This is a genomic window from Enteractinococcus helveticum (assembly GCF_020742345.1).
Classification (GTDB): Bacteria; Actinomycetota; Actinomycetes; order Actinomycetales; family Micrococcaceae; genus Yaniella; species Yaniella helvetica_A.
This window is the reverse complement of sequence record NZ_DYXC01000029.1, coordinates 1-57671: the sequence shown is the minus strand read 5'-3', so window position 1 is coordinate 57671 and position 57671 is coordinate 1. Positions and strand designations below refer to the sequence as shown.

The 57671-nt window shown below is 56.9% G+C and carries 57 protein-coding genes (1 of these 57 running past the window's edge); 37 read left to right on the top strand and 20 right to left on the bottom strand.

Going from position 1 to position 57671, the window contains the following annotated elements; translation table 11 throughout:
* Positions 1-450 carry the end of a phosphoribosylaminoimidazolesuccinocarboxamide synthase gene (locus K8V32_RS02295; RefSeq protein ID WP_303902242.1) on the top strand. The gene continues 450 nt to the left of window position 1, outside the view, so the window shows 450 of its 900 coding nt (coding positions 451-900); its start codon lies beyond the left edge, outside the window; its stop codon occupies positions 448-450.
* On the opposite strand, the gene K8V32_RS02290 is transcribed toward K8V32_RS02295, so the two are convergent.
* Together K8V32_RS02290 and K8V32_RS02285 are read right to left on the bottom strand one after the other, a co-directional pair.
* Positions 444-1403, bottom strand: coding sequence for a metallophosphoesterase (locus K8V32_RS02290; protein ID WP_303902239.1), 960 nt, complete (start codon positions 1401-1403; stop codon positions 444-446). The two genes, K8V32_RS02295 and K8V32_RS02290, sit on opposite strands and share 7 nt — an antisense overlap.
* Positions 1403-3682 carry a transglycosylase domain-containing protein gene (locus K8V32_RS02285; protein ID WP_303902236.1) on the bottom strand — a complete coding sequence of 760 codons (2280 nt, stop codon included), beginning with the start codon at positions 3680-3682 and terminating at the stop codon, positions 1403-1405. Before K8V32_RS02285 ends, K8V32_RS02290 begins: the two co-directional genes overlap by 1 nt.
* 70 nt (positions 3683-3752) lie before the next feature.
* On the opposite strand from K8V32_RS02285, the gene sp36 reads away from it, so the two are divergent.
* Together sp36 and K8V32_RS02275 are read left to right on the top strand one after the other, a co-directional pair.
* The gene (gene sp36 / locus K8V32_RS02280) at positions 3753-3920 is read left to right on the top strand and encodes a Sp36 family protein (RefSeq protein WP_162840621.1); all 168 of its coding nucleotides are present in this window, start codon (positions 3753-3755) and stop codon (positions 3918-3920) included.
* An 11-nt stretch (positions 3921-3931) separates the two neighbouring features.
* Complete coding sequence (locus K8V32_RS02275) at positions 3932-4396, top strand: RidA family protein (RefSeq protein WP_303902234.1); 465 nt, start codon at positions 3932-3934, stop codon at positions 4394-4396.
* Positions 4397-4485: 89 nt separating this feature from the next.
* Here K8V32_RS02275 and K8V32_RS02270 read toward each other — a convergent pair whose 3' ends face one another.
* The gene (locus K8V32_RS02270) at positions 4486-5163 is read right to left on the bottom strand and encodes a Crp/Fnr family transcriptional regulator (protein ID WP_141863756.1); all 678 of its coding nucleotides are present in this window, start codon (positions 5161-5163) and stop codon (positions 4486-4488) included.
* A gap of 303 nt (positions 5164-5466) precedes the next feature.
* Between K8V32_RS02270 and K8V32_RS02265 the strand changes: the two genes are divergently transcribed.
* The 3 genes from K8V32_RS02265 to K8V32_RS02255 all read left to right on the top strand — a co-directional run bounded on the left by K8V32_RS02265 (position 5467) and on the right by K8V32_RS02255 (position 8590).
* Complete coding sequence (locus tag K8V32_RS02265; protein WP_303902226.1) at positions 5467-6660, top strand: MarP family serine protease; 1194 nt, start codon at positions 5467-5469, stop codon at positions 6658-6660.
* A gap of 149 nt (positions 6661-6809) precedes the next feature.
* Positions 6810-8438 carry a sodium-dependent transporter gene (locus tag K8V32_RS02260; protein ID WP_303902223.1) on the top strand — a complete coding sequence of 543 codons (1629 nt, stop codon included), beginning with the start codon at positions 6810-6812 and terminating at the stop codon, positions 8436-8438.
* Positions 8435-8590 carry a methionine/alanine import family NSS transporter small subunit gene (locus K8V32_RS02255; protein ID WP_303902221.1) on the top strand — a complete coding sequence of 52 codons (156 nt, stop codon included), beginning with the start codon at positions 8435-8437 and terminating at the stop codon, positions 8588-8590. Before K8V32_RS02260 ends, K8V32_RS02255 begins: the two co-directional genes overlap by 4 nt.
* A 76-nt stretch (positions 8591-8666) precedes the next feature.
* On the opposite strand, the gene acs is transcribed toward K8V32_RS02255, so the two are convergent.
* Positions 8667-10646 (bottom strand): acetate--CoA ligase, encoded by a 1980-nt coding sequence (acs, locus tag K8V32_RS02250; protein ID WP_303902219.1) that lies wholly within the window; start codon positions 10644-10646, stop codon positions 8667-8669.
* Between the two features lie 196 nt (positions 10647-10842).
* Between acs and nth the strand changes: the two genes are divergently transcribed.
* From nth to K8V32_RS02205, 9 genes are all read left to right on the top strand, one after another.
* Positions 10843-11625 carry an endonuclease III gene (gene nth, locus K8V32_RS02245; RefSeq protein WP_303902216.1) on the top strand — a complete coding sequence of 261 codons (783 nt, stop codon included), beginning with the start codon at positions 10843-10845 and terminating at the stop codon, positions 11623-11625.
* Between the two features lies 1 nt (position 11626).
* Positions 11627-12433, top strand: coding sequence for an NUDIX hydrolase (locus K8V32_RS02240; protein WP_303902213.1), 807 nt, complete (start codon positions 11627-11629; stop codon positions 12431-12433).
* Between the two features lie 103 nt (positions 12434-12536).
* On the top strand, positions 12537-13409 hold the full coding sequence (locus K8V32_RS02235; protein WP_303902209.1) for a hypothetical protein: 873 nt from the start codon (positions 12537-12539) through the stop codon (positions 13407-13409).
* Positions 13406-14614: a TadA family conjugal transfer-associated ATPase gene (locus K8V32_RS02230; RefSeq protein ID WP_303902206.1), complete on the top strand. Its 1209-nt coding sequence runs from the start codon at positions 13406-13408 to the stop codon at positions 14612-14614. Before K8V32_RS02235 ends, K8V32_RS02230 begins: the two co-directional genes overlap by 4 nt.
* The gene (locus K8V32_RS02225) at positions 14611-15234 is read left to right on the top strand and encodes a type II secretion system F family protein (protein WP_303902201.1); all 624 of its coding nucleotides are present in this window, start codon (positions 14611-14613) and stop codon (positions 15232-15234) included. The genes K8V32_RS02230 and K8V32_RS02225 overlap by 4 nt, the downstream gene beginning before the upstream one ends.
* A complete protein-coding gene (locus K8V32_RS02220; RefSeq protein WP_303902199.1) occupies positions 15231-15665 on the top strand; it encodes a type II secretion system F family protein in 435 nt (144 codons plus the stop codon). Before K8V32_RS02225 ends, K8V32_RS02220 begins: the two co-directional genes overlap by 4 nt.
* A 61-nt stretch (positions 15666-15726) precedes the next feature.
* The gene (locus K8V32_RS02215) at positions 15727-15906 is read left to right on the top strand and encodes a DUF4244 domain-containing protein (protein WP_303902196.1); all 180 of its coding nucleotides are present in this window, start codon (positions 15727-15729) and stop codon (positions 15904-15906) included.
* 52 nt (positions 15907-15958) lie between these two features.
* Positions 15959-16321 (top strand): TadE family type IV pilus minor pilin, encoded by a 363-nt coding sequence (locus K8V32_RS02210; protein ID WP_303902193.1) that lies wholly within the window; start codon positions 15959-15961, stop codon positions 16319-16321.
* The gene (locus K8V32_RS02205; protein ID WP_303902190.1) at positions 16303-16674 is read left to right on the top strand and encodes an Rv3654c family TadE-like protein; all 372 of its coding nucleotides are present in this window, start codon (positions 16303-16305) and stop codon (positions 16672-16674) included. The genes K8V32_RS02210 and K8V32_RS02205 overlap by 19 nt, the downstream gene beginning before the upstream one ends.
* Here the strand turns inward: K8V32_RS02205 and sftH are convergent.
* The gene (gene sftH / locus K8V32_RS02200; protein ID WP_369681029.1) at positions 16637-18934 is read right to left on the bottom strand and encodes a DNA 3'-5' helicase SftH; all 2298 of its coding nucleotides are present in this window, start codon (positions 18932-18934) and stop codon (positions 16637-16639) included. The two genes, K8V32_RS02205 and sftH, sit on opposite strands and share 38 nt — an antisense overlap.
* Before the next feature lie 56 nt (positions 18935-18990).
* Positions 18991-19752, bottom strand: coding sequence for a GNAT family N-acetyltransferase (locus K8V32_RS02195; RefSeq protein WP_303902187.1), 762 nt, complete (start codon positions 19750-19752; stop codon positions 18991-18993).
* A gap of 137 nt (positions 19753-19889) precedes the next feature.
* On the opposite strand from K8V32_RS02195, the gene trhO reads away from it, so the two are divergent.
* From trhO to proC, 6 genes are read left to right on the top strand one after another with little or no spacing between them, the layout of a single operon-like run.
* The gene (trhO, locus tag K8V32_RS02190; protein ID WP_303902185.1) at positions 19890-20804 is read left to right on the top strand and encodes an oxygen-dependent tRNA uridine(34) hydroxylase TrhO; all 915 of its coding nucleotides are present in this window, start codon (positions 19890-19892) and stop codon (positions 20802-20804) included.
* Positions 20804-22366: a DUF7059 domain-containing protein gene (locus K8V32_RS02185; RefSeq protein ID WP_303902183.1), complete on the top strand. Its 1563-nt coding sequence runs from the start codon at positions 20804-20806 to the stop codon at positions 22364-22366. The genes trhO and K8V32_RS02185 overlap by 1 nt, the downstream gene beginning before the upstream one ends.
* Before the next feature lie 36 nt (positions 22367-22402).
* Positions 22403-25129, top strand: a complete 2727-nt coding sequence (topA, locus tag K8V32_RS02180) for a type I DNA topoisomerase (RefSeq protein ID WP_303902180.1) — start codon at positions 22403-22405, stop codon at positions 25127-25129.
* A gap of 7 nt (positions 25130-25136) precedes the next feature.
* A complete protein-coding gene (locus K8V32_RS02175; protein ID WP_303902177.1) occupies positions 25137-26174 on the top strand; it encodes a Ppx/GppA family phosphatase in 1038 nt (345 codons plus the stop codon).
* Entirely contained in the window at positions 26167-26979 is an 813-nt protein-coding gene (locus tag K8V32_RS02170) for a sugar phosphate isomerase/epimerase family protein (RefSeq protein ID WP_303902174.1), read from the top strand. The genes K8V32_RS02175 and K8V32_RS02170 overlap by 8 nt, the downstream gene beginning before the upstream one ends.
* Complete coding sequence (gene proC, locus K8V32_RS02165) at positions 26979-27794, top strand: pyrroline-5-carboxylate reductase (RefSeq protein ID WP_303902171.1); 816 nt, start codon at positions 26979-26981, stop codon at positions 27792-27794. Before K8V32_RS02170 ends, proC begins: the two co-directional genes overlap by 1 nt.
* Here the strand turns inward: proC and K8V32_RS02160 are convergent.
* Genes K8V32_RS02160 through K8V32_RS02150 form a run of 3 tightly spaced genes read right to left on the bottom strand, consistent with a single transcriptional unit; the run spans position 27791 to position 31265 of the window.
* Positions 27791-29200, bottom strand: a complete 1410-nt coding sequence (locus K8V32_RS02160) for a phytoene desaturase family protein (RefSeq protein ID WP_303902168.1) — start codon at positions 29198-29200, stop codon at positions 27791-27793. The two genes, proC and K8V32_RS02160, sit on opposite strands and share 4 nt — an antisense overlap.
* Before the next feature lie 24 nt (positions 29201-29224).
* Entirely contained in the window at positions 29225-29884 is a 660-nt protein-coding gene (locus K8V32_RS02155; protein ID WP_303902165.1) for a potassium channel family protein, read from the bottom strand.
* On the bottom strand, positions 29877-31265 hold the full coding sequence (locus K8V32_RS02150; protein ID WP_303902162.1) for a TrkH family potassium uptake protein: 1389 nt from the start codon (positions 31263-31265) through the stop codon (positions 29877-29879). The genes K8V32_RS02155 and K8V32_RS02150 overlap by 8 nt, the downstream gene beginning before the upstream one ends.
* Before the next feature lie 123 nt (positions 31266-31388).
* On the opposite strand from K8V32_RS02150, the gene K8V32_RS02145 reads away from it, so the two are divergent.
* From K8V32_RS02145 to K8V32_RS02130, 4 genes are all read left to right on the top strand, one after another.
* On the top strand, positions 31389-32630 hold the full coding sequence (locus K8V32_RS02145) for an acetoin utilization protein AcuC (protein WP_303902159.1): 1242 nt from the start codon (positions 31389-31391) through the stop codon (positions 32628-32630).
* A gap of 152 nt (positions 32631-32782) precedes the next feature.
* Entirely contained in the window at positions 32783-32956 is a 174-nt protein-coding gene (locus K8V32_RS02140) for a helix-turn-helix domain-containing protein (RefSeq protein WP_524536674.1), read from the top strand.
* 76 nt (positions 32957-33032) lie between these two features.
* The gene (locus K8V32_RS02135) at positions 33033-33278 is read left to right on the top strand and encodes a glutaredoxin family protein (protein WP_303902156.1); all 246 of its coding nucleotides are present in this window, start codon (positions 33033-33035) and stop codon (positions 33276-33278) included.
* Positions 33275-33910 carry a redox-sensing transcriptional repressor Rex gene (locus tag K8V32_RS02130; protein WP_303902153.1) on the top strand — a complete coding sequence of 212 codons (636 nt, stop codon included), beginning with the start codon at positions 33275-33277 and terminating at the stop codon, positions 33908-33910. The genes K8V32_RS02135 and K8V32_RS02130 overlap by 4 nt, the downstream gene beginning before the upstream one ends.
* Here K8V32_RS02130 and K8V32_RS02125 read toward each other — a convergent pair.
* The gene (locus tag K8V32_RS02125) at positions 33886-34698 is read right to left on the bottom strand and encodes a YybS family protein (protein WP_303902150.1); all 813 of its coding nucleotides are present in this window, start codon (positions 34696-34698) and stop codon (positions 33886-33888) included. The genes K8V32_RS02130 and K8V32_RS02125 overlap by 25 nt on opposite strands.
* 157 nt (positions 34699-34855) lie before the next feature.
* Here K8V32_RS02125 and K8V32_RS02120 point away from each other — a divergent pair, with 157 nt between their 5' ends.
* The 5 genes from K8V32_RS02120 to ccsB all read left to right on the top strand — a co-directional run bounded on the left by K8V32_RS02120 (position 34856) and on the right by ccsB (position 39469).
* Complete coding sequence (locus K8V32_RS02120) at positions 34856-35500, top strand: histidine phosphatase family protein (RefSeq protein ID WP_303902147.1); 645 nt, start codon at positions 34856-34858, stop codon at positions 35498-35500.
* Between the two features lie 63 nt (positions 35501-35563).
* Positions 35564-36148 carry a TlpA family protein disulfide reductase gene (locus tag K8V32_RS02115; RefSeq protein ID WP_303902145.1) on the top strand — a complete coding sequence of 195 codons (585 nt, stop codon included), beginning with the start codon at positions 35564-35566 and terminating at the stop codon, positions 36146-36148.
* Positions 36145-36897, top strand: coding sequence for a cytochrome c biogenesis CcdA family protein (locus tag K8V32_RS02110; RefSeq protein WP_303902141.1), 753 nt, complete (start codon positions 36145-36147; stop codon positions 36895-36897). The genes K8V32_RS02115 and K8V32_RS02110 overlap by 4 nt, the downstream gene beginning before the upstream one ends.
* On the top strand, positions 36894-38477 hold the full coding sequence (resB, locus tag K8V32_RS02105; protein WP_303902138.1) for a cytochrome c biogenesis protein ResB: 1584 nt from the start codon (positions 36894-36896) through the stop codon (positions 38475-38477). Before K8V32_RS02110 ends, resB begins: the two co-directional genes overlap by 4 nt.
* Positions 38474-39469, top strand: a complete 996-nt coding sequence (ccsB, locus tag K8V32_RS02100) for a c-type cytochrome biogenesis protein CcsB (protein WP_303902136.1) — start codon at positions 38474-38476, stop codon at positions 39467-39469. The genes resB and ccsB overlap by 4 nt, the downstream gene beginning before the upstream one ends.
* Here ccsB and K8V32_RS02095 read toward each other — a convergent pair.
* A complete protein-coding gene (locus tag K8V32_RS02095; protein ID WP_303902133.1) occupies positions 39454-39879 on the bottom strand; it encodes a PLD nuclease N-terminal domain-containing protein in 426 nt (141 codons plus the stop codon). The two genes, ccsB and K8V32_RS02095, sit on opposite strands and share 16 nt — an antisense overlap.
* Positions 39880-39939: 60 nt before the next feature.
* Here K8V32_RS02095 and K8V32_RS02090 point away from each other — a divergent pair, with 60 nt between their 5' ends.
* Positions 39940-40263 carry a DUF4229 domain-containing protein gene (locus tag K8V32_RS02090; protein ID WP_303902130.1) on the top strand — a complete coding sequence of 108 codons (324 nt, stop codon included), beginning with the start codon at positions 39940-39942 and terminating at the stop codon, positions 40261-40263.
* Here the strand turns inward: K8V32_RS02090 and K8V32_RS02085 are convergent.
* Genes K8V32_RS02085 through K8V32_RS02075 form a run of 3 tightly spaced genes read right to left on the bottom strand, consistent with a single transcriptional unit; the run spans position 40213 to position 43102 of the window.
* Positions 40213-41082, bottom strand: a complete 870-nt coding sequence (locus K8V32_RS02085) for a 1,4-dihydroxy-2-naphthoate polyprenyltransferase (protein ID WP_303902127.1) — start codon at positions 41080-41082, stop codon at positions 40213-40215. The genes K8V32_RS02090 and K8V32_RS02085 overlap by 51 nt on opposite strands.
* A 2-nt stretch (positions 41083-41084) precedes the next feature.
* Positions 41085-42149: an AMP-binding protein gene (locus K8V32_RS02080; protein WP_303902124.1), complete on the bottom strand. Its 1065-nt coding sequence runs from the start codon at positions 42147-42149 to the stop codon at positions 41085-41087.
* The gene (locus tag K8V32_RS02075) at positions 42149-43102 is read right to left on the bottom strand and encodes a 1,4-dihydroxy-2-naphthoyl-CoA synthase (protein ID WP_303902121.1); all 954 of its coding nucleotides are present in this window, start codon (positions 43100-43102) and stop codon (positions 42149-42151) included. The genes K8V32_RS02080 and K8V32_RS02075 overlap by 1 nt, the downstream gene beginning before the upstream one ends.
* An 18-nt stretch (positions 43103-43120) precedes the next feature.
* Between K8V32_RS02075 and K8V32_RS02070 the strand changes: the two genes are divergently transcribed.
* A complete protein-coding gene (locus K8V32_RS02070; protein WP_303902117.1) occupies positions 43121-43816 on the top strand; it encodes a tyrosine-protein phosphatase in 696 nt (231 codons plus the stop codon).
* A gap of 130 nt (positions 43817-43946) precedes the next feature.
* Complete coding sequence (locus K8V32_RS02065; protein ID WP_303902114.1) at positions 43947-45371, top strand: HNH endonuclease; 1425 nt, start codon at positions 43947-43949, stop codon at positions 45369-45371.
* Between the two features lie 93 nt (positions 45372-45464).
* Here the strand turns inward: K8V32_RS02065 and K8V32_RS02060 are convergent, their stop codons facing one another.
* The 4 genes from K8V32_RS02060 to K8V32_RS02045 are packed head-to-tail and all read right to left on the bottom strand — an operon-like array spanning position 45465 to position 51100.
* Positions 45465-46427: a diaminopimelate dehydrogenase gene (locus K8V32_RS02060; RefSeq protein WP_303902111.1), complete on the bottom strand. Its 963-nt coding sequence runs from the start codon at positions 46425-46427 to the stop codon at positions 45465-45467.
* Entirely contained in the window at positions 46424-48601 is a 2178-nt protein-coding gene (locus tag K8V32_RS02055) for a S9 family peptidase (protein ID WP_303902108.1), read from the bottom strand. Before K8V32_RS02055 ends, K8V32_RS02060 begins: the two co-directional genes overlap by 4 nt.
* Before the next feature lie 18 nt (positions 48602-48619).
* Positions 48620-50089 carry an NCS2 family permease gene (locus tag K8V32_RS02050; RefSeq protein ID WP_303902106.1) on the bottom strand — a complete coding sequence of 490 codons (1470 nt, stop codon included), beginning with the start codon at positions 50087-50089 and terminating at the stop codon, positions 48620-48622.
* 33 nt (positions 50090-50122) lie between these two features.
* Entirely contained in the window at positions 50123-51100 is a 978-nt protein-coding gene (locus K8V32_RS02045) for a phosphatase PAP2 family protein (protein WP_303902103.1), read from the bottom strand.
* Positions 51101-51118: 18 nt separating this feature from the next.
* Between K8V32_RS02045 and K8V32_RS02040 the strand changes: the two genes are divergently transcribed.
* Both K8V32_RS02040 and menD read left to right on the top strand, forming a co-directional pair.
* Entirely contained in the window at positions 51119-52129 is a 1011-nt protein-coding gene (locus tag K8V32_RS02040; RefSeq protein ID WP_303902099.1) for an o-succinylbenzoate synthase, read from the top strand.
* Positions 52130-52139: 10 nt separating this feature from the next.
* A complete protein-coding gene (gene menD / locus K8V32_RS02035; RefSeq protein WP_303902096.1) occupies positions 52140-53906 on the top strand; it encodes a 2-succinyl-5-enolpyruvyl-6-hydroxy-3-cyclohexene-1-carboxylic-acid synthase in 1767 nt (588 codons plus the stop codon).
* Here menD and K8V32_RS02030 read toward each other — a convergent pair.
* A complete protein-coding gene (locus K8V32_RS02030) occupies positions 53903-54145 on the bottom strand; it encodes a hypothetical protein (RefSeq protein ID WP_303902093.1) in 243 nt (80 codons plus the stop codon). The two genes, menD and K8V32_RS02030, sit on opposite strands and share 4 nt — an antisense overlap.
* 121 nt (positions 54146-54266) lie before the next feature.
* Here K8V32_RS02030 and K8V32_RS02025 point away from each other — a divergent pair, with 121 nt between their 5' ends.
* Entirely contained in the window at positions 54267-55106 is an 840-nt protein-coding gene (locus K8V32_RS02025) for a Rossmann-fold NAD(P)-binding domain-containing protein (protein WP_303902091.1), read from the top strand.
* An 80-nt stretch (positions 55107-55186) separates the two neighbouring features.
* Positions 55187-56125 carry a hypothetical protein gene (locus K8V32_RS02020; RefSeq protein WP_303902089.1) on the top strand — a complete coding sequence of 313 codons (939 nt, stop codon included), beginning with the start codon at positions 55187-55189 and terminating at the stop codon, positions 56123-56125.
* Between the two features lie 24 nt (positions 56126-56149).
* Here K8V32_RS02020 and lhgD read toward each other — a convergent pair whose 3' ends face one another.
* A complete protein-coding gene (gene lhgD, locus K8V32_RS02015) occupies positions 56150-57382 on the bottom strand; it encodes an L-2-hydroxyglutarate dehydrogenase (protein WP_303902086.1) in 1233 nt (410 codons plus the stop codon).
* Positions 57383-57671: the final 289 nt, after the last annotated feature.

The following is a 57671-nucleotide window of genomic DNA, read 5'->3' as shown; positions in this document are numbered from 1 at the left end:
CCGTCGGCGAAAGCTGAAGTCGGGGAGCACGATGAGAACATCAGCTTTGCACAGATGATCTCACGCATTGGTGAGACTGCTGCCGCCGACATTCGGGAGAAGACCTTACAACTGTATACCACTGCGGAGCGCATTGCGCGTGAGGCCGGAATTATTCTGGCCGACACGAAAGTCGAATACGGTACTGATGAAAATGGTGTGATCACCCTGGGTGATGAGGTGCTGACCCCGGATTCCTCACGTTTTTGGGATGCCCAGGCTTATGCGCCAGGCACATCTCAGGAATCCTTTGATAAACAGTTCGTACGTGATTGGCTAGCTTCGGAAACTTCCGGCTGGGACCGCAACACCGATACTGCCCCACCAGAATTACCTGCCGACGTCGTTGAAAAGACCGCTGAGCGCTACCGTGAGGCTTACCGCCGGTTGACCGGTCGGGCATTTCAGTAAGCGGTTGTTTGATCGGCCGGGACGAGATCTATGACGACGGCTTCCGGCGGACAGAACGTGCGCAAAGGCACTGTGGGAGAGGCCCCAATCCCGGCGGTGACATGGATCAGCCCAGTGCGTCCGGCGCTGCGCCAGGGAAAACTGCCTGACGCCAGACCGGGGGGCAAATCACAGTTCGACACTATCGCGCCATAGGAGGGCAGGGCCACTTGCCCGCCGTGTGTATGGCCCGCTAACACGAGGTCGGCGCCGTCGGCCACCGCGGCATCGAGTACTCGTCGGTAGGGGGCGTGGGTCACCGCGATCTTCAGTATCGGGTTCGTGTCTTGTGCGTTTGGAAATCCTGGCCAATCATCGGCTTGCATATGCGCATCGTGTGTACCTGCTAGGTGAATGTCAACCCCGTTACTGACTTGTAGGGTCAAGGAGCGGTTGTCAACCCGATGCCAGGTGCCCCGTGCTGTGATGCCGTCAAATAATTTACGCGTATCAACAGCATTACGGAGCTCGTCAAGATGCGTGGTCGTAGAAGGCGCACGGAGATAGCGTAGTGGGTTGGCGTTGCGGGGACCAAAGAAGTCGTTGGACCCCGGAACAAATACTCCTGGAAATTCAAATAGTGGTTCAAGGGCATGTAGCACATCATCTATGGCATCCACCCCGCCCGGATTATCTCCGATATTGACCACAAGGTCAGGTTGTGTTGCCGCCAGGCTGCGAACAAAATTGATCTTGGTCCGATCCCCAGCAACCAGGTGCATATCACCTATATGTAAGATGCGTAGCGGGGCCTGACCTTCTGACAGTAAGGGCACTGTTTCATAACGAATGCCAAACTGACGTGCTGAAACCACACCAAATACTGTGGCAGAGACCGCCGTGACGGTACCCAGTGTGAAAAGTTTGGCCGCGCCGGATAGTATCCGACGCGGCCACCAAGGTGACTTAGACACTAGTCGTCATTTCCTGATGAGTCATTGTCACCCGAATCATTGTTATCGGATTCATTCGATGAGTCCGACCCCGAATTCGCTCCGGAATCCGAATCTTGATCCGATCCTGAATTCGAATTTGAGCCCGAATTTGAACTGCCGGATGAACCACGGCTGTAGACTCGCGGATTACCGGTTGGACCGTCAAACTTCGGGAAAGCATCGGTACCGTACTTCGGCCCGGCAACCTCCATGAAATCAACCCACATAGGACCGGCAATCAGCGAGCCCCAGGCGTCCTGGAAATAGCGACCACCGATGGTTTTGCCTCGCAGGGTGTAATCCGGGCCGTTGCCCAGGTAGTTACCAACCCATGAAGCCGTTGCAAGTTCTGAAGTGTATCCAATGAACCAGGTTGACGACTCAAAGTTGTTGGTACCGGTCTTACCTGCGATCGGGAAGTTGAGCCGTCCTTGCGAAATACGCTCACTTGCGATGGCCGTCAACGTGTTGTTAAGCTCTTTGATGTTCTCCGGGTTCAGCGACCCGGGGGAGCACTGGATTGGCGGAACAGTGTATTCGTTGCCATCGGCGTCAACGATCGATTCAATTGCGCGAGGTTCACAGTAGGTGCCGCCGGAACCCAAAGTCGAGTACGCAGACGCCATGGTGAGTGGGGAAACGTTGTAGGCACCAAGTACGAACGAGGGGTTGGAAGGATCTAGACCTTCGTTGTTCTCCGCATCGGTAATACCTGCCGCGTCGGTGATATCGGTAATGGCACATAGGTCGGTGTTATAGGCCGCAGCAATTGTTGCTGTGTTAATGGACCAGTACAAGCCGTAGTCCATGCGCATTGGTTTGTGCATATCGGCGATAGCGTTCTTTGGCCGCCAGCCGTCGCTACCGATGCGTGCATGCCCGCCGGGCAGGCAGTAGGCGGGGAAACGGGCGCCGTCATAGTTATTCCGGGAAGCATCGACTTGGTCGCGCATTGATTTTCCGGAGCCGATCCAGGCCATTGCAACGAACGGCTTCAGGGTTGAACCCAGCTGGAAGCCTTGACCGCCACCCCAGTCTTTGTCAACGTTAAAGTTCAGTGAGGTTTGACCGTTGCCCTGCTCATCGCCGACCTCGTACTCGGTGTTCTGGGCCATCGCTTTGATATTGCCGGTATTTTGCTGGACCGTCACGATGGACGAGCCGATGCCTTCGTTCTCCCCAGCAGGAACATTGCGGCGTGCGGTTTCTACAGCGGCTTCTTGCAGCTCCGAATCTAATGTCGTGGTGATCTCTAGACCGGAACGATCCAGCATACGCTGACGGGATTCACGATCCGGGCCGAAAGCAGGATCAGCCAAGATTGACCGCTGGATGTAGTCACAGAAGTATTCGAAACCATCCTTGGCGTAGTAACAGCCCGACGGCAATGGGGTTTCATCAAGTACCAGTTCAGAGGCTACGGCCTCGTCATATTCTTCCTCAGTAATCTTGCCTTGATTAAGCATGTTGCCCAACACGAGGTTGCGTCGGTGGGTCGCACCTTCTGGATTTTTTCTCGGATCCAGAGCGTTTGGCGATTGAACCAGGCCAGCTAAGAGTGCAGATTCTGGGATGTTCAGATCGGCTGCGGATTTATTGAAGAATAATCGGGACGCAGCTTCCACACCGTAGGTCCGGCCGGAAAAGAGCACGATGTTGAGATAGCCTTCCAGGATTTCATCCTTGGACATATCTTTTTCGACGGCCACCGCAAGTTTCATTTCGCGAATCTTATCCGGAATCTGTTTGGTCCCTGATACGGTCGTACGCAAGCCGTTAAGGTTCTGATAGTTGACCAGCACGTTGTTGACATACTGCTGGGTCAGTGTCGAAGCACCCTGCTGGGTATCAGAGGTCACGTTATGGACGACGGCGCGTGCAAGTCCTTGACCATCAACACCGGAGTGCTCGTAGAAGCGCTCGTCTTCGATGGCAATGATCGCATCGATCATGTGCTGCGAGATGTCTTCGAGATCAACCGGGGTGCGGTCTTCAGCGTAGAAAGTCGCGATCTCGTTACCGTCCTGATCGAGGATGACCGACGGTATGGACAGTGGCTCTTCATTGAGCTCAGCGGGTAGCTGATCTAGCATTTCGGTACCGACTTGAGATGCCGCGCCGGCGAGCATGCCAGCGGGTAACAACATGCCAGCTCCCAAAGCTCCCAACAACGCGGAAATACCAAAAAAGGCGAGCAGCTTTGACAGCACGGGATTGCTTTTGAGCACACTAGATCCTGACGACGTCGTTTTGGCCATGTGGGCAGTCTACTACGAAGCACATGCTCATATCTGTTCCAAGGCTCTTAGCTCAAGATACGGTTAACGCATGAGTGATAAACAAAAGTGGGAATACGCCACGATTCCTTTGCTGATTCATGCCACCAAACAAATTCTCGATCAGTGGGGTGACGACGGCTGGGAGCTTGTTACAGTTATCCCAGGTCCGGACGGTAATGCGCCCGTTGCCTATCTCAAACGACCCAAATCAGAATAAGAAGGAGCCACATGTCCGCTATCGAACAGCGTCTTGAAGAAGCCGGATACACCCTGCCGGCCGTCGGCAAACCACTAGCAGCCTACGTGCCCACCATGCGTGATGGTGACAACATTTATACTTCTGGTCAGTTGCCGTTGGTCGATGGCAAGCTTGCAGGTCTAGGCAAAGTCGGCCAGGACGTCAGCGTTGAAGACGCCGCTGATTACGCGCGCACTTGTGTCTTGAATGCACTTGCCGCCATCAAAGCTGAAATCGGAGACTTGGATAAGATCACCCAGATCACCAAGCTCGTTGGTTTTGTATCCTCAGCATCCGATTTCGCCCAGCAGCACGTCGTGATCAACGGTGCCTCCGAATTCCTGGCTGATATTTTCCAGGAGAACGGTCAGCACGCACGTTCGGCCGTTGGCGTAGCTATGCTACCGATGAACGCTCCAGTGGAAGTAGAAATGATTGTCAAAGTCCAAGATTAGGATCTTGAGATCGATTCACTGAGTTAAACCACTGCCGGGCTGAAGAAATATTTCTTCAGCCCGGCAGTGGTTTAACACGCTATATGCGCTTAGCGTGCGCGCTGGCGGAGGCGCTGCAGATCAAGAATAATCACGGCGCGGTTCTCGAGACGCAACCAATCACGCTGGACGAATTCAGCCAAAGCCTTGTTGACGGTTTCACGAGATGCACCAACCAGCTGAGCCAGTTCTTCCTGGGTCAGGTCGTGAGCGACCAACAGGCCATCAGCGGTTGGACGGCCGAAGCGATCAGCCAGATCGAGCAGAGCTTTGGCAACGCGTCCGGGAACATCTGAGAAAACCAGGTCAGCCAAGGACTCGTTGGTACGAGACAGGCGACGGGCCAAAGCACCCAGCAGCTGCATGGAAACTTCAGGCGAAGAGTAGATGACTTTTCGCAGGTTTTCATGGCGTAGACCAGCAAGGCTGGTTGCAGAAACCGCGGTTGCTGAAGCCGAACGTGGGGCTGGGTTGAACAGTGCCATTTCGCCGAAGACTTCGCCTGGGCCAAGAATGGCCAGCAAGTTTTCGCGACCGTCGGGGGCAGTACGACCGAGTTTAATTTTGCCTGACAGAATAACGTAGAGCTGATCGCCGTCATCGCCTTCATGGAAAACTGAGGCACCTCGGGACAGCTCAACTTCAGTCAGCTCCGCGGTCAGCGCGCTGAACACCTCGTCATCAAGGTGTGTAAAGAGGGGTGCGTTGCGCAATACGTCTAGATCCATGGTGGTAAAGATTTCCTTACTGGCCTTATGGGCCGAACTCTAACTTGTCGGAACTTGGTCACTGTTGGTGAAGTGCCGATGAATGCCGGATCGGGCACACAAATATTAGTGCGATTCGACATGGGCTTCCAGCTAATTCTATCTAATGTAGAAAGAGATGTGGAAATCGTCACAACCAGCAGCGAAATCTTCTTCTACGATAGACGAAAAATCATCCGTATGACGACGCGTTCGATCACCCGGGCATAAGATGGCAGAAACCGGCTAGGCTTAAAACACTGTAGCCACCAATGATGACAGCTGATGGGACGGTGGGTGGTCATAGCGTTTTCCTTGCTTGATTGGGCATTAGTCGTTGTGCTCGTCATTGTTATTCTGATCGGTTTTCGTCGAGGATTTTGGATCTCGATGGGCACCGTAGCCGGCGCAGTCGTTGGGGTATTAGGTGGCTTATTTTTGATGCCGCTAATTGTTCAACTGGTGCCCGCAGGCGTCATAAGAATTATTGCCATGGTAGCGGTGACCGCGGTATTAATTTGGCTCGGTATGATGATCGGGCGCAAGATTGGGCGCAGGTTGCGCTTGCACGTCAGTCATCCGGCGATGCGTGCCATCGATAAGTTCTTGGGCGCCCTCGCTAATACGGCTGTTGCGGGACTCGTTATTTCGCTGGTCGCGTTTTCGATCTCCAGCGTTGGGGTCCCCGGAATCACCAGCGTGCTCAAGAATTCACGGATCGTCGCCTTCACGACGACATTAACCCCAGAAAGCGCGCGCATCTGGGTCGCTGAAGTTCGAGCAGCTATCTTGGATTCTTCAGAACTTCCCGAACTGGATTTGGCAGACAACGCGGATCCAGAGGTTGAAAAAACTGAGATTGAGCCCACCAGTGAGGTGCACGAAACCAGCGAATCATCGGTACGAATCACCGGAAGCGCCTATGAATGCGGTCAAAGCCAAACCGGGTCCGGCTTCGCAGTGACCGGCAATCGAATAGTGACAAATGCTCACGTGGTTGCAGGGGTCGAAGCACCACAGGTCGAATCCTTCGACGGGCAATTATATACCGGTCAGGTCGTAGCATTCGACCCGGACATCGACGTCGCGATCATTGCCCTACCTGGTGCACAACTACCAGTTGTCGAATTTGGTGACCCTCTTGAGCCGGGTGACGCGGCGTTTGTTTTAGGATTCCCATCCGGTGGTCCACATCAAATCCTTGGCGCTGAAATCCAGGCTCATGGACCGGCAACCATAGTGAATATTTACGATGAAAATGCCCAGCTGCGCGACGTATACCAGCTAGCTGCTGAGGTACGTCAGGGCAATTCTGGCGGTGCATTGGTCGCAGAAGATGGCACCGTCGCTGGTGTGATATTTGCACGCGCCTCTGAGGCCGATATTGGCTATGCGATGTCGCATGAAGAAATTGCCGACCTGATCAATCAAGCCCCTCAGTTATCGCAGCCAGTGTCCACCGGACACTGCTTAGAATAAGCAGGCGCTAGCAGGAACAGCTCAACTCCCAAGTCAAGCCGTGCCTGATTGTGCCGGACATGTTGTTCTAATGCTTGACAAGGCGTAATCTTGGTGACATAAGTCATGTAGTGACTTCTGCTCACATCGCCTGCTCTAAAGGGGTAGAAATGTCCTCTCAAGTAACTTCTGCGCCAACAAAAACCCAAGTGCGCGAAGATTTTGGTGGCCGTTGGATATTTATCTTGGCGGCTATGGGATCTGCAATCGGGTTGGGAAATATTTGGCGCTTCCCATACATCGCGTACGAAAACGGTGGCGGCGCATTTATCATTCCGTACCTTGTCGCGCTGCTATCTGCCGGTATTCCACTGTTGTTTTTCGACTACTCACTGGGGCACCGATTTAAAGGTTCCCCACCGTTGACCTTCCGCCGCCTCCATAAGAGAACCGAGGCCGTTGGCTGGTGGCACGCAATGATCTGTGTGATCATCGGTATCTACTACGCAGCCATCTTGGCCTGGGCTACGATGTACATCTTTTTCTCGGCAACAGAAGCATGGGGAGATGATCCTAACGCATACTTCTTCGAAGAATACTTGCAAATGTCAGAAACACCAGGATTCAACTTCGAACTCGTTCCGGGTGTGTTCTGGCCGCTTCTGATTATCTGGGTAGCTACGCTACTCATCCTCGCCTTTGGGGTGCGTCGAGGTATCGGCGTAGCCGCGGTGATCGGGATCCCACTGCTTGTGCTGATGTTCCTTATTCTGATCATTATCGCGCTAACACTGCCAGGCTCAAGCTCGGGTCTCGATGCGCTCTTCACCCCGAATTGGGAAGCCCTGCTCAACCCAAGTGTATGGATCGCGGCTTATGGCCAGATCTTCTTCTCACTGTCCGTTGGTTTCGGGATCATGATCACATACGCGTCCTATCTGAAACGACGCACCAACCTGACTTCTTCCGGCCTGGTGGTTGCGTTTTCAAACTCTGGATTTGAGATCTTAGCCGGTATCGGCGTCTTTGCCACCCTGGGCTTTATGGCCCAAGCAGCCGGAGTGCAGATCGGTGAAGTCGTAACCTCTGGTATCGGGCTGGCCTTCGTGGCGTTTCCAGAAATTATCTCCCAAGCGCCACTTGGCCTGGGACCAGTCATTGGTATTTTGTTCTTCGGCTCATTACTCATTGCCGGGTTCACATCGATGATTTCAATCCTGGAAGTCACCTTCTCTGCAATCAAAGACAAGACCGGATGGTCTCGAAACACGGTGGTCTGGACCGTAGGAACCCTGCTCGCACTGATTTCACTGCTTGGATTCGGTACCACGTCAGGGCTCGCTCTGCTCGATACTTTCGATTACTTCGTCAACAACTTTGGTATTGTCGCGGCAGCCTTCGTGGCGGTCGTTGTTGTCGCATGGTTGCTGCGCCGTCTCAACCGTGTCGTTGCACACCTCAACAAGGTTTCATCCTTCCGGCTCGGCACAGTCTATAAGATCTTGGTGGCCATCGTGCTGCCGGTAGTCCTTGGCTACATGCTCATAACGGAATTCCTCAACCAAACTACCGCTGAGGAACCCTACGGGGGCTACCCACAGTGGTACGTCAATACGTTTGGTTGGGGTATGGCCGTTGGCATAATTGTCATCGCCATCATCTTGAGCCTGATTCCATGGCCGAAAAACTCAGCGCTATACGCTGAACGGTCATCGAATGAATACCCGCTTGATGAAACCGACCCGCCACTGGGTAAACATGCTTCCGCAACAGAACCAGAACAGGGAGTTACACCATGAGCCCCATCGCCATAGTCATGATGATCATCGCCTGCGTCACCGTCTTCGGTGGGGTGGTCTTTGCGATGATCAACTTGCAACGTCACCCGGATGAAGTCTCTGGAGAATTCGGCGAAGCCGAAGGAGAAATCCTGGGTGGTAAAACCCTCTAGTCCTACAACCCTATAAAAAACTTCGGCCCACAACCGGTTTGGTTGTGGGCCGAAGCGTTGGGCGTGACTTGTGCGGTTAGCCACGCATCTCGTTGAGGATTTCTTCCATCACCGCCGGATCAGCCAGGGTTGCCAGAGCTGTGGTGTCAGCCTGAGTCTTGCCTTCGGCGGCGTCCTTGAGCAGACGGCGCATAATTTTGCCTGAGCGTGTTTTGGGCAGGTCACTGGTTATGAGGATTCTGCGGGGTTTAGCGATCGGACCAATATGCGAAGCGACGTGCTCGCGCAGAGTCGCTTCGGCTTCATCGGGGGCGATACCATTTGAGTCCTCGTTCAGAATGACAAAAGCATAGACTGCCTGACCGGTGGTCTCATCAGCAGCACCGACGACGGCGGCCTCAGCAACCACTGGGTGGGCAACCAGCGCGGACTCGATCTCGGTGGTGGACAATCGGTGTCCGGAGACGTTCATCACGTCGTCGACACGACCCAATAACCAAATATCGCCGTCTTCATCGAAACGTGCGCCATCGCCAGCAAAGTACATTCCGTCAAAGCGCGACCAGTAAGTGTCCACAAATCGCTGGTCATCGCCCCAGATGGTACGGGCCATTGCCGGCCACGGCTCACGAATGACCAAGAACCCCTGGGAGGTGTCCTGCATGGTGTTGCCTTCTTCGTCGACAACATCCACGGCGATACCGGCAACGGCTCGCTGGGCCGAACCCGGCTTGAGCTGCTCGGCGGTCAGGGCGGGTAGCGGAGTCAGGATGTGCGCGCCGGTTTCAGTCTGCCACCAGGTATCAGCGATGGCCACCGGATCGGACTTGCGAGCTCCAGGCGTGACAGTGCCATCTTCGTTCACGGTACCTGCACCATTATTCTGACCGATCACCTCACGGTACCAGTACCAGGCCTCCGGGTTGATCGCTTCGCCAACCGAACCCAACAACCGCAACGACGACAGATCGTAACGGTCTACAATATCTCGGCCCCACTTCATAGCCGCACGGATTGCAGTTGGTGCGGTGTAGAGAATGGTAACACCGTATTTTTCAACGATTTCCCACCAGCGGCCACGGTGTGGGGCGTCCGGGGTGCCCTCATAAATGACCTGGGTGGCACCATTGGACATTGGACCATAGACGATATAGGAGTGCCCAGTCACCCAGCCGACGTCGGCGGTGCACCAAAAAACATCGGATTCAGGCTGTAAATCAAAGGTATCGCGTGCGGTGGCAGTGACCTGGGTCAGGTATCCACCCGTGGTGTGCAGAATACCTTTTGGTGTGCCGGTGGTACCGGAAGTGTAGAGGATGAACAACGGATGTTCTGCCTCGTGCCACACCAGTTCATGAGTTGTTGGTTGTGCATCAACGACGTCGTGGAACCACTGGTCGCGGCCCTGGACCCAGTTAATGTCCTCACCATTGCGCTGCACCACGAGTACATGCTCAACGGTGTGACCGTTGCTGGCCAGGGCGTCGTCGACAATCGGCTTGAGCATATTCGGTTTGCCACGACGGTAGGAACCATCCGCGGTAATGACCACCTTGGCCTCAGCATCATCAATGCGCGAGCGCAACGCTTCGGCTGAGAAACCTCCGAAGACCACCGAGTGGACCGCCCCGATGCGAGCACAGGCCAGGATCGACACAACTGCCTCGACCAACATGGGCAGGTAGATGGCCACCCGGTCGCCCTTGGTTACGCCCAGAGCTTCTAATGCGTTAGCAGTCTGGGAAACGCGATCGAGCAGCTCGGCATAGGTTACTGCCTGAGAATCACCCGGTTCCCCTTCAAAATACAGGGCGACTCGGTCGCCGTTACCGGCTGCGACATGACGATCCACCGCGTTGTAGCAGGCATTCGTTGTCCCGTCGGCAAACCATCGCGCAAATGGGGGATTCGTCCAGTCGAGGATCTTGGTAAACGGGGTATCCCAGTGCACTTCGGCACGAGCCCGGGACGCCCAGTATTCCAGGTGGTCCTTATCGGCTCGTGCATAGAGCTCTTGTGCTCGTTGTTGGGTGGCAATTTCGTGTGTGGTGACCATGAGGCTCCTTCGGTCGTGATCGTCGTCACATCTAGGGTTATGCTAAGAGTTTTGACCAAGCCATTCAAATTCATCGTGCGCTGAACGGTCATGGTTGTCACGATGAACGGTCATTACGCTATTATCTGCACGGATTCGACGCCGACCTCACTGTGCAGCCTAGGATAAGACGCAACGATGCAAGGAAAGGACCACTGTGAGGAACGAGACGCCGCTGGCCAAAAAGCGCCGAGCCCGTAAGATCTTCCGTGTGCTCGGCGAGGTCTTCCCGTACGCCCATGCGGAACTTGACTACACCAACGCCTTCGAGCTGTTGGTTGCTACGGTACTGAGCGCTCAAACCACCGACATACGAGTCAACGCCGTCACTCCTGCATTATTCGAACGTTTTCCCGATGCATTCGCAATGGCCCAAGCATCCGAGGTCGAATTGCAAGAACTCATTCGCTCCACTGGCTTCTATAAGAACAAAGCTCGTGCACTGTTGGGACTTTCCCAAGCACTCATCGAAGACCATGACGGTGAAGTCCCCGGTACCTTGGACAAGCTCGTCAAGCTGCCCGGAGTCGGACGAAAAACAGCTTTTGTCGTACTGGGCAACGTATTCGGAGTCCCCGGCATTACCACCGATACCCACGTCATTCGGTTAGCAAATCGATTTGGTTGGACCGATTCGACCAATCCGAATGTCGTGGAACGAGACATCGTAGCGCTATTTGAGCCCAAAGATTACACTGAAGTCTCCAACCGGGTCATTTTCCTTGGCCGCCGCGTGTGCCACGCCAAACGACCCGCTTGTGGTGCCTGCCCGGTTGCCAAATGGTGCCCCTCGGCAGGTACCGGCGAAATCAATCCGCAGGCCGCTCAAGAACTGTTGGCCTATGAGCTCGCCCCCGGCCGCGAACACATATATCAAGCCCTAGTCAACGGCGCCACGCGCGCCGAACTGCGGGCCGACGGTTATATTTGGGAGGCCTAACATGCAACTCGATGGCGCGCTCGCAGACCTACTCGCCCTCGTGCACACCCACGGCACCGTGCATCCTGATATCGCCAATCGCGTCACCGTATCTCCTGCATCGACCCTGCCAGAGTACAACTCGACATGGCCATTTCGTATCAGCGATCTCATCGACCCGCGCCAGGCGTCGGTACTATTACTGTTCGGGTCGATGGATGACCGACCGGCCACCTTTCGGCGCACCATCGTGCCCGAAGAACTCGATGTCTTGCTGACACAGCGTTCCACAGCATTACGAAATCATCCTGGACAAGTCTCCTTTCCCGGTGGCGGTCTAGAACCTCAAGACGACGACGAAATCGCCTGCGCAATACGTGAAACGCAAGAAGAAACCGGTGTCGACCCCAACGGCATCATTCCATTGGGTAAGCTTCCCGAACTACCACTGCCTGTTTCCAATTTTCGAGTCACCCCCGTGATTGGGTGGTGGCAACACCCCAACGAAATGGTCACCACCCAAGAAGCTACCCGGGTCTTTCGTGTCCCGGTGGGCGATCTGGTCGATCCAAAACTCCGCGTCACGGCGGTAGCAACCGACCGATCCGCTGACCAACGCTTCGGTACTCCAGCCTTCACCGTCGGCGGCACACTTGTGTGGGGGTTTACTGCGATGATCATTGACCGAGTCTTGGAACTCCTCGGCTGGGCTGAGCCCTGGGATCCTCGGTACAAGATCGACATCACCGAATGGGACGCGACCAAACCCGTCCCGGCCGCCTACTTCGACCCCGACCACAGTGAAGTTGACCTTACCGGCCAAAAATAGTTCGCTGCAGACACTGTCCACACCCTGGCAAACACACCGGTTGTTTTCCACAATTCGAATCGAACACCCACTGTTTGACATGTAATGAGTTGATGCTGGATGCATGTCAACCACGCAACGAAGATTTCTCCCAGGTAAGAAAACCCCGCCGGATACTCTCATGCGGGTGCTGGTGGATACCAGCAGTGCCAGCGACGACGCCGCACGTTTTGTCTATGCAGTCATCGCTGCGCTGGGTATGGACATTGTTGAGCTCGCAGACGCCAATGATGATGCATCCTATGCTGCCACGATCCAAGTCGGCGACAATACTATCGTCGCCGACCATAAGCAGTGGCACTACCCGGATCACGAAGCCACCTTTGAACACTGGTTAGTGACCACTTGTTTTCCCAGCTCTGTCGACCCTACAGTGTGGGCTCTGGTACAGACCGGTTCTGAGCGCTTCAAAATGTTGGCAGCAGCCATGGCCTACGCCTACCAAGATCAGGGCGTCGTCCTGATCGATGCCGATGCTTCCGAAGCGCTATCGCGCAGTATCCTCGAGGCCACTGACGACGCCATCGATATCTTGACCTTCGATTTTGAAATGCCATCGCCGCACATCTACATGCTCAATGCGCCCACCTGGGAGGGCGTGACGATGCTTTTACAGGTTGACCGAGCCAACCCGTTGAACTCAGTGCTGCTGCCCGAGACACTCCAGGCTGCAAAATACCACTTTGCCCATACCGTCATCGATTGCGGGGCAGATCTGTTCCTGGCACAGCGGCTGGCGGCAGCAGGAAGCCGTGTCATTCATATCGACGACGGTGCCCGCCCGCTCTATGTCGATCTGACCCCGCATAAACGCATTGAATATTTCTCTCACGACATCCCACCGTATGGAACCCGCCGAGACTTTGAATTCATAGTGCACAACACCCGACGCCGTGCCGGTATGCGGCGCTGGATGCAACGAGGTGATGCGATATGACACGCGGATGGGTACCTAAACCTCCACCCAAGACCGGCGGGTTGACTGCTGCCAAACAATGGCTAGCGGCCCGGCTCAAACCTGCAACCGACCGTACTCACCAACCCTCTCAGCCCGCTGCTGGACTAGTAGCGCAAGCTGTTTCCAAGCATGTGTCAGTCGCCTCGACTAACCAAGCATCACGTTCAATGCAATACTTGCTCGATGATTTACTCGGATTAGGGCCGCTGGCCGAATTTGCTCGCGATACGACCACAACCGACATCATCGTCGATGGTCATGGCAGGGTATGGACCGATACTGGTGCTGGGCTACACCGAACACAAACCGTGCTGGCCTCAGAAACGACGCGCGCACTGGCAGTCCGACTACTTGGTCAGGGCGGCAAACGATTGGACGAGGGCATGCCCTTTGGAGACGTCCAGATTGGCAACGCACGGGTCCACGCCGTCCTCCCGCCGATTGCAACTGCCGGTCCACAACTCTCCATCCGGTTGCCCTCCAGAACCCAACCCACCGTAGAGGCTCTGGCTGCCGAATGGCCGGGTGCCGAAAAATGGCTCAACGTGCTCAACCACCTGATGCATCATCGCGCCAATATTCTGATTTCCGGGGCAACCGGATCCGGAAAAACGACACTTCTTGCCGCATTATTAGCCACGGTCGATCCCGACCAACGCATACTTACGATCGAGGACACCCCGGAACTTGATATTCGACACCCACATGTCGTTGGGCTTGCCACCCGAGATCCAAATACGGAAGGCCAAGGCGGAATTGGTCTGCCCATTCTGATTCGACAAGCGTTGCGCATGCGCCCGGACCGCGTCATTGTCGGCGAATGCCGCGGAGCAGAAGTCGCTGAATTTCTCTCAGCGATGAACACCGGACACCGTGGAGCCATCGGCACCGTGCACGCAAACTCTGCTGGCGATGTGCCCGCACGACTCAACGCCATGGCAGCGCTTGCCGGACTAGATCCAGTCACTGCCGCAGCACAAATTCGTTCCGCCATTGATCTGGTCCTGCACTTACACCGAGATGAACATGGGCAACGCTATCCAGCCGAAGCCGCATTGCTATCCAAAGCCAGCCAAGATACTCATCTGCCGCTGGTGCCCGTGCTCCAAACAATTGACCACCAGGTCATTGAAGGTCCAGGACTGGCACTCTTGGACGGTTTGGCTCAACAGGAGGCCGCATGAGTCCCTTCAAAGCCGTGGCAAATCTGGTGACGGCAAAACGCCGTGCCGCACAACAACACGCTGAGTTCATCACCGTCATCCGCCAAGCGGCGGCCTTGTTATCTGCTGGCCGGCCCCTCAGTCAGCTCTGGCCGGAAGTCGCGGCTGCCCATGCCCCCTGCGCAGCCTCACCTACCCCCGATACCCGAAACCCCAAATGCTGTATGCACCACGTCCTAGTAACCCAACACACCGCCGCGCTCCTGGGCGAACCTTACTTTGCCCACATCACCGCACCAAGCGAACCAGCAGGATGGCAGCAACTATCCGCTACGCTCACACTGGCCCAAGACACTGGCATGTCTTTAGCGACCATCCTGTATCGTCTCGCCGATGCTCTCGAGGCCGGTGAAGACGCACATCAGGCTCGCGAAGCAGCCTCGGCAGGGCCGCGAGCAACCGCCCGTTTACTGGCTTGGCTTCCGGTCGCAGGCCTCGGACTAGCCCACATGCTCGGAGCATCACTAGAAGAGCTGTTGACCACCCCTTCCGGATGGATATTACTGGTGGCTGGAGCCGGCTTAGCCGTGATCGGCAGACGCTGGAGCGCTCGCATGATTCGAACGGCTCAAGAACCATGAAAAATCTCCACAGCACGACAGACCCCGCACTGGTCCTAGATGTCATGTCGCAGCTCTTTGCCGCAGGCAGCTCTCTACCCGCGGCATTGGCCGCCGCCGGACGACACTTGCCAGGATGCCAACGGTTGACTGACGTCTCGCAGAAACTCTTAGTGGGACTGGATTGGGACACCGCATGGCAGGACGCCGTAGAAGACTCACAACTGGCTGTCCTTGCTCGCGAACTGCGCTTTGTGCACTCTTCAGCAGTTCCCTCCGCACACATGCTGACTACTGCAGCCACCGCGCTGCGGGCTAACCGCAAACGTCTAGCAGAACAACTTGCTCAAGAATTGGCCATCCGTCTCGTCCTGCCCACCGGCATCTGCCTCCTGCCCAGTTTCATTTTGCTAGGCATCGTCCCAATGGTCCTGTCGCTGCTGCCAGGATGACCATCCAAGCTCATAACTAAATATGGCAACCAATACCACCCACCTCCCAAAGGAGAACATCATGAAACACAATCAACCATTTGAACTCAATTTCACCGATGATACCGGGGCGAGTACTGCAGAGTACTCGATCGTGACACTTGCAGCTGTAGCCTTTGCTGGATTACTAGCAGCAGTGTTATCGTCGGGGGCCGTGCAGGGACTCCTAGAGGGCCTGATTGAACGGGCCCTGACCTTCTAACCCACCAGCTGTGGCCGGGGTCAAACGCCCCGGCCACTCCAAGGGAGTCCCCATGACCACAGTCAAAAAATCGACCACAGGCTCCGTTACCGCAGAGTTTGCCGTGATCCTGCCCGTCGTCGTGCTCGTTGTCGCGCTGCTCATTAATATTATTGCCGTAGGGATGCAGCAATCCAAGCTGCACCAAGCCGCGGCCGTGGCTGCTCGGCAACTGGCACGTGGCGAGTCCACCGCCACCATCACGTCCGCGGTGACGAATATGACAACGGCTTCGACCCAGGTATTGACTTCAACATCTGGCACCTGGGCCAGCGTTGAACTGACCAGCCCGGTCCCTGGACCGTTGGGATTATTTCCGGCACTCGAACTCAGTGCCCAAGCGAAAGCACCAAATCAATGGACCGTATCACCCTAGCCCGTCAGCGGTGCGTTGACGATACCGGAGCATCCACAGCCATGATGCTGACCATATTCGCATCACTGATGGTATTGCTCGTCGCAACGTTGACGCTCATTCAAGTCCAGATCGCCGCCTCGCGAGCCGCTGTGGCTGCAGATTTAGCCGCACTGTCAGCAGCAGATGCCGCTCGAGGACTCATGGTAGGGGAGCCGTGCGAGCTTGCACAAAGTACGGTCGCATCCCACGGTGCCACGATGGAATCCTGCGACATTCGTGCCCCGGGAATAGCACATATTCAGGTCAGTGTCGCAAGTCCGATTGGACTAAACGCTACGGCTGAGTCTCGGGCGGGACCGAAACAGCCCTAGTCAAGGCCTCGGCCACGTATCTCAAGACGACGACGGCTCCGGCTTTATCTAACGGCGAGTTCCGATTGCCACACTTCGGTGATTGCACACAGGATGGACACCCATCCGCGCAGGCACAGTTTTCGATGGCATGCATAGTCGCGCTAATCCACGTGTTAGCCTGGCTGAAACCACGAGTGGCAAACCCAACCCCACCGGGATGTCCATCGTAAACAAACACGGTTGGGGCTTCAGTATCGGGGTGGAGCACTAACGAAACGCCACCAATATCCCACCGATCATTGGAGGCCACCAGAGGCATCATGCCAATCATTGCGTGTTCGGCCGCGTGCAGTGCACCGGGCAATCGATCGGTCGTTAGCCCAGCAGCGATGAATTGTTCCGAGGGCGCCGTAAACCAAACCCCCTGGGTATAGAGTTCCCGGGCGGCTAACTCCAACGGTTGTTCGTCAATGACTTTGCCGCTAGATACTTCCTTACGCTGATAAGACACCACTTGATTCGTGACTTTGACCGGCCCGTGCACCCACGCCAGCTTGTCGGCAGCAGAATATATTCGGGCATCTTCGCCCAAGATTTCGACATCGGTGACATCACGAGCCTGCGTGTAGTACTCCGGCTCAGCGCGCAACACGACCACGGTCGAATGGTCTTCGTCTAACTGCTCAACAACCCAAGTTCGACCCTGATGAACGTAGACGGCGCCTGGGTGTGTTTGCGAATGTGCTTGCTCGGCACCGATCGACCCCAGAACCGCGCCCGTCTCGCCGTCGATAATTTGCATTGGTCCGCCACCGGCATCGCGCAGACTGATCATACCGGCAGCGTGCTGTTCATGAGTCCAATACCAGCCTGCAGGACGACGCCGCAGATACCCAGTTGACGTGAGCTCTTCGACGATGTCACGTACACGGTCGGCGTCTCCAAACACCTCAAGGTCACTGGGTTGCAGAGGCAATTCAGCGGCTGCTGCGCAGAGGTGGGCCGACAGAATATGAGGATTTTGCGGGTCGATAACATTATCTTCGACCGCTAGATCAAAGACGGCCTGCGGATGATGCACCAGGTAGGTATCCATTGGGTCATCACCGGCAACGTAGAGGGCTATAGACCGCTGGCCAGCCCGACCTGCTCGTCCCAACTGCTGAAAAAACGACGCCCTCGTGCCCGGCCAGCCCGCGACGACCACCCCATCCAAGCCGGCGATATCGATCCCCAGCTCCAGTGCTGGCGTTGTCGCCACGGCGAGAAGTTTGCCGTTATTGAGCTGTTCTTCAACTTCACGGCGTTCTTCCGGTAAGAGCCCGGCCCGATAGGCTGCGGCTCGTCCGACGAGGGACGGGTGGACTTCAGCGAGTTGACGCTTGACGATTTGGGCCATGGCTTCAGCCCCGCGTCGGGATCGAATAAACGCGACCGAACGGATCGAATTGACCGCCAGATCTGTCAGCATATCGGCCCCCGTCGCCATGAGCGAACGACGCAGCGGGGCATTGTGTTCTCCCGTGGCACCAGAAAATTCCGATTCCCAGAATCCTACGACGACTTCGCCATGACCCGAAGTGTCTTCTTCCACACTGCGAGCGGCCGCACCGATCAATGCTGAAAAACTCTCCGCCGGGGCCGAGGATGTCGCTGATGCCCCGAAAAAGACCAACTCCGTGTTGTCCAGGTGCGCACAAATGCGACGCAACCGCGTCAGCACCACAGCCACGTGGGAACCAAATACCCCGCGGTAGGTGTGTGCCTCATCAACGATCACGTATTTCAGGTGCCGAAAAAACTGTGACCAGGCCGGATGATTCGGCAAAATCCCAACGTGCAACATATCAGGATTCGTGACCAGCACATTGGCGTGCTCACGGGCCCAAACCCGAGACTGCGGATCCGTGTCGCCGTCGTAGGGGGCAGGCCGCAACCAGTTGACCCCGTGATCTGCAAGATGCTGCCAGGAGGCTAATTGGTCAGCGCTCAACGCTTTGGTCGGTGCCAAATATAGGGCCGTGGAGATGCCATCGGCCAGCGTGGTTGCCACCGGCATGTGGTAGGCCAAAGACTTGCCCGATGCCGTACCGGTTGCCAAGACGACATGCTCACCGGCTAGCGCCAACTGGGCTGCGGCAACCTGATGTGCAAAGGGTTGTTCCACACCGGTTGAGCCCACCGCAGCACGGAACTGGGCAGGCAGTGTTGCTGGCCATACAGAAAACCTGGCGGTGCGTTCTGGCAACACCCGGGTATGGACCAATTGGTCGGGCACCCGCGAATAGCCTAGAAGCTCCGCCAGGTAGGCTGCAGCCTCGTCGTGGCCGATACTTACACTTCGAAAGTTTGCGTTGCCCACTGATCTTCGGGGTTGACATCAGGATGGCCAAGGACGACGACATCGCCGATTGCCGTCCACCCCAGGTAGGTATACAGTGCTTGGCCTTCGAGTCCGGCAATCAATAGCCCGGTCTCGACGTCGTGTTCCAGTGCCAAGGAGCTCAAATAGCGCATGGTCAGTGAGCCAAGACCCTGACGGCGGAAATCCGGTGCCGTCCAAATTTGGTCGAAAACCGCATAGGTGCCATCAACAACCGCCACACGACCGCGGGCGGCCAGCTTATCTGGACCGACATCGGCTTCATCCGTGGTTCTAAAAGCCACCAGATACCAGCCGTCATTGCGGGTGACTTCGGCGGTGAACTGCTCGGGAATGATCGGTTCTTCGACATCCTGCTGGGTCATATCGGTGACCATCACCAGTTCATCAACACCGATCGGACGCAACCCGGTTTTTTCCGCAAAGTGTTTCGCGGTCGATCCCGCAGGCTGTGGCTCATCGGCCAGATCCGCGGCGACAATTAATTGGCGGCTGGGGTTTTTGAGGATTTCTTCTGCAACAGCCTTCAGGACATGATCGGAAGCATTTGTGACGACGTATTCCCAAAGGTCTTCACCGGCTTCAGCCGACTCTGGAGTGCGCAGGGCAGCATGAATATTCCCCTGAGTGGTCAGGTGATAGTTTCGAATGCGAGCACGCCCGGTCAGCCACGCCGTGGCAAGTTCGTCTGTCAGTGAAGTAGTGATAGCCATGCCCCTAGAATAGCTTTAGTCGCGCTCTAAGCCCAGTCACGGGTTATGACATTGCGTAAGCGTCACCAACTTGTAACCCTTAAGAAAGCCCAACTCACAGCCTGACAGCTCAAGAAATTGCAACAGAAATGCCAATCATGAACCCTCAATCAAAAATCGCACTGTACTACCATTTCGCACCTATAGATGACCCACAGGCCGTTGCCCTGTGGCAAAGAGAGCTCTGCAAACGACTGGGGCTGACCGGTCGGATCATCATCGCTGAACACGGCATTAACGGTACGGTTGGCGGGCCGATTCGGGCGGTCAAAGAGTACATCAAAAACACTCGTGGCTACCAGGGGTTCAACGACCTTGAAGTGAAATGGTCTGACGGCGGAGCCGAAGATTTCCCACGCCTAAGCGTCAAGGTTAAACCCGAATTAGTAGCCTTCGACCGTCCCGAGGAAATCAAAGTGGCCCCGGGCAACACAGTGCTTGGAACCGCCACGCATCTGACCCCACAAGAAGTCAATGAACTGGTCGCTGCCAAAGAAGCCGAAGGCCGCCCGGTGACCTTCTTTGACGGACGCAATAAATACGAAGCCGAAATCGGCAAATTCAAGGACGCCGTCGTCGCCGATGTTACGACCACACGTGACTTCATCGCCGAATTAGAATCCGGCAAATACGATCACCTCAAAGACCAGCCGATCATTACCTATTGCACCGGCGGCATCCGCTGCGAAGTGCTGACCGTGCTGATGGCTAACCGAGGTTTCCAAGAGTTGTACCAAATTGACGGCGGCATTGTCCGTTACGGAGAAGCCTACGGTGACGACGGGCTATGGGAAGGCTCACTGTATGTCTTCGATGACCGGATGACGCTAAACTTCTCGGATACTCCCAAAGTCATTAGCTCATGCCAGTTGTGTAACACCCCCACCGCCCAGTTACGCAACTGCACCGATCCAGGATGTAAAACTCTGGCTGTGATCTGCGATGACTGCCACGAATCGCACCCCGAACGCGTGTGCGAAACCTGTGCAACTAAGGCGACGGTGAATCAGTAATGCATCCTGCACCGGTTGCCAATGTTGCAGCCATTACCGCCCTGGCCCAAGACCTGACCTCCGCCGGGTACACCACGACCAACGTTGCCAAGCTGCTTGGACACACCGCCACTGCCGCCCTTGAACGCGAACAGGTTATTCCTGCGCGCCAAGCATTGGTTGAACCGCTGGCCCAGGGCAATCGCCTGGCCGGGTTGATCAGTTGTTTCATGCTGGCAGATCCCATCAGCACAGCACAGGCCGAACAGCTCTTTGCCACACTAGGGCTTGATGGGGCATTGGCGCTCAATATTGTGCGGTTGACCAATGACGACGACGTCGTTGCCACCGTGGATCTGTCGGCTTATGCCACCGATCATCCCGGAGACATGTGGGTGGCCTCAGACCAAACCGCGTTGCAACTGGGCCAGCCATTGCCGGCCGAACATATCTTGGGGGTCGGCAAAGCATCGATAACCCTGGCCGAAATCACCCCGCGCCATAACGTCACCACAGCCCTTGATATCGGCACCGGTTGTGGGATTCAGGCCCTGCACCTGCTGACCCACGCTCGACACGTGACCATCACCGACATCTCCCAGCGCGCCCTAGATTTCGCCGTCTTTAACATTCTGCTCAACGCCGCGGTGCTCGAAGTCGACCCGAAGAATCTTCGCGACCGGGTCACCGTGGTGGCCGGCAACATGTTGGAACCGGTTGCCGGCCAGCACTTTGAACTGGTTGTTACCAATCCGCCGTTTGTTATCGCACCGGCGTCATCGACCACCACCCACACCTACCGTGAAACCGGCCACACCGGCGATAAGTTGGTCAAAGAACTCATTGCATCCATTGACACCGTACTGACCGATGGCGGACAGGCCATGATGCTGGCCAATTGGGAAATGTTCGGCCAGGACGACTGGCATGCCCGCCTGGCGACCTGGCCGTCGGCGACCATGGACATCTGGGCGATCCAACGGTCCAGCTCCGATCCGGCACAGTATGCCGAGATCTGGTTGCGCGACTCGTCGGAACACCTCAACCCACAGGCTTATGCACAGGCTTATGCCGCATACCTGGCCGATTTCACCGCACGCGGCGTGACCCAAATTGGCTTTGGCTGGGTGTGGTTACGCAAACGTGCCAACACCCCGCCGTTACACCGGTTTGAATACCTCACGGCAATGGTTCATCAACCCGTGGCACGCGCCTGGTCCACATCGGTGACTCGTCATGACGCCGTTGCAACCAAAACATCCCACTGGGCGTTGGCAGACACACACCTGGTAGTTCCAGATTGGGTAACCTATGAGCAATACCAGCGCTTTGGGGCCGAACACCCCGAGGTTCTGATGGCAAAATCCGGGACAGGTTTTGGCCGACATATCCGACTCGATACCGCCACAGCTGCCGTGTTGGGCGCCTGCGACGGCGAACTGACTGCCGGCCAGCTGACCGCAGCTGTGGCAGGATTACTGGAGCTAGATGATACCCAAACGGCTGCGCTGCAAGACGAAATCACCGCGTTATACGTTGACGGATTTCTGGAAGTATTCGAGCATGGCAGACCAACGGGTTAGATTAGTGTTGAAGAAGCTGTAGTGAAAAGGAGCCACGTGAGCGCAAAAAGTTCTGCAACGACCAATGGTGATACCACCAAATTGGTTATCGTGGAATCCCCGGCCAAAAGCCGATCCATCGCCAAATTCCTTGGTGAGGGCTGGATTGTTGATTCCTCTGTAGGTCACATTCGCGACCTACCCCGCCCATCTGATCTGCCCACCGACATGAAAAAGGGCCCCTACGGCAAATTCGCAGTAGACACCGAAGACGGTTTCGAACCCTATTATGTGGTTGCAGACGATAAGAAAAAGAAAGTCGCAGAACTTCGCAAAGCGCTCAAGACCGCCGACGAACTCTACCTGGCAACAGATGCTGACCGGGAAGGCGAGGCGATTGCCTGGCACCTGCTTGAGGTGCTGAAACCCAAAGTCCCGGTCTACCGCATGGCGTTTACGGAAATTACCGAAGAGGGTATCCAGCGTGCCCTAGAAAATATTCGCGAACTCGATACCGATCTGGTAGATGCCCAGGAAACCCGTCGCATCCTCGATCGGCTCTACGGTTATGAAATCTCCCCGGTGCTGTGGCGCAAAGTCGGCCCCGGGCTATCGGCGGGTCGTGTACAGTCCGTGGCCACCCGCCTGGTTGTGGAACGCGAACGCGAACGCATGGCTTTTGTGCCGGCGTCGTACTGGGATCTGACCGCAGATTTTGTGACCGACGACGAAGAATCCTTCACGGCCAAGCTTTCGGCCGTTGATAATATTCGGGTGGCCACCGGTCGAGATTTTGACGACGAAGGGCAGCTGAAATCCAAGGCTGAAGTTGTTCACCTGGATCAGTCTTCCGCCCAGTCACTGGCCACGGGGCTGGCAGCTACCGAATTTGCGATCACCTCGCTTGAGGACAAGCCATATCGCCGTCGTCCGGCAGCACCGTTTACCACCTCGACCCTGCAACAGGAAGCCTCGCGGCGTCTGCGGTTCACCTCGCGGGTGACCATGCAGGTGGCCCAGCGACTGTATGAAAATGGGTACATCACCTACATGCGTACCGACTCGGTTGTCTTGTCCAGCCAGGCGATTTCGGCGGCCCGTCAGCAGGCCACCGAACTCTATGGCGGCCAGATGGTGCCGGATAAACCGCGCTATTACGCCTCCAAGAATGCTTCTGCACAGGAAGCTCACGAAGCGATCCGCCCGTCCGGGGACTACTTCCGGACGCCGTCAAAAGTCAAAAACTCGTTGACCGCCGACGAGTACCGGCTCTATGAGCTGATCTGGAAACGCACCGTGGCCTCGCAGATGATTGATGCCACCGGATACACGGCCACCGTGAAAATTGCGGGCACCTCGGCCGAAACTACTCCGCGGGTTGCCGAGTTCTCTGCCTCGGGCACCGTGATTACCGTACCCGGGTTCATGAAAGCCTATGAATCGGATCAGAAATCTGTGCCGGGTGAAAAACAAGAGCGCGACGACGCCCGCCTACCCGATATGGGTGAAGGCCAGATCTTGGAGGCCCGTGATCTTGAAGCCGACGGCCACGAAACCACGCCACCGGCTCGCTACACTGAAGCCTCGTTGGTCGCCGAATTAGAAAAACGTGAAATTGGGCGCCCATCAACGTATGCCCCAACCATCTCCACGATTCTGGACCGCGGCTACGTGCGTAAACGCGGCTCAGCACTGGTACCGTCCTGGATAGCGTTTTCGGTAATCCGGCTGTTGGAAGAACATTTCGCCCGTTACGTGGACTACGAGTTCACCGCCCGCATGGAAGATGACCTCGACCAGATTGCCGCCGGCCAGATGGATCGCCGCGACTGGTTGGAAGGCTTCTACTTCGGGCAGGCTGAATCAGCTCAGGGCCTGAAGCACACCGTGGAAAACCTGGGCGATATTGACGCTCGGGCCATCAACTCGATTCCAGTTGCCGAGGGGATCACCCTACGGGTGGGACGCTACGGCCCGTACCTGGAACAGACCCCGGGGGCTGATGCCCAAGAGGGCGAGGACCCCAAGCGCGCCAACGTCCCCGAAGAAATGGCGCCGGATGAGCTCACGGCAGCCCTCGCCGTCGAAATGATAGAAACCGCCGGGCCCTCTGAACGGCTCCTGGGTACTGATCCGGAAACCGGTTATGAAATTGTTGCCAAAGATGGCCGCTATGGACCCTACGTCACCCAAATTATTCGGGACTTCACTGAAGAAGAAATCCAAGCGTATAAAGACGCCCAACCTGATGAGTATTACAAAAACGGGCGGAAGAAACCTAAAAAGGCCCCGAAGAAGCCCAAACCTAAAACTGGGTCCTTGCTCAAGGGCATGGAGATTGCAACCATGACCTTGGACGACGCGCTGAAGATTCTGTCGCTACCACGGAGTCTGGGTGTGGCCGCCGATGGCGAAGAGATCACCGCACAAAACGGTCGCTTTGGCCCGTATTTGCGCAAGGGCTCGGACTCGCGATCACTGGAATCCGAAGAGCAGCTATTTACCATCACGCTTGCGCAAGCCGAGGAAATTTACGCGCAACCCAAACAGCGACGGGGCAGGGGTCAAGCCAAACCGCCGATTGCCGAATTCGGCAATGACCCGTCGTCGGGCAAGAAAGTCGTGATCAAAGAAGGCCGATTTGGCCCTTATATTACCGACGGCACCACCAACGTGACCGTGCCCCGCGGTACCGCCCCAGAACAGATCACCGAGGGCCAAGCCTTCGAACTGCTCGCCGAGAAACGGGCCAAAGGCCCCGTCAAACGAACGAAGAAGAAGTAGCATAACCATGCGTCTGGGAGTCCTGGACATCGGATCAAATACGGTCCACCTATTACTGGTGGATGCGTTTCCCGGAGCACGCCCAACCGCGTACGCCGACCATAAACGTCCGATGTCGCTGATCGAACACCTTGATGACGACGGTGCCATCACCCAAGAAGGCCAGCGCAGCCTGATCGAGTTTATTCACGGAGCCGTTGCCTTCGCTAAGGCCAATGATGCCGCCGATATGATCAGTTTTTGTACCTCGGCCATTCGTGATGCGGCCAATGGCCCCGAGGTACTCGAACGTATTACCGAAGAAACCAGGGTGCATCTCACCGTGCTATCGGGCGACCAGGAAGCCGCGATGACCTATTTCGCGGTGCGGCGCTGGCACGGTTGGCACGTGGAAAATCTGTTGAATTTTGATATCGGTGGCGGCTCATTTGAAATGTCTTTTGGCACCGATGAGTTGCCCACCACCGCCGTATCTGTGCCGCTGGGCGCTCAGCGGCTGACCCGAGAATTCTTCCCGGACCCCGATCCGCCCTCAGCACAGCAGGTCGAAACCTTAGACGACTACATCTATTCGGTGTTAAAAAAATACCGGAAGATGTTTCCGAAAAAGCTCCCGGATAATACGGTGGTCACCGGTACATCAAAGACCTTCCGCTCGCTGGCCCGCGTCGCAGGGGCTGCGCCATCGACTGACGGGCTCTTTGTGCCGCGCAAACTGCGAGCCAAAGACCTGCTGATGTGGAACCAGACCATGGCACTGATGACCGAAACCCAGCGCGCCCAGCTGCCCGGGGTCTCTGACATTCGTGCCCGTCAGGTATTAGCCGGTGGCATGGTGGCCCAGGCCGCCATGAAAATATTTAAGGTCAAAAAGCTCAGCATCTGCCCGTGGGCGCTACGTGAGGGCCTGATCCTGGGGCGCTTGGACGCCCTACGTGTTCAAGGACGTGTTGCGCAGACCAAGGACAGTGCCAGGGTGGAGGGCGTAGACTTGACCTCGGATGACCAACGGCCCGGATTCTCACTAGGAGTAACAGGTGGCTAGACCAGAAATCCCGGTGACACTGTCGTCGTCGTCGATCTTTTCTCTACCACCCCAACACGTCTTTGCCATGGCAGATGACCTCGGCTATGACGGTGTTGAAATCATGATCACCCAGAACCGGTGGACCCACGACCCCACCAAGCTCGATGACCTGGCCCAGCGGCACTCCATGCCCATTCACTCGATCCACGCCCCAACCCTGCTCTTTACGCAACAGGTCTGGGGCTCCGCGTGGACCAAAGTCGCCCGCGCAGCCGACCTGGCGCGCGAACTGGGGGCAGAAATCGTCGTCGTGCATCCACCCTTTCGCTGGCAAGGCTCCTATGCAACCGATTTTGCCGACGGCATTCGCGACATCATGCAAGCCACCGGGGTGACCATTACGGTGGAAAACATGTACCCGTGGCGAGTCAGCGGCCAAGAAATTAAAATGTATCTGCCCCACTATGATCCAATCCCACAGGACTATGACCATGTCACCTGGGATTTCTCGCACGCGGCAACCGCCAAAATGGATTCGCTACGAGCCATCAAACTGCTGGGTTCGCGGCTAGCACACGTCCACCTGACCGATGGGGCCGGCTCACCGGCCGATGAACACCTGCTGCCCGGCCACGGCAATCAACGCGTGGTGGAATCGCTACATTATCTGGCCGAAAGTGACTACGACGGCGCCGTGTGTATCGAGGTATCCACGCGCGGCCAACAATATCCGGGCCACCGCGAAGAAATGCTGGCCGAAGCACTGGCCTTCACCCGCAAACATCTGGCACGCAACCCAGCAACCCAAGGAGAACAACACTAGTGCGCATCAGCTTTATTGGTTTAGGTCATCTCAACTCTGCGATCGTCGCCGGCCTGTTAGCCGAAGGCTACGACCCCGAAAACCTGATTGCCACCACGCATTCGGAAGCCTCCGCTGCCTCCCGGCGCGAAGCATTTGGTATCTCGGTGACAGCAGAGCAAAACAACCCGGGAGCCAATGCCCAGGCGGTGGCTGATGCCGACATCGTGGTGCTGGGGGTCAAACCATTCCACATCGTGGAGACCGCACAAGGGTTGGCCGATGCGCTGCGTTCCGACACCGTGGTGGTTTCGGTGGCTGCCGGCACCACACTGGCCACGCTGACTTCGGTGTTGCCCGAAGGCCAACCCGTGGTGCGCACGATGCCCAACGTCGCACTGACCGTTGGCAAAGGTGTGGTGGGCCTGGCACGCGGGACCACCGTTACCGATGCACAGGTCACCCAGGTTGAACAACTCTTCGCCGCATCGGGCACCGTGTTCCAACTGTCCGAAGACCAGCTCAATGCGCTGGGCGCGTTGGCCGGCTCCGGACCGGGATACGTCTTCCGATTCGTCAATGCCCTTGCTGCCGCCGGCGTGGAATTGGGGCTGGAAGAACAGGTTGCCCAGGAACTGGCCCGTCTGACAGTGGTTGGCGCCGGCGCAATGTTGGACCACCACGACGCCGATCCCAGCGCACTAGAAGACTCGATTGCTACCGAAGGCGGCACCACGCAGGCCGCACTAAATTCGATGGACGCCAACGGGTTCAATGACCTGATCATCAAGGCACTGCAGGCCAACGTCGCCCGTTCCGAAGAACTCGGCGCTTAGCGTTCAAGATCCTCCAGCGCGCTTCGAGCCGCGTTATAGCCGGCCATCCCGTGCGCCCCGGCGCCAGGGGGCGTGGCCGCAGAGCACAGATATGCTCGCGTTGAACCCAACCGGTACGGGTTCAGTGCCGGACGTGGACGGAACAGGAGCTGATCTAGGGAATTGGCGCCCGAAACGATATCCCCACCCACAAAGTTGGGGTTATCTGCCTCCAGGTCTGCGGTGGTGCGCGAACTGTGCGCCACAATGCGCTCGCGCACGCCGGGCGCAAAACGTTCCAGCTGACGGATAATTAGTTCGGTGGCGTCGTGCGGATATCCGGCGGGCACATGCGCATACGCATCAACCGGGTGAATATTATGGTGCGCCCGAACCGGATCGGCCACCGATTGCTGCCCCACCAGCACAAAGGGATTAGGCGGCATCCTGCCCTTGGAAATCTGTGCTTCGACGACGGCGATCTCCGCAAACGATCCACCTACGTGTACTGTGCCTGCTTGACGTGCCGGTTCATACAGCCACGGGATACCACCTTCTACCGCCAAACTCACCGGGGCGGCTGCTGGCCCGTACCGGTAGCGGCGCAACCCAGACGCGATACGATCCGGCACCGCCGAACCTAGGATGTCTGCGGCTGCCGCCGGACCCGTATTGAGCATCACAATATCTGCGGTGGGAACATCAGCCAACGAACTGATATGGGCATCGGTGACCACCGTGGCGCCGTAGTGGTCTAAGGCCTTGAGCATCGCATCCACAATCGCCTGCGAACCACCTTTGGCCACCGGCCAACCCACCGCGTGTGCTGCTGCTAACAGGGTCACCCCAATGGCTGAAGACCCCAGCGTGTGAAACGGTTGAAACGCGTGGGCGGCAACCCCGGCGAATAATGCCTGAGCCTCAGCTGTCCGGAAGGCTTTGGCCAACAGACTAACCGGCAGTCCTGCACGCATACCAAAGCGCGTAAATCCAATGGGCGACTGCGGAAACTGCAGCATGGGCTGAACCACGTCGTTAGACAGTTTGGCAAAATGCCGTGCCAGGGGACCAAACAGCACCTGCCAAGCAGGATCGCCCAGCTGTTGACCGGTGTGTTCAATCGAGCGGTAAGCCGCCGCCCCGCGCCCATAGTCCAACGGGTGAGCATACTGAATTGCTGGCAGTGCCCATTCCAAACCGAAGCTATCCAACTGCGCGTCCAACACGAATGCGTTATTGACCGACAGCGGGTGAAATCCAGCGCAATGGTCATGTAAGATTCCCGGCAGCGTGGCCTCAACCGAACGAGCCCCGCCACCTGGGATCGCGTTGCGTTCATAGACGGTGACTTCAATCCCCGCCTTGGCTAACGTCACTGCTGCCGCTAATCCATTGGGGCCTGAGCCGATCACATTGGCAGTCACCATAAAACGTTTCGCCTTCCGTGGATGCTAAATCCGCTTGGCAAAGTCATCGACCCTATCTGTCGGACCTGCCACGAGCATATTGGTACCTTCCGGGAGTTTGGTATCCATGGAAATATTTTGGAACTCCGTATCGGCTTCATAGGCCACGAGTGTCACCCCGTAGCGTTCTTTCAACCGTAATTCACGCACCGAACGATTCGCCAGTACCGCCGGCACCGAAATAATCGCCAGAGCATAATCGGGAGCGAATTCCGTGAAATTCCGCATCGTGCCACTGAGTAGATGCGCGGTGCGCTCACCGGCTTCTTGTTCCGGATAAATCACATGTTTTGCACCAATGCGCTCCAAGATTTCACCGTGCGAGCGCGTAATGGCCTTGGCCCAAATATTCGTGATTCCCAAATCCACCAAATTCGCCACGGTCAGCACCGAATTTTCAACCGACGTCCCAATGCCGACGACAACGGTCTCAAATTGATCCGCACCCACCTGCTTGAGCGCCGTGATGTCCGTTGCATCGGCTTGCACAATGGTGGTGAAGGCATCCGAAAAGTGCTGGACAATGTTCCGATCCTGCTCCAGTGCCATGATTTCGCGTCCCAACTCCGTCAATTCGCGAGCCAGAGCCGAACCAAAGCGGCCCAGCCCAATCACTAATACCGGAGAATCTAATGGTCTAACCAATGATCGGCCTTTCTGTTGGGAAACGGTATAACGTTTTTTGTTGACGGATCGTCAAACCCGTGGCAAAAGTAATGGTACCCACGCGCCCAATGAACATCACCGCGACCAAGATCCACTTGCCGGCATCGGGCGCACTGGCCGTCAACCCGGTGGAAAGCCCCACGGTGCCAAATGCTGACAGCACCTCGAACAGTGTGGCTCCTAAATCAGCGCCAGTCACCCAGGTCAACAGCACCACGGCGGTCAATACGACGACGCCGCCGGCCATCAGCACGGCCACCGCCACCCGGATGATCGTCACCGGCAACTCCCGCCGGTGTACGCGGATATGCTCGTCACCGCGAATCTCGGTCACGATCGCCAAGAGTAGCACGGCCAGTGTGGTGACTTTGATGCCACCGGCTGTTGAACCGGAACCGCCACCGATGAACATCAACACGTTGGTTACCAGTAACGTCTGATCCGTTTGGGCGGTCACCTCGTAGGTATTGAACCCGCCCGACCGTGTCATGCCCGAGGCAAACAGTGCGTTATGTAGTTTATCGACCGTACTCATCGGTCCCAGGGTCGCAGGGTTATTCCACTCAAAGATTGCCAACACCACGGCGCCACCAAACAAGAGAATTGCCGTCATTTCCAAGGTGAGGCGGGTGTGCAGATTCATTCGAGCTTTGTGAAACACCATCCGGTAGAGCATGTACACCACCGGAAAGCCCAGCGCGCCAGCAAAGACGCCAATGTTAATCGTCGTCATGATCAGCGGGTGTGACAAACTGGTGGCGTCCAGGACAAATCCGGCATTCGAAAATGCCGAAACCGAATAAAATACCGCGTGGAAGACCCCTTCACCAACCCCAAGTGACCGCACAAAAACCGGGAGCATCACCAGCGTCAGCAGCGCCTCAATCGATAACGTCACCACGAAAACGGTCAGCAACAGGGCCGGGACTTCACCAAGTTTTGACACGCCCAGCGATTCAGTCGATAACAACCGGGTACGCAGGCTCAACCGTCGCGAGACCACCAGCGTCAACCAGGCACCCAGGGTTACGATCCCCAACCCGCCGGTTTGAATAGCCGCAAGAATCACAACCTGGCCAGCAAAAGAATAAAATTCCGGATCCTGTGAGGTTAGCCCGGTCACGGTCACCGCAGAGGTGGCCGTGACCGCCGCATCCACCAACGACATCGGCTGGTGATTGGCCGAAGCCCACGGCAGCGCCAACAGTGCGGTGAACACACTGATCACAAGCACAAAAGCGGACACGGCCGCCCGAGCCGGGTGGCCAGTAAGAACCATGGTAAAGGCGCGCCAGAATCGCACTGCACCGCTGCTTTGGCGGTGCAGTCGAGCGCCGGGGGAGTAACGCGACTGTTTCACTGGTTACATCTTCCTCGGAAAAGGCCCCAATCACCAGTCTTGGGCGCATGTGTTGGGACCCCACCGCTTCACAATCCTTGGTTTAGATCCCTTTGATAACCCAACAACCTACGCTAGTTGGTGATGGAAAACACAGCTGGACTCCGTAGCGCTCTGGTATGGGACGACGCGTTTTTGAATTATCGCTTCTCTGATGCCCACCCGATGAATCCAGTGCGCCTAAAACTCACGCACCGCTTAGCCAAAGCCCTAGGGGTCTTAGATTGCAGACGCCTTACTGAGCTCAAACCGCCCGTGGCCACCGACGCCGAACTGGCCACTGTGCATTCGATCGAATACATCGCGCAGGTCAAAGCCGCATCACGTGATGCCGAAACCCCCAACACGGCATCCAATGGCAACCTTGCTCGAGTCTATGAGGCCATTGGGTTGGGCACCGAAGACTGTCCGGTCTTTGCTGAACTGCACACTTCATCAGCTCGCATCGCCGGTGGTACCCTGGCCGCAGCCAAGGCCATCTGGAATAACGAGATCGATCGTGCCGTAAACTTTGCCGGCGGCATGCACCACGCGCAACGGTCCGCTGCCTCTGGATTTTGTATTTATAACGACGCTGCCCTGGCCATTCAGTGGATGCTAGATCAGGGTGCCGAACGGATCGCCTACGTCGACCTCGACGCCCACCACGGTGACGGCGTTGAACAAGCCTTCTGGAATGATCCACGCGTGTTGACCATTTCCGTTCACGAAACCGGTCTGCTGTTGTTCCCCGGAACCGGTTTTGCCAAAGATATTGGTGGCACCGCAGCAGAAGGTACAGCAGTCAACGTTGCCGTACCCGCCTCGGTTTCAGACGCCGGGTTCTTACGGGCCGCTCACGCCGTCGTCCCGAAATTATTGAGCGCATTTCAACCCCAGGTGCTGGTGAGTCAACACGGTGCCGATGGTCACCGTCATGACCCGCTGACTGATTTGAATCTTTCGATCGACGGCCAGCGCCAGCTGATGCTGGATGCTTCGGACTGGGCCGAAGACTTTGCCGGTGGCAAATGGTTAGCACTGGGCGGGGGAGGGTACAGTCCGATGAAAGTTGTGCCGCGAGCCTGGGCGCACCTGGTGGCAATTGTGGCCGACACGCCGATTCCGCCCCGCACAGAAATTCCGCAGGAATGGCGCGAACTGGCCGCCCAAGAGCTTGGTATCGAAGATATTGCTGATGTTGTGACGACTATGTCCGATGATGCTGACGTGTGGTGGCGTTCCTGGGAGGTCGGATATGATCCCGCCGATGCGATCGATCAATCGATTATGGCGACCCGTAAAGCGGTGTTTCCATTTCATGGATTGGATCCGTGGTTCGATTAATGAACGCTTGCAACCCAAGCTGTAAGCTATTATTAATGTTTAATGGTGGTTGCCGCCTTCACTTTGAACTTCCCCTCAGGCTAAAACCCCGTCCTTGAGGGAACGTTAAAGGAGTAATAACCGTGGCGGAGAGTTTCGCAAATGCCAAATTCATGACGGTCACTGAGGTTGCCGACATGATGCGTGTATCACGTATGACCGTATATCGGATGATTCACGCTGGTGAACTGCCGGCTGTTCGGTTTGGACGTTCCTACCGTGTGCCGCAAGAAGCGGTGCAAGCCATTGTCTCCGATACGGATGCGGCCACCGGTACCGACGAATAACCCACCAGAATTTGTCACAATATAAAGCCGCCTCTTGCAGGCGGCTTTATGTTTAGCACAGCGAAAGAAGCCTTCAGTGGACCTGAAACTGCTGACCAAGCCGCAATGCCACTTGTGCGCTGCCGCCAAGCAGACCATGGACGAGATCACGTCTGAATACAACATCGGTTGGCAAGAGATCTCGACCACCGATCATCCCGAATTGGCTGAACAATTTGCCGAAGAAATTCCGGTGCTGTTTATTAACGACAAACAACGGGACTTTTGGGTGATCGACCCGGCACGTCTGCGGCTGATGATTGAAGCCGGACTGGAATCATGACGCATCAGCCTCAGGCCAAAAAACTATCGACGCGCACACTGTCTCGACTGCCCCAATACTTACACTATTTGGATGCCTTACGAGCAGCGGGGATTGCATATGTAACCTCTGCGCAGCTTGCCAAAGCCCTGGGATGTTCTGATGCCCTTACCCGCAAGGACGTGGCGGCTCTGGGCCACAGCGGTCGCGCAGGGCTTGGCTACTCGGTGGACGCGCTACGCTACACGATCGCTCATATCCTCGGGGTGACCAGCGGCCGGCGCGTGCTATTAGTTGGCGCCGGTAATCTGGGGGCGGCACTGATGTCCTATGAAGGCTTTGGCGACCGCGGCATGCACATCACCGCGGTGGCCGATAGCGATCCGGCCAAGATCGGCACAACCATCAACGGGTACACGATTGTGGATATTCATGACATCGGCACCGACCACGATATGGAATTAGCCATTGTGGCGGTGCCGGGAAGTGTCGCACAGGAGGTTGCCGATATCCTGGTCGATGCCGGGATCACCGGGATCCTGAATTTTGCGCCCCGCAGACTTCAGGTTCCCGACCATGTCAAGATACAAACCGTAGACCTATCTGCAGAATTGCAGATTTTAGCGTTTCATCGCGATGGGGCGTCCGGGTAAGCACGTTTTGCGGCTTTCTGCCAGGCCTTGCGTCGGAAGTATTCGGTGGATGAGGGAAGCCACGCAAAGACGATCCCAACAATGCCCAGCACAACAGCCAGCGCAGAGAACGTGCCAGATAATGGTGTGACAAAACTGAGGCTCAACAGCGACAGCACCGCAAAGATAGTGCCGATGATGCGTGCTGAGCGCCAACCATGTCGTATCCCCAGTGCCACCAGAACATACATGATCATAACGATGACCGCTTGGCCAATCATCGCCGCGCTCATCATCGGAGAATTCAGGTAGGCCTCGACACTTTGAAATGGTGCCTCGGACAGCATCGGACCAAGGATACTTTCCAACAGGGCAAGGTCTTCATCACTGTAGCCACGGTTAGGCAGCGGAACCGTAACCACAATGGATAACACATACGCAACCCCGGCAACGATGATGGACCAAAATGCGGTGTTGACGGATTTTGCTCGGGCCGGTTCTTTAGCCATATCCGGGTGGAGCTGTGGTCCACCCAACGGCTGACCATATGGGGCACCTGGCTGTTGAAAACCGGGTTGACCATAGCCTGGTTGCTGATACCCAGGATATTGGCCACTAGTCGGCGGTTGAGTGCCACCCTGGGGCCCGTATTCTGAGGCCCCGTGTTGTGGCTGACCCTGAGGACCATACTCGGACGGATTTTGTGCACCCGGCGATTGCGACTGGTATTTTTGCTGGTATGCAGCCAGCTCGTCACCGGTTAACCGCACACCATAGTCTGGCTGCTCTTTGGGCTGATTGTCGTTCATCACAGGCCTTTCAATAATTTCTTGTCTCCATCCTAACGACTCCTCAGGCCTCAAGAAGTCACTGGCCGGAGCAAAATTCTTACCCGGTAGCTTAAGCATCATGTGCCAGGGGGCCTTCGGCCAAAGGGTTGGTGAACTCTATGCAAAAATAGCCGGTATGACAGTTAGCGTGCATCTGGTTCGCCACGGCGAAGTATTTAATCCTGACAAGGTGCTCTACGGCCGTCTTCCTGGGTTCGGACTCTCAGCACTTGGTCAGCAGATGGCTCAAGAACTTGCCGACGGTTGGAACCAGACACCGGCCATCCTGGTCTCATCCCCGCTGCAGCGCGCTCGAGAAACCATCGCCCCGATGGCCAAAAAATTTGACCTCGACGTGCGCCTAGAATCCCGTGTACTCGAAGCAGAAAATAAATTTGAAGGCCTCTCTGACATGCGCCGTCGCTTGCGCAGCCCGAAACTGTGGCCGTTGGTCCTCAACCCCCTGCGCCCGTCGTGGGGCGAACCGTATGCTCAGCAAGCAGCCCGCGTCGCTGAGGCAATCCAAGATCTGCGCGATGAGCTCATGACGACGTACGGGCCGGGCTCTTGCGCAATTGTGGTGTCTCACCAGCTGCCCATCTGGGTGACCCGGCTCTCGGCCGAGGGCAAGCTGCTGGCACACGACCCGCGTCGTCGTGAGTGCTCATTGGCATCTGTGACAAGTTTCGAATTCACACCTGGACAACGTATTCCAACCGTGCATTACACCGAACCGGTTGAACACCTGAGCAAACAAGCCGCCGCGTTACCGGGCGCCTAAACACTCAGGAACTACTCAGTAACCGGAATTAGAATCTAGCGCGGTATTTGAAAGGGAAAACTTGTGAGCAATAAGACGTCACGCGCACTGATCGGCCTAGCCATTGCCGGGGCGGCATTGCTAACGGCGTGTGCATCGGATGACCCGCTGGCCGCCCAGGCAGGAAACTCCGGTGGTAAAAACTACATTGCCGGAGATGGCTCCGTTATGGAACTCGCCGTTGAAGACCGGGGTGAACCTGTAGAATTTTCCGGTCAGACATTCGACGGTGACACCATCTCCACCGAGACGCTAGACGGTCCAGTCCTGGTGAACTTCTGGTACGCTTCCTGTGCGCCTTGCCGTGTAGAAGCCCCCGACTTAGCGAATCTGAGTCAAGAATTCAGTGACGATGTTACCTTCGTGGGTGTCAATGTGCGCGACGTCGCAGAAACGGCCGCAGCCTTTGAACGCAACTTCAACATCCAATACCCCTCGATTGAAGGTCGTGACGGCAAAATTTTGCTCGACTTCGCCGACTACGTACCACCACAGGCCGTTCCCACCACACTGATTTTGGATGACGAAGGCCGCGTGGCCGCTCGTGTTCTAGGCTCCGTGGAACATTCCACGTTGAAATCACTGCTGACCGGTGTGGTGGATGAATGAATAACCCCTTCGCCGAGATAGCCCTCGATGGGTCCATGTGGCTTGCCATGCCCGTGGCCGCTCTCGCCGGGCTGGTTTCTTTTCTCTCGCCGTGCGTGCTTCCGCTAGCACCCGGGTATCTCGGCTACGTGTCCGGCCTGTCCGGTGCCAGTGTCCAAGACACTAAACGCGGTCGCATGCTCATCGGCACCACCCTGTTTGTGCTGGGATTTACCGTCGTCTTTGTAACCGCGGGACTACTGCTGGGTCGAGTATTTATTTGGCTCAAAGGTGACGGCCAATGGCTCACCCAGGTGCTGGGCGGCGTCGTGATCATTATGGGCGTTGTGTTCATGGGCGGGCTGTCATTTTTCCAGCGGGACCGCAAAATTCAGTACCAACCCAATGCAGGACTGTGGGGCGCCCCACTGCTGGGAATGATCTTTGGGCTGGGCTGGGCTCCATGCATCGGCCCAACCATGGCTGCGGTCATTGCCATGTCGAGCGCGGGTACCGATAACCTGTGGCGCGGTGGCGTGCTGGCCGTGGTGTACTCGCTAGGCTTGGGCATACCGTTTATTCTGCTGGCCCTAGGGTTCTCACGCGGGATGAAACGGCTGGCGTTTTTCCGCAAACACCGCCTATTTATTATGCGTGCCGGCGGGGTGCTGCTGATTTTGCTGGGACTGGCCATGGCCACCGGGCTATGGACTGACTGGGTCAATCAGCTGCAAAGCTGGTTCGCTAACGAGGTGACACTTCCAATTTGAGTACCCAACAACCCACCCTACCCTCGTTAGGATTCCGCGGCACCCTGCGATTTATCTGGAACCAGCTGACCAGCATGCGAACCGCGCTGATGCTGCTGTTACTGCTGGCGGTAGCTGCCGTGCCCGGGTCGCTGTTCCCCCAGCGTCGCGCCGGTGCCGACGTCGTTGAAACCTGGATCGAAGATAACCCTACCCTGGGGCCCATTATGGATGCCCTGGGGATGTTTGATGTGTATTCTTCCCCGTGGTTCTCGGCAATCTATCTGCTGCTGATGGTTTCGCTGGTGGGCTGTTTATGGCCGCGCGGACGCCAACACCTCAAAACCCTGCGCCAACCACCTGCCCGCACCCCGCGCAACCTGAAACGACTACCCGAATACGGCCAGCTGGTCTTAGAAACCAACGGTCCCACCCCGGACGAAGCCCTGGTGGATGCCGAAAAGATTTTGAAAAAAGCCGGCTACCGAACCCAATTGCGTGATGGTTCAGTTGGTGCTGAACGCGGCTACACCCGCGAAATTGGCAATATTTTATTCCACTTTGGCTTACTCGGCGTCATCGTGTTCATGGGGATCGGCGGGCTGTATAAATACGAAGGCCAGAAGATCATTGTCGAAGGTGAAGGGTTTACCAATAACCTGGTCTCCTATGACTCCTTTACGCCCGGCACCGCGTTTTCTGAAGACCGACTGCACCCGTTTTCCATTGCACTGGAAGACTTCGACGTCGTATTTGATCGCGAATCTGAATCGCACTACGGCCAGGCACTGGATTACACCGCAGCCATGCAGGTGACCCCGGCACCGGGTGCCGAAACATACGCCGACGAGATCAAGGTCAATGACCCGCTGACCATCGACGGGGTGCGCATCTTCTTGGTGGGTAACGGGTACGCGCCAAATATCACCGTGACCGATGGCAATGGCGACGTGGCCTATTCTGGTCCGGTCATCGCCCAGATCCAGGATCCTAACGTCAACAGTTCGCTGGTTGTACTCAAGGTGCCGGATGCTCGCCCCGAACAGCTGGGCTTTGTTGGACTGTTCCTACCGACGTCGTATACCGGTGACGACGGCGTGGCAATCTCGATCGACCCGGATGCCTATAACCCTGAACTGATTTTGAATTCGTACTACGGTGACATCGGCCTGGATTCGGGTGTGCCACAAAATGTCTATGTGCTCGATACCGACACCATGACCGAGTTGAACTCGCGCGATAATGACAACGGTGGGATCACCCTGGGTGTTGGCGACACCTACGAGCTGCCCGATAACATGGGTACCATCACGTTCGACTCGTGGGACCGCTACATCGGGCTAGACCTGCACTACGACCCCTCCAAATGGGGTGTCGCAATCTTCGCAAGTCTGGCACTGGTGGCCCTGGTCATCTCACTGTATGTGCGCCGTCGTCGTGCCTGGGTCAAAGCCTATGCACAGGATGGTCACACGGTGATCGAATACGGTCTGCTAGCCCGCGGTGAGACCTTTGGGCTGCGCGATGAAAACATTAAGCTTCGTCAATCATTTGACAACACTTGGCCGGTCATCCCGCCAGACACTTCGGAGGACTCATGACACCCGTCAACGAAACGCTGGCATCCTACAGCGAATTGTTCATGCTCATTGCCGCACTGATCTACCTGGTGGCGTTCCTGTTCTTCTCCTGGGACATGGCCACCGCGTCCCAGTCGATCCGTAAACTCGAGGCCGAACTCCAAAGCGAAAAGGCCAAAGAGCTCGTCGGAGCCGGGGGACCGAGCGTCACCGAGCGCACGCCGGCACCTCAGTTGGTGTCCGATGACATGGAATACACCGATTCGATCAAACGCCCGGCGGCCAATATTGGGGTGGCGATTATGACCATTGCAACCCTGGCCCATGCATTTGCCGTCGTCGCCCGCACAGTCGCCGCCTCGCGTGCACCGTGGGGCAACCTGTATGAGTTCATGACCTCGGGGGCCCTGGTCATCGCGATTGTTTACCTGGTGTTTCTATTGCGCAAGGACCTGCGCTTTGTGGGAACATTCGTCTCCGGTGTGGTCCTACTGATGATGATTGCCGCAACCATTGGCTTCCCAACGCCGGTGGGCAACGTGCAACCGGCACTACAATCCTGGTGGCTGATCACCCACGTTTCGGTGGCCGTGATTGCCACCGGAATTTTTTCGCTCACCTTTGCCATGTCGGTACTGCAGCTGATCAAACAGCGTGCCGAGAAAAACAATGCGGTCACCGGGTTCATGCGCCTGGTACCGTCGTCGTTGGCGTTAGAAAACTGGTCGTACCGACTCAACGCGATCGCTTTTGTAATGTGGACCTTCACCCTGATCGCCGGGGCCATTTGGGCAGAACAGGCCTGGGGCCGGTACTGGAACTGGGACGCCAAAGAAGTCTGGACGTTTGTGATCTGGGTGATCTACGCCGGCTACCTGCACGCGCGTGCGACCCGCGGTTGGACGGGGACCCGTTCAGCCTGGTTGAACATCACCGGGTTCTTGGCCCTGGTGTTCAACTACACGATCGTGAACATGTACTTCCCGTCGCTGCACTCCTACGCCGGATTCTGACCGTTCGGTGAATCCGTGTCATCATCCGTGTCTGAATCGTTGTTGGGCTTGAGCTGTTCTTCACGACGTCGAAGTTCTTCTTCGCGCTTGCGCAATTCCTCGGCCTTTTTCTGCTGGGCGCGTTGAATGTCGAGTGAGCGCAGGAAGTCGTCGTCGTCATCGGGTCTCGTAGGACGAGCCGGACCAGAGGTTTTTTTGAAACCCTGTACGGTGGACGCCAAATACGAATTTTGGTTCCCGAATAACAGCCACAGCACACCACCGACCAGTGGAATCAGGATAATGACGACAATCCACACGCCCTTGGGCATGATGCGCACCCGAGAGGACGGTGTCGAAATCGCCTCGATGAGAGCGTAAATCATGACACCGACGGATACGAGGATCAGTGGAATGAGCAAACGTGGCATATTTCCTATCTTACGAACTTGGCAGGCAGAACGCACACCGAAGCCGGAATGGAGACTGACATGAAATTTTGGATGTATACCGCCCTGCGGTTCTTATTATTTGGGGTCGGCTTTTTTATTACCGTATTCCTGACCGACAACGTGTTCTACGCACTGGCCGTGGGCCTGGTGGTCGGATTTGCCCTGACCTACCTATTTACCCCAAAACTGCGCCAGGACGCCTCCCAAGATCTGATGCGCGCCCTGGATTCGCGCAAGCGCAATAAGACCGCCGTGGACGACGCCGACGCCGAAGACGCTTATACCCAGGGCCGGTTTGCTGATCCCCAAGACTTACAACGCAATGCCGAGGGTGAACAAAATGGCGTAGAGGATGCCAAATAATCCGGTCATTTTCAGCACCGGTATCAGCGCACCGCGTTCCTTTGCCTCCAGCATGATTAACGATGGGCGCAGCGAAATGACCAGCAGGATCAGCATCAGCCACATCCACGGGTACTCGCGCACGAAAAACAGTGGTGCGGCCACAGCGACTGCCAGCATGACCGGATACGACCAGCGGGCTTTCGTATCGCCCAAGCGAACAGCCAGGGTGCGTTTGCCGGCCTGCCGGTCGGTGGGGATATCACGAACATTATTGGCCATCAGCAGGGCGGTGGAGACCAACCCGGTGCCGACCGCACCGGCCCAGGCCAGACCGGATAGCTGCCCGGCTTGGGTATAGGTGGTCCCCAGCACGGCGACCAGCCCGAAGAAAATGAACACGAAAATTTCGCCAAGCCCCAAATACCCGTACGGGTTCTTACCACCCGTGTAGTACCAGGCGGCCACGATCGCGGCCACCCCAACCAGGATCAGCCACCAAGCATTCGCCCACAGGGTCAGTGCCAGCCCTGCGACGGCGGCCACCCCATAGAACGTGAACGCCATATTGCGCACCGTGACAGGTGCTGAAGCCCCCGACCCGGTAATACGAAACGGGCCGACCCGATGATCATCGGTGCCCCGAATCCCATCGGAATAATCATTGGAGTAGTTCACCCCGATCTGCAGGGCCAAAGCCACGATCAGCGCCAGCAGCGCCTTGCCAAGGTGGAAAGATCCAAGCTGCGCTGCGGCGGCGGAACCGACCACGACCGGGGCGATGGCCATGGGCAGAGTGCGTAAGCGGGCGGCTGCCACCCACTGGGAAAACGAAGCCAATGCTATTCCTTTGTTAACCATTTTGTCAGAGTGATGCGGTCCGGTTTGCCGTTTTCTAACATCGGCAACGCGTCGAGTCGCAACCACGTTTTTGGTACCGCCGGTGCACCCATGGCGCTGCGCACGGCATCGGCCAGGACCTGTTCGGAAACATCTCCGGTGACGACGGCGGACACCCGGTGGCCCCATGCAGCATCCGGAATCCCGGTGACGAATGCTTCGGGCACCCAGCGCTGCAGTACCTGTTGTATCTTAGCCGCTGACACCTTCACCCCGCCGGTATTGATGACATCATCTAACCGGCCGTGCACTGCAACGACGCCGTCTGTCACGGTCCCGTAGTCATCGGTCAGATACGCGCCGTCAACAAAATGCGCGGCAGTGAGTTCTGGGTTGTCAAAGTAGCCGGCGGCGACCATCGGACCGGTAATACGCAACCGGTCGACCCCGTTGTGGGCGATCGTATCGACGGTGACACCGGGTAGCGGGACGCCGTCATATACGCACCCGCCGCAGGTTTCTGACATCCCGTAGGTCCGATGCAGGTTCAAACCGTAGCGTTTTGCGGCTTCAGTAATGCGTTCGGGAATTGCCGCGCCGCCGACCAGAATTGCCGAATACGACTGGAGTGCAGCTATCGCGGCGTCGTCGTCCAATAGGCGCAGCATTTGGGTTGGTACCAGGGAGACGGCGGTGAACTCGTGGTCCAGCTGGTTGGTGCCGGCGATAAACTCCGCCGGGCTAAAACCCGGATCGATGGTCACCGGTACCGTGCCGGCCTGCACACAGCGGGACACTACAGCCAACCCGGCAACATACTGGGTGCCAACCGCTAACAGCCACTGGCCTTGACCGCCGATGCGTTGGGCGGTGGCCTCAGCTGAGGCTGCCAGTCCGGAGGCCGTCAACAGCGTTTGTTTGGGGGTTCCGGTGGACCCGGAGGTCCGCACGACGGCGATGGCCTCCGGATGGCCGCGGATTGGGTCGGTGATATCGGGACGTTCGATGACGCCGTGAGCAGTCGTCTCGAACGGGATGCCGTATTGCAGAGCGTGATAAGCGTCCATTAGAAGTAGTACGGGAAATTCGACCAATCTGGATCGCGTTTTTCTAAGAACGCGTCGCGTCCTTCAACCGCCTCGTCGGTCATGTAACCCATCCGGGTGGCTTCACCGGCGAAAACCTGTTGACCGGCCATACCGTCGTCGGCGAGGTTGAATGCGAATTTCAGCATGCGGATCGCCTGCGGTGATTGGGCGTTAATATCGGCCGCGTATTCCAGCGCCACGTTTTCCAGGTCTTGGTGGTTGACCGACTCGTTGATCGCATTCATCGCCAACATATCGTCGGCAGAGTATTCGCGGGCGGTGAAGAATATTTCTCGAGCACGCTTCTGACCGACATGACGGGCCAGCAGTGCTGAACCGTAGCCGGCGTCAAAGGAACCCACGGTCGCATCGGTTTGTTTGAATTTGCCGTGTTGCTTGGAGGCCAGGGTCAAATCGGCGACGACGTGCAGCGAATGTCCACCACCGGCCGCCCAACCATTGACCACAGCAATGATCACTTTGGGGCTGGTGCGCATTAAGCGCTGAACTTCCAAAATGTGCAGCCGGCCCGCCCGTGCAGGATCTACGGATTCGGCGGTCTCGCCCTCGGCATAGCGGTAACCGTCACGGCCACGGATTCGCTGGTCTCCGCCCGAACAGAATGAATGGCCGCCGTCCTTGGCAGACGGGCCGTTGCCGGTGAGTAACACCGTGCCGACGTCGGAGGTCATCCGCGCGTGATCAAGGGCCCGGTACAGTTCATCGACCGTGCCGGGACGAAAAGCGTTGCGCACCTCCGGGCGGTCAAAAGCAATACGCACGGTGCCCAGATCGCGCACCCAATGACCATCGGTGTCACGTTCTACGTGGCGGTGATACGTAATGTCTTGGAAATCGAAACCTTGGACTTCACGCCACAGCTTCGGCTCAAAGATATCGGAAACTTTTTCGGGGACAGGGTAGGTACTCACATCGCCTAGTCTATACCTATGGTCTCTTCTACAATGCAGTATCTTCATCCAGCTGATTGGTCTGGGGCCCGCAACGCCTGGCACGTCAGACCACACTTATGGCGCATGGGCCGATCCGAGTGGGTCGACACTACCGGGTGGCAGCAAATGCTCGATGACGGCGTTGCAACCGTGATCGATGTGCGCACCCCACCGGAGATCAAGCGCCGTGAACTCGACCCTGAAGCAACTGTGCCCCGTGAGATCCAGCGCATTCACCTGCCGGTGGAAGACATCGACCATGAACCCTTCTGGCAACGTAACGCACCCTACCCAATGCACCCGGACGCCTATGCGGACACAATGGAAACCTTCGGCGATAAGGTCGCCACAGCAGTTACAACCGTGCGCGACTCCTGGACTGAGGCAGGAACCGTCCTGCACTGCACCGCCGGACGCGACCGCACCGGTTTGGTATTGGGCTTGCTGCTACAACTGCCCGATATTCCCGGGGGACCAGCAGACTGGGACGAACATGAGCGGGTCTATGCCTCCGGTGCTTATGGCATCAACGAATACCACCGCACAAGCCCGGTGCCACACCCTTATGAGTCGTATTTACCTCCTGCCGAATTCGAAAAGGAACTTGCTGACCGCCTGAGCAGCTATCGACGCTTTCTCAAGCAATGGCCAGGTGACCGGGTAGCGGAATTACTTGATCGCCACGGTCTGTAGGACTTCCAACATATTGGAAACGGCGCTGACCTGAGGCCCACTGGACGCTGATCTGTGGATAACACCAAATTATCCACAAGCTGGGATTCCGTGGCTTGTCGTGTTCGACCCCATCGCTATGGTTATGGGCATGACGACGAATCCTCCTGTTGAAACGAATCCGGTCACCGCTCTGGGTGACTGGATGGCGTCGCGCCCTGTGGCATCGACAGAGCAGGAACATATCGACAGAATTCAGCAGTATCAGCGGCTTCGAGGTCAAGTCGACGCTGCTATGGCTGCTGAAGTTGCTGAATTTGAGCGTAAACGCATCGCTGCTGAGAAAGCGCAACAGATTCCGAAAGCAGATCGTGGCAAAGGCATTGCCGGTGAAATCGCGTTGGCTCGAGGTGAGTCCCCCGCAAAAGGTAAACAATTCTTAGACCTTTCCCGGGCCCTGGATCAGGATCTGCCACATACAAAAGCGGCCCTGGTCGCCGGCAAGATTCGACAAGAACACGCCCAAAGTATTGCCAAAGCTACCGAGGTATTATCGGAAGAGCATCGTCGTAAAGTTGATGCGGTGTTGAAGGATCGGCTCGGCGTCGCCAGTCCCAAGGATCTTGGCAAACAGGCTCGAGCCTATGCACAAACACTAGACCATACCGCAGCAGTTACCCGACATCGCAAAGCCAACGACGCTCGCCGCGTCACGTGTCAACCTGCCGGCGACGGCATGGCACTGTTAACTGCGTACGGACCTGCACCGGTTATTCAGAACATGATGAACGCTGTGGAATCGAAAGCAAAAAGCATCATGAATTCGGGGAAATCTCAGGACGCGAAAGGCAAGAAGCGAACCCGCGATCAAGTCATGTTTGACTTGCTAGCGCAATGGTGCACTGGCAATCCAAATCCCATGGCAGCAGCTAAAGTCGATCTCGTGGTTATGATGACCCCACAAACTCTGTTGGGACAATCTGATACGGCTGCCTGGTTGGCCGGACACGGCCCAATTCCTGCAGACATCGCTCGTGAATGGTTGGCTCACGACGATTTGCATGTGTTATTACGCCGACTATTTACCGATCCCACCGCGACACAGCTGCTGGCCATGGAGTCTCGCGGCCGAGGTTTCGCTGCCGGATTGCGCAAAATCTTATTGATTCGAGACAACGGTTGTCGTAATCCTTTCTGTGAAGCCACTATGAAAGAGGGTGACCATATCGACGGTCATGCCAAGGGTGGTAAAACAGAATTCAAGAATGGTTCAGGACTTTGTAGTTACTGCAACCAGCTCAAAGAAAACCGGGGTTGGAAGCACACCGGAGATGATCAGTCACTGAAAGTAGAGACACCAACGGGACACCAATACACCAACCCTGCGGGACCACTGCTACCGGGCCAAGAATTTGAAATCGATCCTGCGAAGCCACCGGAACTTCAGGAACCACCTTCACATAGTGCTGCGTTTCTAGAACCGAGTCCAAAACGGATTTTGCGACCAAGGAAACAGCCCGAAACGTATCATCGCCGGCGGCACCGGATTGCTATTACTCAATACTTACGATGCTGATCAAAGTATTCAACGTCTGAACCAAAGAGGAAATAAAAACGCAGTGGCGTGGCCAAAGTGTTCCTTGACCACGCCACCAACTGAGAGTTTGCGTTAGATGATTTCCGACTTCAACAGGTCATCCAGTGACTGTGGGCTGAGCAAATACAGCGGGACTTCTAACACGGTAAAGGCACCGGAATGGCCCTGTGCTTTGAGCCGTGCGGCAGCACGACCAAAAGCAACCATGGCTGCGGCAGTGAAGTTTGGGTTCGACTCCAAGTCTAAGCTGAACTCAACGCTGGCATTGTGGCCTTGAAGGTTCCCCGTCGTAATCACATGACCACCGTGTGGGGCACCTTGATGATCACGCTCAAATTCTTCTTCAGAAATGAAGTGAACAGTGGTGTCATACGGTTCGAAGTATGCTGGCATGCTCACGATTTCCTCGCGGATGCGATCGTGGTCGGCTGCATCGGCAACAATATAGACGATCCGGTCATGAGCTTCGGTTTTGGACAGTCCTTGACCATTGCCCGCGCGTGCTTGATCAATCGCATCCTGCGCCGGGATAGTGTATTGGACTCCGCGTTTGACCCCTTGAACCTGACGTACCGCATCAGAGTGACCTTGGGAAAGGCCTTTGCCCCAGAACGTGTTTTGCACAGGCTCAGGGAACAGGCTGAGCCCTAAAACGCGGTTCATAGAGAACAGGCCCGGGTCCCAACCGGTGGACACCACAGCAACATTGTCATTGGCTTGAGCAACTTTCTGCATGGCAGCACGATGCTCGGCCACTTTTGAGTGGTTATCATACGTATCAACGGTGGTGAAGTGCTCTGCGAAACCAGTTGCCTGATCCGGGATGTCAGTAGCTGACCCGACACACAAAAACATCACGTCAATGTCGTCTTTGTATTTGGCAGCCTCCTCGACCGGATAGACATCGGCGTCGGTATCTAAGGTTTGACGACGTGAGAAGATTCCAAACAGCTCAAAGTCGTCCAGTGAATTGATCAGGTACTCGACTCCTTGGCCGAGATTTCCGTAGCCTACGATTCCAGCTTTAATGGTCATGAATTCTCCTGGTTGAAGACGCGTTGTTGGGCATTGAGAGCGGTAAGGATGAAGGCGAAATCCCAGGCACGGTCCTCCCAGGCTCGGTATCGGCCCGATGCTCCACCATGACCGCCTTCCATCTCAGTTTTGAGCACGATCGGGGAGCCACCTTCGGCAAGCGAAGTATCCTGATCGCTGGTACCTTTGGCACGGAGTTTTTGCACCCACTTGGCCGGTTCAACGTAGAGCACCCGGGTGTCGTGCAATGACGTGACCGCCGCGATGGCCGGGTATTTTGTGGGCTCCACGTTATGGTACGGAGTGTAGTTGAGCATGTACTCGAAGACTTGTTTATCTTCGATTGGGTTGCCCCATTCTTCCCATTCCAGCGCGGTCAGTGGGAGGTCAGGATTCAAAATAGAGGTCAGCGCATCAACAAATGGCACTTGAGCCACACACACGCGGTACAGTTCGGGGGCCATATTTAACACAGCACCCATCAACAGTCCGCCTGCGGAGCCACCCATCGCACCAATCTTGTCCGGATGCACCCACCCGGATGCTGCAACGAACCGTGTGGCATCAATAAAGTCGGTAAACGAGTTCTTCTTGGCCAGCTTCTTCCCATTTTCGTACCAGGCCCGACCCAGTTCACCGCCCCCGCGCACATGGGCGACGACGTATAGAACGCCTCGATCCAACAGTGACAGCCGTGCGGGACCAAAACCGGGGTCCATCGAGACCTCATAGGACCCGTAGCCGTAGATCAGCGCGGGATTATCGCCATTCCACTCAACATCCTTATGGCGAATTACGGTCAATGGAATAGCAATATTGCGGTCCGTGGATTCGGCCGGTGCCCACCAGCGTTCGACCAAATACTGTGACGGATCATATCCGGGAACCTCAGTCTGGCGGCGCAGCTTTGAGGAATTCGTGGCGGGATCGTAATCCAGCACCTGCGAGGGTGTAATCCAAGAGGTATACCCCAACCGAATATATGGCGAATCGATGTGCTGGCCAATTGGTGTAGCGGAATACAGTTCCTCGGCAAATGCGGGTTCTACGACGTCGGCCTGGTGTTGCGTACCAATGCCCTCAAGCGGCAGCACCCACATGCGCGGGGTGGTTTCGGACCGCACAGCGGCAAATAGGTATTGTCGAGTGACACCCACGCCGTCGAGCTTTACGGTCTGGGAATGTTCAAACACGGTGCGCCAAGCTGAACGATCCGCGACCTTGTCGGCGTCGACAATGGACACCTGGTTATTGGGCAGGTGCGTGCCATCGGCGGCACGGTTGTGTGTGATCAGATACTGATCCCCGACCGGCAACACATCGTGCAGCGAGTGATCTTCGCGACTGATCACCATTTCCAACGGTGCAGCAATCTGGGTTAGATCCAAGATGTGGGTTTCCGTGACCTCTGAATTGCCCAGTTCTAACAGCAGTTTGGTCTTATCTGGGCTCAGTCCCAAGCCGCCCCACATTTGTGGGTCGTCTTCTTGATAGATGACGGCGTCGACGCTGACATCTGTACCCAGGCGGTGGGAGCGCAGTCGGTAGGGGCGCCAGGCGTCGTCGGGCTCCATATAGAATAAGCGCGTGCCGGAAGGGTCAAAGGCGATCCCGTAGGCTAACCCGGAGATTTCATCGGGCAGTTGTTCGCCGTTGCGTAAGTCTCTGACACGCAGGGTGAAGCGTTCGTCGCCGGTTTCATCCACCAGGTAGGCCAGCAGGTTGCCGTCGGGGGAGACGGTCAGACCGCCGAGTGAGAAGAACGCAACTTTTTGGGCCTCAACGTTACCATCCAGGATGACTTGTTCACCCTCCAACGCTACGCCGCGTTGAATTTGGGGTGGTTCCCACGAGTCGTTTTCGACCGGCACACGGCAGTGTACCGCGTACTGGGCACCTTCTTCGGTGCGGGTGAAGTACCACCAGTCATCAATGCGCGAAGGCACTGACATATCGGTTTCTACGGTGTGGGCTTTGATTTCACCAAAGATCGCCTCGCGTAACTGTTGCTGATCGGCCGTGACGGCTTCGGTATAGGCATTCTCGGCTTCCAGGTGCGCAATGACAGCTGGGTCTTCGGGGTCTTTGAGCCAGTCCCATTCATCGACCAGGTCGACGCCGTGATAGCGAGCGGTGACCGGTTTTCTTTGAGCTTTTGGAGGGGTAGAAGTCATGGTCTCCACTATAGGGACTTAGAGTCCCAGCATGTTTTGGAATACGCCCATTCCGAAATAGAACACAAATGCGATAGCCACAACCCATAACAGCGGGTGCACTTCGCGTCCGCGTCCCTGACCGGTACGAATCACGGCGTAGGCAATGATACCGGCGCCGATGCCGTTGACGATCGAGTAGGTAAATGGCATCAGGGCAAACGTAATGAACGCTGGGATGGCAGCACCGACGTCGTTCCAGTCGATCTGGCGGACTTGTGAGATCATCATGAACCCCACAATGACCAGGGCCGGTGCCACGGCTTCGAAGGGGACCAGATAGATCAGCGGGGTGAGAAACATTGCCGCCAGAAACAGCACACCGGTAATAAGTGAGGCGAATCCGGTGCGCGCACCTTCGCCAATGCCGGTGCCGGATTCGACGAAAATTTGGGTCGATGACGCCGAGCCTGCGCCGCCGGCGGTCACACCAAGCGCATCGACTAACAGCACACGGTCAAGGTTGGGAATATTGCCGACGTCGTCCACGTTGCCGGCCTCGCGGGCCAAGCCTACCGAGGTGCCCATCGCATCAAAGAATACTGACAGCAGGATGGCGAACACTAATAGTGCGGTCGCAACAGAGCCGATGGAGCTCAATGCGCCAAGTGACACATTGCCTAACAGGCTGAGATCGGGTGCGCTCCAGCCGGGCATGGATGGGGCCACGAGGCTCCAGCCTTCGGGATTGACATTGCCGGCGTCGTCAACTGATGGACCGATGTGGAATACACCTTCCAAAATATTAGCCAGGATAGTGGAGATAACAATGCCGATCAGAATCGCGCCGCGTATTTGGCGCACGACCAGGATGGCGGTGAGCGCCAGGCCGATGACGAACACCAGGACGGGCCAGCCCGACAGTTCACCGTCGATGCCCAGTCCCAGTGGAACGGTGGTACCGGCCTCATCTGGGATACGACGCACAAAGCCGGCGTTGACCAGGCCGATGAGCGTGATGAAAAAGCCAATGCCGACGACGATGCCGGTCTTGATCGCATCCGGTACAGCACGAAACACAGCGGTTCGGAAGCCGGTAAGTACCAGCAGGACCATTACGAGTCCGGCAACAACGACCAGACCCATGACTTCGGGCCAGGTGAGTTCCGGGGTGGTGGCAATCGTGATGGCCAATAGCGCATTGACTCCCAGCCCGGCGGCCAAACCAAAGGGGTGGTTGGCCCACAGGCCCATCAGCAAGGTGATGACGGCGGCGATCAGAGCCGTGGCTGCGGCAACAGCGGAGATTCCCAGGGTGTGTCCGGAACCGTCTGCCCCGGACAGGACCAACGGATTGAGCACAATGATGTAGCTCATGGCCAGGAAAGTTGCCAGGCCACCACGAATCTCGGCGCCCAGCGTTGAACCGCGTTGGGAAATTTTGAAGAATTTGTCGAGTTTATTTTTCGGTTCGACGTCCTGGTGATTCACTGTGCGCAACGTTGACATGGAAATATCCTAGAACGTTTTTCTACCCCGAGGTTAACGCGGCACCTGACGGTGGTCGGCAGCAGCTTCTCGGCCGGCTTCCCAACGGAAGAAACTGGTCAACAGGGCACATACCAACGATGCGGCACCGACAATAAGCATTGCCCCAAAGCTGAACCAGCGCAGTGACGGGGTCACCTGTTCAAAATGGGTTGGCAGTGCACCCTGGCCGCCGGTCAATAAGACGATGGCCACGGCACCACCGATACCGAAGATGGCTAACAGCCACAGCAAGATTTCGCTCAGGGAAGCGTGTTTGGCGCGTGAGCGTGCGGAAATCACATTGTAATCGGCAGAAATCCGGTAGATGATGAACCCACCGATCAGCGTCCATAACCCTACGATCAGGTAGGCGGCCACAATATCTGCGGGGCGATGCCAGCCGTCCAAAAAGGTTGCCACACCAACGGTGGCCGAAAAAATCATACCGACTAACCCGACTACAGAGCGCCAGCGAGGGGCTACCAATAAGAACACTGCAGCAAATGTGGCGGTGGCAAAGGTCACATGCCCGGAGGGTAAGGAGTTGCCCGTGTAGTAGGGCACCCCATTGGCCAGTTCGGGACGATCCAACAGGAATTTGAGCATTTGGGTGGTGAAATTTGCTGCCGCGAAGGTCAGGGCAACGATCAGCGAGGCAGCCCAGCGGCGTCGCCATAATGTCAAAACCAAAAAGCCGGCGGCGGCAATTGCAGCCACCACGATCGGCAAGTCAGCTAACAGGCCCACGAAAGCGGCGTGTAGTGACTTTAACCGAACCTCAGCCGAAGATAACGCGGCGTGATCCACGAGTTGTCCCTGGGAGGACACCACAAATATCCGGTAGGTTGCCGCCAGTCCGGTGATCATCACGGCAGCTAATAGCACCCAGGCCCAGATTCTGGAACCGGGCATGCGAACGATCCGGCGGGCCGGCCGGGACGCCGGAAAATTATCTGCCGGCAAATGATGAACGGGGTCAGGAGGTATCATTGAGCCTAGACTTACTACATGGTCGACAACTCACACATCCTACCGCTAAATGCTGGTGTTGCTCTGGACGAACTAGCCGCAAACGCCGTGGCGATCGGGCTGCCGATGAACACCACATTCCGCAACACCACACTGCGGGAAGTCATGCTGATCAAAGGTCCCGCCGGCTGGGCGGAGTTTTCCCCGTTTCCTGAATACGGGCCGCAAGAATCAGCCCGGTGGTTATCTGCCACCATCGAGGCAGGATGGCACGGATGGCCTGAACCGCGGCGAAACGTCGTGCCGGTTAATGCCACAGTACCGGCGGTGCCTGTTGACGACGTTGCGGCAGTACTGGCCAAATTTGGTCCGGTCCCAGCGGTGAAAGTCAAAGTCGCAGAAGATGACTTGACCACCGACATCGCCCGGGTCCAACGCGTCCACGAGCTCTTGCCCGACGCCGATATTCGCATTGATGCCAACACCGGTTACACACATGAACAAGCCTTTAAAGTGATCACTGCGCTGCCGTTTCTGCGCTACGCCGAACAGCCCGTGCCGGGCATAGCACCGCTGGCTCGCTTGCGTGCGGCCTTGCGTGCCGCGGGCAGTAATGTACTCATTGCTGCCGATGAAGCTGTGCGCAAAGAAACCGATCCGTTGGCCGTCGCCCAGGCCGAGGCAGCAGATCTGATTGTTGTTAAAGTCCAGCCACTTGGCGGAGTACGCCGGGCGCTATCCATCGTTAAACAGGCGGGACTGGACGCCGTGGTCTCTTCTGCACTGGACTCATCGGTGGGCATTGCCGCAGGGGTCGCCCTGGCTGCTGCGCTGCCGCGCCTGGAACACGCTTGTGGCTTAGCCACCGCGGCCCTATTTGCCACCGAACCGGCAACCCCGGCACTGCCGACCCACGGAATGCTCACCCCCGGGCCGGCCCCGGTGCCCGACCCAGAAGTACTCGAACAGCTCAAACTGCCCGCCGACCGGCAACGCTGGTGGCATAAGCGACTGGCAATGGCGCACGGGGTGCTGATGCAAAACGCGTAAGATGGGGCGCATGGATTCCATGGATACCGCACGAGCCATCGTCACCGCACTGCGTGATTCCGGGGTGCAACACGTTGTCATCGGGCCCGGTTCTCGCTCTGCACCACTGGTATATGCGCTGGCCGAGGCCGCTGATCCCAAAACCCTGCGGCTGCACGTGCGCATCGACGAACGCTCCGCAGCATTTACCGCCATGGGTATTGCCCTGGCCTCTGGGCACCCGGCGGCCGTCGTGACGACGTCGGGCACTGCCGCAGGCAACCTGTTACCCGCCATGATGGAAGCCTCCCACGCCGATATCCGCCTGGTCGCCGTCACCGCGGACCGTCCAACGGAAGTCCAATGTACCGGCGCGAACCAAACCACCGACCAACGCAATATCTTCGGTGTGCACGCTCGGACCTCAGTCACCGTCACCGGGGATACCTCCGACTACGCAAAGACCCACGCTGTGGTGGTGGGCGCATTAGCCGTTGGGGCTGGAACCGCCAGCTCACCAACCGGCCCGGTGCACATTAACGTGCGTTTCCGCGAACCCCTCATTCCGCAACCGGATGCGCTCGCCGTCGTCCCCGAAGCAGAGACCGGCGTGCTGCCGGTACTGCAACCCGGACAGGGACAGCCGCGCTTTACCGTTGATAAGCGTTGGCGGGAGCGCGGGCAGTCCTATCAGGACCAGTTAGTGGAAGCCTCGAATCTGCGAGAACGCCACACTGTCGTGGTGGCAGGGCACGGCGCCGGCCCGGTCGCCCACGATTTCGCGCTGGCACTCGGGCTGCCCCTGTTTGCTGAGCCGTCATCGAACGCACGATTTTCCCGCAATGCGATTGCCGCCTACCCGTATTTGCTAGGACCCGACGGTGGGCTCGGTGAACAAGCGCATCGGCTCGGTAAACACATTCGTCGGATCGTGCTGTTTGGTCGACCCACCCTGTCGCGCCAACTACAAGCCTTACTCAAGCGCGACGACATTAAGTCTGCGCTCTATCATCCCAATCCTGTCGGGTGGTTTTCCCCGGGCGCTCGCAAAGAGCAACTCGTTGCCGAGCTGCAAGAGCTTGCCGAATTTGCTGGTAGTGGTCCTCCGGGATGGTTGGGTTCCTGGCAGTCTGCCGCCCAACGCGCGCAACGCGCCCTGGAACAAGCCCTAACACAGCGACAATACGCTGTTGGTAAACCAGGTGCCATGCGAACCGCCCAACTGGTATCAGCAACCGCCATTGGGCAACTCGTTTTGGGCTCATCGTCAGTGATTCGCGACGTCGATCTGGCCTGGCGGCCCCCATCAGAAGCGACATCCACGGTCTTTGCCCACCGCGGGCTTGCCGGTATTGATGGCACAATCTCCACGGCAACCGGTGTCAGTTTGGCGACCGAGGAACGTACCACCCTGATGGTTGGTGACTTGACGTTCCTCTATGACACCAACGGGCTGTTGCTTGGTCCCACGGAACAAGAACCCAACCTCGACATCGTCGTCATCAACGATTCCGGTGGCGCCATTTTCCATGGGCTGGAACATGGTGAAGTGGCCACCCGTCCCGGCATGTCCACGGTGGTCGAACGGTTCTTCGGCACGCCCCACACCGTCAATATCGGTGCCATCTGCGCAGCCCACGGTATCAAACACGAACGCCTCACCTCAGAACAACAACTCATCCACGTGCTGGGTGATCCAACGAACGGTCGTCGCGTGCTGGAAGTCGTCTCGGATCGTAGCCAACGCCCCGAAGTACACGCGGCTGTTCAAGCTGCCGTTCGGGTAACGTTTGTTTAAACGACGCCGTGTTGACACTGCACTTGCGCTACCCTATACCCTGCGACGAAAACCTGGTTCGAGCACTGTACGAAGCACGCGCCGTGAAGTTGCCAGCGGGACAAGTCCCTGGCGATTTCTTTCTGGTCGAGGTGGATGGCGAAATGGTCGGTCGGGTGTGCATTAGGCACCGGCACAAAGAATACCTCGTCAACTTCGGCGGACACCATGGTATCGACCAGGCGCTGACCAATGGTCAAAACGAAAACCGCATTTCCGCCAGGGACATAAAAGGGCGGGAGAGTACTCGAAGATGTCAGGTTTGAACACTGGGCTGCTGCATGTCAGGCCAAAGATTAACCGCACAGCATGGAACCCCACGTGACGGATTTAGCAGCAAGGTCCCCGAAAAACATTCTGCTGGTGGGCTGTGGCCAACTTGGCACTGAACTGGGGCAGCGATTGGCCACGGACGACGTCCAGGTATACGGTCTGCGGCGCAACGCAACGGACCTGCCGGCACCTTTGCAACCGCTCTCGGTGGATCTGAACCAACCGGTCACAACATCGCTGCCTGACGTCGACTCAATGGTGATCACGCTGACCCCGAACATGCCAAAGGTAGCCAATGAACCCGGCTACCTGGTAGCACTGAATCATCTTGCACAAGCGCTCCTGAAAATTCCCACTCGCGTGGTGTTGGTATCATCCACCCGAGTATTTGATGGCAACTCAGCGTCATATCCGATCACCGAAGACGATGCCCCGGTCCCGGCATCAGAACGTGCCCAACTCCTGCTGGCCGCCGAAGACTTGGCTGGTGAACTCTTTGCGGCAACCATCCTGCGTCCGGCCGGTATTTATGGTCCCGGCCGCGAGATGCTGATCCGCAAAGTTCGCACCGGTGAGCAGGTTAACCGGCAACGACGCACCAACCGCATCCACCAGACTGACCTCGCCCGCGTGGTGGAGCTGATGCTCACAATGCCCCAGCCACCAGCGGTACTGCACGCGGTGGACCACACCCCGGGTGTCCCGCTGGGCGACGTCGTAGATTATATTGCCCAGCGCTTACAGTTGGAACCACCGCAGGGTCGTGCCGACGACGTCGTCGCCGGAAAAATACTTGATGCCCGGTTGCTGCATACCCTGTTGGGTCCGTTATATTATCCAACCTTCAAACAAGGATATGACCAAATCATCGCCGCTTCGCAGGGGTGATCCCCTGGCGTGAGCACGGGGTGTCCAGGATCAAGGTATATGCTTGGCGTGGTCCAAAACCTGTCACCAAAGAATCTGCTATGTCTCGTCTTGTTCGTCTTATCGCAATGCTCACCGCGGCCTCACTACTGGCAGTTGGTTGTTCGACGCAATCCCCGCCTGCCTCCTCCGAAACGCAAACCCAGCCCAGCGCGGAAGCCGAATCCACCCCGAGTGCAGCACCACCTGAACTGATCGGTGGCGGGACCGAAATTTTCCCGGACCGGCGCTTCATCGCCCTGTACGGGCACCCGGAATACCCTGAACTCGGCGCCCTGGGGGAACAGGGCCCGCAGGCGTCCGTGGAACGGGTCATCGAATTGGCGGAAATGTATGAGGCCCACGCTAGTGAAAACATCATCCCGGCCTTTGAAATCATCGCGACCATGGCCTCGGCATCGCCCGGTGCGGATGGTAATTATTCGGCCGTGGCGGATAGCCAAGCGCTGGAAGCCTATGTGGACGCCGCAGCAGAACATGATGTGTATGTGGTGTTGGACCTTCAGCCCGGTCACGCCGATTTTCTGAGTCAGGCAAAACTCTTTGAAGACCTACTGACCCGCCCCAACGTGGGACTGGCCCTGGACCCCGAGTGGCGTCTAGCACCCGGCCAGCGGCACATGGAACAAATCGGTTCGGTCAGTGCCGCAGAAATTAACGAAACCACGCGGTGGTTAGCCGAACTGACGGCCAAACACGACCTGCCCCAGAAACTGGTCATCCTGCATCAATTCCGACTGTCAATGATCCGCGGGCGCGAGCAAGTCGACACCAACCACCCAGAACTGGCCATGGTGTTACACGCCGACGGCCACGGCACCGCCGAACAAAAAATGGCTACCTGGCGGAGCCTGAAGGAAGACCTCCCCGACAACATGCACATGGCCTGGAAGAACTTCTTCCGCCAGGATAACCCCATGTTCACCCCTCGTGACACCTTCGAAATTGAGCCCAAACCCTGGTTCGTGTCCTACCAATAACCACCTATCCACCGGTTCGTCGGCTTAGAGGTTGTGGGCGTCGGTGAGCGTGGCCACGATGTGTTCAGCAATCGCCAATGACGACGTTGCTCCGGGGGAGGGCGCATTACGCAAAAACGTTGCCCGCCCTAGGTGTTCAATAACGAAATCGTCCACGAGGCGGCCGTGTGCATCCATCGCCTGGGCGCGAATCCCGCGCGCAATAGGTTTAGACGACGCCATAACCAGTTTCGGCACATAGGCTGTGGCACCGGAGATAAAACGCTTGCGCGAGACCACTCCGCCAAATTCCCGGAGCGCAGTACGAATATTTCGTCCAGCAAATTTCCAAAAGCTTGGGCTGCCGACGACGTCGAGCGTGTCAGCGGCATCGATTCGCCAGCCGGTGTAATTCTCGCGACCAAACGATAAAAATGCATTGGGCCCGACGAGCATCTCGCCGTCGACTCGTTTGGTCAAGTGCACGCCCAAGAACGGGTACGCCGGATCAGGGACTGGATAGACTAACCCGCGTAAAATCTGCCGATACGCTGGCGCCAGTTGTGAGTATTGACCGAAAAACGGCACAATTTTTGGATACGTCGCCCCGCCAGCACGCTGTGCGATGCGATCCGACTGCAATCCGGCACACGAAACCAGATAATCGAAGTACTCGGTGCCCGGGCCGGTCTCGTGAGGGTGCGTCGTTGTTACGGTGGAACCGTGGTCCGACACCGAAATGTTGGTCACCTCGGTATTGAGTCGCACCTGACCACCTGCGGTGCGCACGTCGTCGGCCAGAGCACGGGTGACGGCGGCGAAGTCGGTGATTGCGGTGTGCGGTGAGTACAGTGCCAGCGTGCCCACTGCGTTGGGTTCAAGCTGTCGGATCCGATCGGGGCCGATGAGTTCGACATCGGGCACACCATTTGCCATCGCGCGCTGAGAAATGGCGCGCAGACGGTCATGCTCCTCCGGGCGGAGTGCGACGACGAGCTTTCCGCAAGCCTCATAGGGCAGATTTCTCGATCGCGCATAATCGGAAAGTAATGTCACCCCTCGACGACACAACCGAGCCTTGAGACTGCCCGGTTCATAGTACAACCCGGCATGCACGACGCCGGAATTGTGCCCGGTCTGGTGGGCTGCCACCTTCGGTGCTTTATCAAAAACCGTCACCGAGGCATCGGGGAATTGGTGGAGGAGTTCCCGAGCTACGGCCAGACCAATAATGCCGGCGCCAATGACACCAAAGGTGGGAGCCCTGCCCTGTGCCATGAGTGATTCCTCGGTGATCTCGGTAGCTTTGTACGGTCGCGTGGTCTGACGAGCGCGATGGTCATTCTCGTTGCGCTTCAGTCTATCTGCGTTCCATGCACCGAGTGTGCTACTGCAGTATTGAACTAATACAGCGGGACGATTCACAGAGTCACACCATTCAGCTGCTTCATGAACATTGGAGCACAGATGATTCACGTCCAGCATCTAACGAAAAGATATGGCCAAGTTACAGCGATAGATGATCTGACATTGCACCTTCAGGACAACAAAATCGTTGGACTCCTGG

Bases quoted from the DNA above. Each gene is read 5' to 3' on its own strand.
- K8V32_RS02090 (WP_303902130.1), top strand. From the start codon at position 39,940: ATGAAATTTTGGATGTATACCGCCCTGCGGTTCTTATTATTTGGGGTC.
- K8V32_RS02160 (WP_303902168.1), bottom strand. From the start codon at position 29,200: ATGGTGACTGCCAATGTGATCGGCTCAGGCCCCAATGGATTAGCGGCA.
- K8V32_RS02210 (WP_303902193.1), top strand. From the start codon at position 15,959: ATGACCACAGTCAAAAAATCGACCACAGGCTCCGTTACCGCAGAGTTT.
- K8V32_RS02255 (WP_303902221.1), top strand. From the start codon at position 8,435: ATGAGCCCCATCGCCATAGTCATGATGATCATCGCCTGCGTCACCGTC.
- K8V32_RS02145 (WP_303902159.1), top strand. From the start codon at position 31,389: ATGGAAAACACAGCTGGACTCCGTAGCGCTCTGGTATGGGACGACGCG.
- K8V32_RS02095 (WP_303902133.1), bottom strand. From the start codon at position 39,879: ATGCCACGTTTGCTCATTCCACTGATCCTCGTATCCGTCGGTGTCATG.
- ccsB (WP_303902136.1), top strand. From the start codon at position 38,474: ATGACACCCGTCAACGAAACGCTGGCATCCTACAGCGAATTGTTCATG.
- K8V32_RS02120 (WP_303902147.1), top strand. From the start codon at position 34,856: ATGACAGTTAGCGTGCATCTGGTTCGCCACGGCGAAGTATTTAATCCT.
- K8V32_RS02225 (WP_303902201.1), top strand. From the start codon at position 14,611: ATGAGTCCCTTCAAAGCCGTGGCAAATCTGGTGACGGCAAAACGCCGT.
- K8V32_RS02285 (WP_303902236.1), bottom strand. From the start codon at position 3,682: ATGGCCAAAACGACGTCGTCAGGATCTAGTGTGCTCAAAAGCAATCCC.
- acs (WP_303902219.1), bottom strand. From the start codon at position 10,646: ATGGTCACCACACACGAAATTGCCACCCAACAACGAGCACAAGAGCTC.
- K8V32_RS02070 (WP_303902117.1), top strand. From the start codon at position 43,121: ATGGTCTCTTCTACAATGCAGTATCTTCATCCAGCTGATTGGTCTGGG.
- sp36 (WP_162840621.1), top strand. From the start codon at position 3,753: ATGAGTGATAAACAAAAGTGGGAATACGCCACGATTCCTTTGCTGATT.
- lhgD (WP_303902086.1), bottom strand. From the start codon at position 57,382: ATGGCACAGGGCAGGGCTCCCACCTTTGGTGTCATTGGCGCCGGCATT.
- K8V32_RS02235 (WP_303902209.1), top strand. From the start codon at position 12,537: ATGTCAACCACGCAACGAAGATTTCTCCCAGGTAAGAAAACCCCGCCG.
- K8V32_RS02130 (WP_303902153.1), top strand. From the start codon at position 33,275: ATGACGCATCAGCCTCAGGCCAAAAAACTATCGACGCGCACACTGTCT.
- K8V32_RS02040 (WP_303902099.1), top strand. From the start codon at position 51,119: ATGGTCGACAACTCACACATCCTACCGCTAAATGCTGGTGTTGCTCTG.
- K8V32_RS02125 (WP_303902150.1), bottom strand. From the start codon at position 34,698: ATGAACGACAATCAGCCCAAAGAGCAGCCAGACTATGGTGTGCGGTTA.
- K8V32_RS02065 (WP_303902114.1), top strand. From the start codon at position 43,947: ATGACGACGAATCCTCCTGTTGAAACGAATCCGGTCACCGCTCTGGGT.
- K8V32_RS02215 (WP_303902196.1), top strand. From the start codon at position 15,727: ATGAAACACAATCAACCATTTGAACTCAATTTCACCGATGATACCGGG.
- K8V32_RS02175 (WP_303902177.1), top strand. From the start codon at position 25,137: ATGCGTCTGGGAGTCCTGGACATCGGATCAAATACGGTCCACCTATTA.
- trhO (WP_303902185.1), top strand. From the start codon at position 19,890: ATGAACCCTCAATCAAAAATCGCACTGTACTACCATTTCGCACCTATA.
- K8V32_RS02185 (WP_303902183.1), top strand. From the start codon at position 20,804: ATGCATCCTGCACCGGTTGCCAATGTTGCAGCCATTACCGCCCTGGCC.
- K8V32_RS02270 (WP_141863756.1), bottom strand. From the start codon at position 5,163: ATGGATCTAGACGTATTGCGCAACGCACCCCTCTTTACACACCTTGAT.
- K8V32_RS02220 (WP_303902199.1), top strand. From the start codon at position 15,231: ATGAAAAATCTCCACAGCACGACAGACCCCGCACTGGTCCTAGATGTC.
- menD (WP_303902096.1), top strand. From the start codon at position 52,140: ATGGATTCCATGGATACCGCACGAGCCATCGTCACCGCACTGCGTGAT.
- K8V32_RS02110 (WP_303902141.1), top strand. From the start codon at position 36,145: ATGAATAACCCCTTCGCCGAGATAGCCCTCGATGGGTCCATGTGGCTT.
- K8V32_RS02265 (WP_303902226.1), top strand. From the start codon at position 5,467: ATGGGACGGTGGGTGGTCATAGCGTTTTCCTTGCTTGATTGGGCATTA.
- K8V32_RS02275 (WP_303902234.1), top strand. From the start codon at position 3,932: ATGTCCGCTATCGAACAGCGTCTTGAAGAAGCCGGATACACCCTGCCG.
- K8V32_RS02195 (WP_303902187.1), bottom strand. From the start codon at position 19,752: ATGGCTATCACTACTTCACTGACAGACGAACTTGCCACGGCGTGGCTG.
- K8V32_RS02080 (WP_303902124.1), bottom strand. From the start codon at position 42,149: ATGGACGCTTATCACGCTCTGCAATACGGCATCCCGTTCGAGACGACT.
- K8V32_RS02205 (WP_303902190.1), top strand. From the start codon at position 16,303: ATGGACCGTATCACCCTAGCCCGTCAGCGGTGCGTTGACGATACCGGA.
- K8V32_RS02020 (WP_303902089.1), top strand. From the start codon at position 55,187: ATGTCTCGTCTTGTTCGTCTTATCGCAATGCTCACCGCGGCCTCACTA.
- K8V32_RS02050 (WP_303902106.1), bottom strand. From the start codon at position 50,089: ATGTCAACGTTGCGCACAGTGAATCACCAGGACGTCGAACCGAAAAAT.
- K8V32_RS02240 (WP_303902213.1), top strand. From the start codon at position 11,627: ATGCAACTCGATGGCGCGCTCGCAGACCTACTCGCCCTCGTGCACACC.
- K8V32_RS02140 (WP_524536674.1), top strand. From the start codon at position 32,783: ATGACGGTCACTGAGGTTGCCGACATGATGCGTGTATCACGTATGACC.
- K8V32_RS02260 (WP_303902223.1), top strand. From the start codon at position 6,810: ATGTCCTCTCAAGTAACTTCTGCGCCAACAAAAACCCAAGTGCGCGAA.
- K8V32_RS02230 (WP_303902206.1), top strand. From the start codon at position 13,406: ATGACACGCGGATGGGTACCTAAACCTCCACCCAAGACCGGCGGGTTG.
- K8V32_RS02055 (WP_303902108.1), bottom strand. From the start codon at position 48,601: ATGACTTCTACCCCTCCAAAAGCTCAAAGAAAACCGGTCACCGCTCGC.
- K8V32_RS02060 (WP_303902111.1), bottom strand. From the start codon at position 46,427: ATGACCATTAAAGCTGGAATCGTAGGCTACGGAAATCTCGGCCAAGGA.
- K8V32_RS02045 (WP_303902103.1), bottom strand. From the start codon at position 51,100: ATGATACCTCCTGACCCCGTTCATCATTTGCCGGCAGATAATTTTCCG.